53 protein-coding genes (1 of these 53 cut by a window edge) are annotated in these 56,684 nt (G+C 72.8%); 20 read left to right on the forward strand and 33 right to left on the reverse strand.

Annotated elements, in window-relative coordinates; all coding sequences use genetic code 11:
* Both FXF52_RS09040 and FXF52_RS09045 read right to left on the reverse strand, forming a co-directional pair.
* Nucleotides 1-693, reverse strand: the 5' portion of a protein-coding gene (locus tag FXF52_RS09040; protein WP_370517906.1) for a hypothetical protein. It extends 222 nt beyond the left edge of the window; the window shows 693 of its 915 coding nt (coding positions 1-693); the start codon lies at nt 691-693; the stop codon falls past the left edge of the window.
* 135 nt (nt 694-828) lie between these two features.
* Nucleotides 829-1,125, reverse strand: a complete 297-nt coding sequence (locus FXF52_RS09045) for a DUF4193 domain-containing protein (protein WP_148795344.1) — start codon at nt 1,123-1,125, stop codon at nt 829-831.
* A 437-nt stretch (nt 1,126-1,562) separates the two neighbouring features.
* On the opposite strand from FXF52_RS09045, the gene FXF52_RS09050 reads away from it, so the two are divergent.
* Nucleotides 1,563-2,075: a LytR C-terminal domain-containing protein gene (locus FXF52_RS09050; protein WP_187413400.1), complete on the forward strand. Its 513-nt coding sequence runs from the start codon at nt 1,563-1,565 to the stop codon at nt 2,073-2,075.
* A gap of 110 nt (nt 2,076-2,185) precedes the next feature.
* Here the strand turns inward: FXF52_RS09050 and FXF52_RS09055 are convergent, their stop codons facing one another.
* Nucleotides 2,186-3,007: an inositol monophosphatase family protein gene (locus FXF52_RS09055; RefSeq protein WP_148795348.1), complete on the reverse strand. Its 822-nt coding sequence runs from the start codon at nt 3,005-3,007 to the stop codon at nt 2,186-2,188.
* 286 nt (nt 3,008-3,293) lie between these two features.
* Here FXF52_RS09055 and FXF52_RS09060 point away from each other — a divergent pair, with 286 nt between their 5' ends.
* Together FXF52_RS09060 and FXF52_RS09065 are read left to right on the forward strand one after the other, a co-directional pair.
* Nucleotides 3,294-4,904, forward strand: coding sequence for an RNA polymerase sigma factor (locus FXF52_RS09060; protein ID WP_148795350.1), 1,611 nt, complete (start codon nt 3,294-3,296; stop codon nt 4,902-4,904).
* Nucleotides 4,905-5,148: 244 nt separating this feature from the next.
* A complete protein-coding gene (locus FXF52_RS09065) occupies nt 5,149-5,382 on the forward strand; it encodes a hypothetical protein (RefSeq protein ID WP_073835435.1) in 234 nt (77 codons plus the stop codon).
* A 172-nt stretch (nt 5,383-5,554) separates the two neighbouring features.
* Here FXF52_RS09065 and FXF52_RS09070 read toward each other — a convergent pair whose 3' ends face one another.
* From FXF52_RS09070 to FXF52_RS09080, 3 genes are all read right to left on the reverse strand, one after another.
* Complete coding sequence (locus FXF52_RS09070; protein WP_148795352.1) at nt 5,555-7,279, reverse strand: DEAD/DEAH box helicase; 1,725 nt, start codon at nt 7,277-7,279, stop codon at nt 5,555-5,557.
* A gap of 178 nt (nt 7,280-7,457) precedes the next feature.
* Nucleotides 7,458-8,108: a trimeric intracellular cation channel family protein gene (locus FXF52_RS09075; protein ID WP_148795354.1), complete on the reverse strand. Its 651-nt coding sequence runs from the start codon at nt 8,106-8,108 to the stop codon at nt 7,458-7,460.
* Nucleotides 8,109-8,148: 40 nt separating this feature from the next.
* Nucleotides 8,149-8,367, reverse strand: a complete 219-nt coding sequence (locus FXF52_RS09080) for a DUF3039 domain-containing protein (RefSeq protein ID WP_148795356.1) — start codon at nt 8,365-8,367, stop codon at nt 8,149-8,151.
* A gap of 88 nt (nt 8,368-8,455) precedes the next feature.
* Here FXF52_RS09080 and FXF52_RS09085 point away from each other — a divergent pair, with 88 nt between their 5' ends.
* Both FXF52_RS09085 and FXF52_RS09090 read left to right on the forward strand, forming a co-directional pair.
* On the forward strand, nt 8,456-9,391 hold the full coding sequence (locus tag FXF52_RS09085; RefSeq protein WP_148795358.1) for a pseudouridine-5'-phosphate glycosidase: 936 nt from the start codon (nt 8,456-8,458) through the stop codon (nt 9,389-9,391).
* A gap of 76 nt (nt 9,392-9,467) precedes the next feature.
* A complete protein-coding gene (locus FXF52_RS09090; RefSeq protein WP_148795361.1) occupies nt 9,468-10,367 on the forward strand; it encodes a carbohydrate kinase family protein in 900 nt (299 codons plus the stop codon).
* A 36-nt stretch (nt 10,368-10,403) separates the two neighbouring features.
* Here the strand turns inward: FXF52_RS09090 and FXF52_RS09095 are convergent, their stop codons facing one another.
* Nucleotides 10,404-10,763 (reverse strand): DUF3099 domain-containing protein, encoded by a 360-nt coding sequence (locus FXF52_RS09095; RefSeq protein WP_187413394.1) that lies wholly within the window; start codon nt 10,761-10,763, stop codon nt 10,404-10,406.
* 101 nt (nt 10,764-10,864) lie between these two features.
* Between FXF52_RS09095 and FXF52_RS09100 the strand changes: the two genes are divergently transcribed.
* Together FXF52_RS09100 and FXF52_RS09105 are read left to right on the forward strand one after the other, a co-directional pair.
* Nucleotides 10,865-11,176 (forward strand): hypothetical protein, encoded by a 312-nt coding sequence (locus tag FXF52_RS09100; protein WP_255471815.1) that lies wholly within the window; start codon nt 10,865-10,867, stop codon nt 11,174-11,176.
* On the forward strand, nt 11,166-11,477 hold the full coding sequence (locus FXF52_RS09105; protein ID WP_148795366.1) for a hypothetical protein: 312 nt from the start codon (nt 11,166-11,168) through the stop codon (nt 11,475-11,477). Before FXF52_RS09100 ends, FXF52_RS09105 begins: the two co-directional genes overlap by 11 nt.
* A gap of 276 nt (nt 11,478-11,753) precedes the next feature.
* On the opposite strand, the gene FXF52_RS09110 is transcribed toward FXF52_RS09105, so the two are convergent.
* Both FXF52_RS09110 and FXF52_RS09115 read right to left on the reverse strand, forming a co-directional pair.
* Nucleotides 11,754-12,329: an HhH-GPD-type base excision DNA repair protein gene (locus FXF52_RS09110; protein ID WP_148795367.1), complete on the reverse strand. Its 576-nt coding sequence runs from the start codon at nt 12,327-12,329 to the stop codon at nt 11,754-11,756.
* Between the two features lie 123 nt (nt 12,330-12,452).
* Nucleotides 12,453-13,673, reverse strand: a complete 1,221-nt coding sequence (locus tag FXF52_RS09115; RefSeq protein WP_148795369.1) for a S8 family peptidase — start codon at nt 13,671-13,673, stop codon at nt 12,453-12,455.
* Nucleotides 13,674-13,851: 178 nt separating this feature from the next.
* Here FXF52_RS09115 and FXF52_RS09120 point away from each other — a divergent pair, with 178 nt between their 5' ends.
* Both FXF52_RS09120 and dtd read left to right on the forward strand, forming a co-directional pair.
* Nucleotides 13,852-15,336, forward strand: a complete 1,485-nt coding sequence (locus FXF52_RS09120) for a methyltransferase (RefSeq protein ID WP_187413395.1) — start codon at nt 13,852-13,854, stop codon at nt 15,334-15,336.
* Nucleotides 15,336-15,758, forward strand: coding sequence for a D-aminoacyl-tRNA deacylase (gene dtd / locus FXF52_RS09125; RefSeq protein ID WP_148795371.1), 423 nt, complete (start codon nt 15,336-15,338; stop codon nt 15,756-15,758). Before FXF52_RS09120 ends, dtd begins: the two co-directional genes overlap by 1 nt.
* 91 nt (nt 15,759-15,849) lie before the next feature.
* Here the strand turns inward: dtd and FXF52_RS09130 are convergent, their stop codons facing one another.
* Nucleotides 15,850-16,638, reverse strand: coding sequence for a sporulation protein (locus tag FXF52_RS09130; protein ID WP_148795373.1), 789 nt, complete (start codon nt 16,636-16,638; stop codon nt 15,850-15,852).
* 227 nt (nt 16,639-16,865) lie between these two features.
* Here FXF52_RS09130 and sigB point away from each other — a divergent pair, with 227 nt between their 5' ends.
* Nucleotides 16,866-17,882 carry an RNA polymerase sigma factor SigB gene (sigB, locus tag FXF52_RS09135; protein ID WP_148795375.1) on the forward strand — a complete coding sequence of 339 codons (1,017 nt, stop codon included), beginning with the start codon at nt 16,866-16,868 and terminating at the stop codon, nt 17,880-17,882.
* 69 nt (nt 17,883-17,951) lie between these two features.
* Here sigB and FXF52_RS09140 read toward each other — a convergent pair whose 3' ends face one another.
* From FXF52_RS09140 to FXF52_RS09150, 3 genes are read right to left on the reverse strand one after another with little or no spacing between them, the layout of a single operon-like run.
* Nucleotides 17,952-20,507, reverse strand: coding sequence for a bifunctional GNAT family N-acetyltransferase/acetate--CoA ligase family protein (locus FXF52_RS09140; RefSeq protein ID WP_148795377.1), 2,556 nt, complete (start codon nt 20,505-20,507; stop codon nt 17,952-17,954).
* Nucleotides 20,508-20,532: 25 nt separating this feature from the next.
* A complete protein-coding gene (locus FXF52_RS09145) occupies nt 20,533-21,714 on the reverse strand; it encodes an acetoin utilization protein AcuC (protein WP_148795379.1) in 1,182 nt (393 codons plus the stop codon).
* Nucleotides 21,715-21,761: 47 nt separating this feature from the next.
* Nucleotides 21,762-22,619, reverse strand: a complete 858-nt coding sequence (locus tag FXF52_RS09150; RefSeq protein WP_148795381.1) for a sulfurtransferase — start codon at nt 22,617-22,619, stop codon at nt 21,762-21,764.
* A gap of 98 nt (nt 22,620-22,717) precedes the next feature.
* Here FXF52_RS09150 and FXF52_RS09155 point away from each other — a divergent pair, with 98 nt between their 5' ends.
* Nucleotides 22,718-23,404, forward strand: coding sequence for a metal-dependent transcriptional regulator (locus FXF52_RS09155; RefSeq protein WP_148795383.1), 687 nt, complete (start codon nt 22,718-22,720; stop codon nt 23,402-23,404).
* Between the two features lie 33 nt (nt 23,405-23,437).
* Here FXF52_RS09155 and FXF52_RS09160 read toward each other — a convergent pair whose 3' ends face one another.
* The 5 genes from FXF52_RS09160 to FXF52_RS09180 form a co-directional block, all read right to left on the reverse strand.
* Nucleotides 23,438-23,986, reverse strand: a complete 549-nt coding sequence (locus tag FXF52_RS09160; RefSeq protein ID WP_148795386.1) for a hypothetical protein — start codon at nt 23,984-23,986, stop codon at nt 23,438-23,440.
* Nucleotides 23,987-24,069: 83 nt separating this feature from the next.
* Entirely contained in the window at nt 24,070-24,312 is a 243-nt protein-coding gene (locus FXF52_RS09165; protein ID WP_148795388.1) for a DUF5522 domain-containing protein, read from the reverse strand.
* A gap of 133 nt (nt 24,313-24,445) precedes the next feature.
* Nucleotides 24,446-25,423 (reverse strand): asparaginase, encoded by a 978-nt coding sequence (locus FXF52_RS09170; protein ID WP_148795390.1) that lies wholly within the window; start codon nt 25,421-25,423, stop codon nt 24,446-24,448.
* Nucleotides 25,423-26,076 carry a class I SAM-dependent methyltransferase gene (locus tag FXF52_RS09175; RefSeq protein WP_148795393.1) on the reverse strand — a complete coding sequence of 218 codons (654 nt, stop codon included), beginning with the start codon at nt 26,074-26,076 and terminating at the stop codon, nt 25,423-25,425. The genes FXF52_RS09170 and FXF52_RS09175 overlap by 1 nt, the downstream gene beginning before the upstream one ends.
* An 11-nt stretch (nt 26,077-26,087) precedes the next feature.
* Complete coding sequence (locus tag FXF52_RS09180) at nt 26,088-27,536, reverse strand: alpha/beta fold hydrolase (RefSeq protein ID WP_148795395.1); 1,449 nt, start codon at nt 27,534-27,536, stop codon at nt 26,088-26,090.
* A 177-nt stretch (nt 27,537-27,713) separates the two neighbouring features.
* Between FXF52_RS09180 and FXF52_RS09185 the strand changes: the two genes are divergently transcribed.
* Nucleotides 27,714-28,973, forward strand: a complete 1,260-nt coding sequence (locus FXF52_RS09185) for an MFS transporter (protein ID WP_187413396.1) — start codon at nt 27,714-27,716, stop codon at nt 28,971-28,973.
* 251 nt (nt 28,974-29,224) lie between these two features.
* Here the strand turns inward: FXF52_RS09185 and FXF52_RS09190 are convergent, their stop codons facing one another.
* A complete protein-coding gene (locus FXF52_RS09190; protein ID WP_148795400.1) occupies nt 29,225-29,818 on the reverse strand; it encodes a hypothetical protein in 594 nt (197 codons plus the stop codon).
* 8 nt (nt 29,819-29,826) lie between these two features.
* Nucleotides 29,827-30,843, reverse strand: coding sequence for a GlxA family transcriptional regulator (locus tag FXF52_RS09195; RefSeq protein WP_148795402.1), 1,017 nt, complete (start codon nt 30,841-30,843; stop codon nt 29,827-29,829).
* Nucleotides 30,844-30,926: 83 nt separating this feature from the next.
* Here FXF52_RS09195 and FXF52_RS09200 point away from each other — a divergent pair, with 83 nt between their 5' ends.
* Nucleotides 30,927-31,382 (forward strand): DUF6010 family protein, encoded by a 456-nt coding sequence (locus FXF52_RS09200; protein ID WP_222870453.1) that lies wholly within the window; start codon nt 30,927-30,929, stop codon nt 31,380-31,382.
* On the opposite strand, the gene FXF52_RS09205 is transcribed toward FXF52_RS09200, so the two are convergent.
* From FXF52_RS09205 to nrdR, 4 genes are all read right to left on the reverse strand, one after another.
* Nucleotides 31,366-32,301: a DUF2332 domain-containing protein gene (locus tag FXF52_RS09205; RefSeq protein ID WP_148795404.1), complete on the reverse strand. Its 936-nt coding sequence runs from the start codon at nt 32,299-32,301 to the stop codon at nt 31,366-31,368. The two genes, FXF52_RS09200 and FXF52_RS09205, sit on opposite strands and share 17 nt — an antisense overlap.
* A complete protein-coding gene (locus FXF52_RS09210; protein WP_148795405.1) occupies nt 32,298-33,026 on the reverse strand; it encodes a nucleotidyltransferase domain-containing protein in 729 nt (242 codons plus the stop codon). The genes FXF52_RS09205 and FXF52_RS09210 overlap by 4 nt, the downstream gene beginning before the upstream one ends.
* 437 nt (nt 33,027-33,463) lie before the next feature.
* Complete coding sequence (locus FXF52_RS09220) at nt 33,464-36,316, reverse strand: vitamin B12-dependent ribonucleotide reductase (protein ID WP_148795407.1); 2,853 nt, start codon at nt 36,314-36,316, stop codon at nt 33,464-33,466.
* A 71-nt stretch (nt 36,317-36,387) separates the two neighbouring features.
* Nucleotides 36,388-36,882, reverse strand: coding sequence for a transcriptional regulator NrdR (gene nrdR / locus FXF52_RS09225; RefSeq protein ID WP_148795410.1), 495 nt, complete (start codon nt 36,880-36,882; stop codon nt 36,388-36,390).
* 559 nt (nt 36,883-37,441) lie between these two features.
* On the opposite strand from nrdR, the gene lexA reads away from it, so the two are divergent.
* Nucleotides 37,442-38,227: a transcriptional repressor LexA gene (gene lexA, locus FXF52_RS09230; protein ID WP_148795412.1), complete on the forward strand. Its 786-nt coding sequence runs from the start codon at nt 37,442-37,444 to the stop codon at nt 38,225-38,227.
* 45 nt (nt 38,228-38,272) lie between these two features.
* On the opposite strand, the gene FXF52_RS09235 is transcribed toward lexA, so the two are convergent.
* The gene (locus FXF52_RS09235; protein WP_148795414.1) at nt 38,273-39,913 is read right to left on the reverse strand and encodes a hypothetical protein; all 1,641 of its coding nucleotides are present in this window, start codon (nt 39,911-39,913) and stop codon (nt 38,273-38,275) included.
* Between the two features lie 50 nt (nt 39,914-39,963).
* Nucleotides 39,964-41,427 (reverse strand): GTPase HflX, encoded by a 1,464-nt coding sequence (hflX, locus tag FXF52_RS09240; protein ID WP_148795416.1) that lies wholly within the window; start codon nt 41,425-41,427, stop codon nt 39,964-39,966.
* 194 nt (nt 41,428-41,621) lie between these two features.
* On the opposite strand from hflX, the gene FXF52_RS09245 reads away from it, so the two are divergent.
* Complete coding sequence (locus tag FXF52_RS09245) at nt 41,622-43,094, forward strand: NAD-dependent malic enzyme (RefSeq protein ID WP_148795418.1); 1,473 nt, start codon at nt 41,622-41,624, stop codon at nt 43,092-43,094.
* Between the two features lie 115 nt (nt 43,095-43,209).
* On the opposite strand, the gene dapF is transcribed toward FXF52_RS09245, so the two are convergent.
* The 3 genes from dapF to FXF52_RS09260 are packed head-to-tail and all read right to left on the reverse strand — an operon-like array spanning nt 43,210 to nt 45,746.
* Nucleotides 43,210-44,055, reverse strand: coding sequence for a diaminopimelate epimerase (gene dapF, locus FXF52_RS09250; protein WP_148795420.1), 846 nt, complete (start codon nt 44,053-44,055; stop codon nt 43,210-43,212).
* A gap of 7 nt (nt 44,056-44,062) precedes the next feature.
* Nucleotides 44,063-44,974 (reverse strand): tRNA (adenosine(37)-N6)-dimethylallyltransferase MiaA, encoded by a 912-nt coding sequence (gene miaA / locus FXF52_RS09255; RefSeq protein ID WP_255471816.1) that lies wholly within the window; start codon nt 44,972-44,974, stop codon nt 44,063-44,065.
* A 52-nt stretch (nt 44,975-45,026) separates the two neighbouring features.
* The gene (locus FXF52_RS09260) at nt 45,027-45,746 is read right to left on the reverse strand and encodes a hypothetical protein (protein WP_148795422.1); all 720 of its coding nucleotides are present in this window, start codon (nt 45,744-45,746) and stop codon (nt 45,027-45,029) included.
* Nucleotides 45,747-45,949: 203 nt separating this feature from the next.
* Here FXF52_RS09260 and FXF52_RS09265 point away from each other — a divergent pair, with 203 nt between their 5' ends.
* Nucleotides 45,950-47,158 carry a DUF349 domain-containing protein gene (locus FXF52_RS09265; protein WP_148795424.1) on the forward strand — a complete coding sequence of 403 codons (1,209 nt, stop codon included), beginning with the start codon at nt 45,950-45,952 and terminating at the stop codon, nt 47,156-47,158.
* 182 nt (nt 47,159-47,340) lie between these two features.
* On the opposite strand, the gene miaB is transcribed toward FXF52_RS09265, so the two are convergent.
* From miaB to selD, 3 genes are all read right to left on the reverse strand, one after another.
* Complete coding sequence (gene miaB, locus FXF52_RS09270) at nt 47,341-48,876, reverse strand: tRNA (N6-isopentenyl adenosine(37)-C2)-methylthiotransferase MiaB (protein ID WP_148795426.1); 1,536 nt, start codon at nt 48,874-48,876, stop codon at nt 47,341-47,343.
* Between the two features lie 83 nt (nt 48,877-48,959).
* Nucleotides 48,960-49,439, reverse strand: a complete 480-nt coding sequence (locus FXF52_RS09275; protein WP_148795428.1) for a hypothetical protein — start codon at nt 49,437-49,439, stop codon at nt 48,960-48,962.
* A gap of 202 nt (nt 49,440-49,641) precedes the next feature.
* The gene (gene selD / locus FXF52_RS09280) at nt 49,642-50,631 is read right to left on the reverse strand and encodes a selenide, water dikinase SelD (RefSeq protein WP_148795430.1); all 990 of its coding nucleotides are present in this window, start codon (nt 50,629-50,631) and stop codon (nt 49,642-49,644) included.
* A 194-nt stretch (nt 50,632-50,825) separates the two neighbouring features.
* On the opposite strand from selD, the gene FXF52_RS09285 reads away from it, so the two are divergent.
* From FXF52_RS09285 to FXF52_RS09300, 4 genes are all read left to right on the forward strand, one after another.
* Entirely contained in the window at nt 50,826-51,581 is a 756-nt protein-coding gene (locus FXF52_RS09285) for an amino acid ABC transporter ATP-binding protein (RefSeq protein ID WP_148795432.1), read from the forward strand.
* Between the two features lie 56 nt (nt 51,582-51,637).
* Nucleotides 51,638-52,576 (forward strand): glutamate ABC transporter substrate-binding protein, encoded by a 939-nt coding sequence (locus tag FXF52_RS09290; RefSeq protein ID WP_148795434.1) that lies wholly within the window; start codon nt 51,638-51,640, stop codon nt 52,574-52,576.
* A gap of 70 nt (nt 52,577-52,646) precedes the next feature.
* Entirely contained in the window at nt 52,647-53,303 is a 657-nt protein-coding gene (locus FXF52_RS09295) for an amino acid ABC transporter permease (protein ID WP_148795436.1), read from the forward strand.
* Nucleotides 53,300-54,163 (forward strand): amino acid ABC transporter permease, encoded by an 864-nt coding sequence (locus tag FXF52_RS09300; RefSeq protein ID WP_148795439.1) that lies wholly within the window; start codon nt 53,300-53,302, stop codon nt 54,161-54,163. Before FXF52_RS09295 ends, FXF52_RS09300 begins: the two co-directional genes overlap by 4 nt.
* Before the next feature lie 90 nt (nt 54,164-54,253).
* On the opposite strand, the gene rny is transcribed toward FXF52_RS09300, so the two are convergent.
* Nucleotides 54,254-56,020 (reverse strand): ribonuclease Y, encoded by a 1,767-nt coding sequence (gene rny, locus FXF52_RS09305; RefSeq protein WP_148795441.1) that lies wholly within the window; start codon nt 56,018-56,020, stop codon nt 54,254-54,256.
* Nucleotides 56,021-56,684: the final 664 nt, after the last annotated feature.

Raw genomic sequence — 56,684 nt, forward strand, 5'->3', positions numbered from 1 at the left:
GACCCCGGGCAGCATCGGGTTGATCCCCCGCTGGCTGGCCCAGGACTGGATCAGCGCCACGGCCCGCTGGGTACCGCCGGTGGGCAGCGGCACCCGGTAGACCTCGTGCAGCTCGCCGATCAGCTTCAGCTCGATCGCGACCACGGCGACCGTCTCGGCGGCCAGCAGCACCGGGGCGGAGAGCAGCGTCGGGGTGACGGTCCACTCGACCGCGGCGACCCCGCCACCGGCCGCGCCGATCCCGGCGGTGGCCCGGGCGGCGTTGCGGACCAGCCGCTCGGCCAGCTCTTCCTCGGTCAGGCCGGGGAAGTGCCGCCGGAGCGTGGCCAGGTCGCGGACCGGTACGTGCGGGGCGACCTCGGCGACGGTGTCCGCCATCCAGCGGACCGCGGCCCTCGGCTTGAACAGGTCCGCGAGGCCCCGGACGCGGGCCTGGCCGACCAGCCGGGTGAGCAGCTGCCGGCGCCGGGCCGGGGGAAGGTCGTCCGCGGTCAGCGCGGCGACCGTCGCCCCGAGCTGCTCCGCCGCACCGCCCTCGGCGGACGACTCGGCCGCCCCCTCGGCCGCGCGCTCGGGCCGCTCGGTCGCCCCCTCGGCGGGCGGCGCGGGCGGCTCGGCCGGTCGGTCGGTCCGTCCCGGGGCGCCGGTCCCGGCGGCGTCCGGTGCTCCGGCCCGCTCGCTGTGCTCGCTCACCCGTCCGCCCTCCCGTGCTCGGGGCGGCGTGGCAGGCCGCCGGTACGAGTCAAGCAGCTTCCCGCCACCGGCGCACGGCGGCTCGAAGAGCGGCGGCCCCGTCGAGGAGGCCGCCGCCGGTGACACGCGTCGGGATCAGGCGCACTCGCGGCAGATCAGCTCGCCGTGGCGCTCGACCGCCAGTTGGCTGCGGTGGTGGACCAGGAAGCAGCGGGCGCACCGGAACTCGTCCTGCTGCATCGGTAGCACCTTGACCGTGAGCTCCTCGTCGGCCAGGTCGGCGCCGGGCAGCTCGAAGCTCTCCGCCACCTCGGCCTCATCGACGTCCACGGCGCCCGACTGTGAGTCGACCCGCCGGGCCTTGAGCTCTTCGAGGCTGTCCTCGCCGAGGTCGACCTCGTCGCGACGCGGGGCGTCGTAGTCGGTGGCCATCGGTTTCACTCTCCCATATCGATATGGTCACTTCCGGTTGTAACGCCGGAGGACGCTGTTTCAGTTCCACTGGCCGGCCACCACTTTGTGTCGGTCACCCGACCCGACGACCGGTGGGCCGAGTCCGCCAGAGAGGAACACCCCAGCGAGCGCGGAACCTTACCCCCCCATTGGGCGAGGCATGTATACCGCCCTCGTGGCAGAGATGTACGCCCCTGCGCCCGAAGTTGTTCCCAATGTGACTCAGGCGACACGAAGATAGGGGTAGTACTACCCGTTCCCTGGGTGGCGCGCCGGCATGTCGGACTGTTTCCACGCCACGGCCGGACACCCGTTAACCTCAGCGGCGTACTCGACGGCCGGCGGGTGGCCCGACCGCCGACGGCCGCCGCCGCCCAAATTCTGTTCCGGGGAGCGCCCAGATGAGTTTTGCACGAGTGCGGGCACTCGTTGTCGTCGGTCTGCTGGCGGTCGTCGCCCTGGTCTTCGTCGTCGTCGCGATGGTCCGCGACACCCAGGGCAAGGCGGGCACGGCCGCCGGTTGCCCCAAGGGCTGGCCGCTGGCGGACGTCACGCTGCGCGAGCCGAAGGACGTCAAGATCAACGTGTACAACGGGACCGACGAGGTGGGCCGGGCCGGCAGCGTCGCCGACGACTTCCGCAACCGCAAGTTCCAGGTCAAGAAGGTGGGCAACGCCCCGGCCGTCGACGCGGTCGCGGTGCTGCGCTTCGGCCCCAAGGGGGTCGGCTCCGCGCACCTGCTGCGGGCCTACTTCCTCGACAACGCCTTGCAGAAGTTCGACGCGAAGCGCACGGACGACACGGTCGACGTGATCCTCGGCAACTCCTTCCAGCAGCTCGCCACCACCACCGAGGTCAACCAGTCCCTGGGCGACCTCGGCTCGCCGATCGCCCCGCCCGAGACCTGCCCGGCCCCGGTCGACAAGTAGGGCCCGGCCAGTCCAACGATCGCCCCCACCGGGCGGTGTCCCCACCCCGGGACGCCGCCCGGTGGCACGTTCGGCACCCCGACGGGCCGATCCCCCGAGCACCGGTGGGCTCAGGGGCCGCCGGAGGCGTCCAGGGCGGCGAGCCGGGTGTGCAGCGGGTCGAAGAGCGCCGGAGGCACGGCGAGCACCAGGTCCGGGCCGGGCGGCCGCCCGGACAGACCGGTCACCAGCAGTCCCGCCTCGCGGGCGACCAGGCCGCCCGCGGCGAGGTCCCAGGCGGCCAGCCCCTTCTCGTAGTAGGCGTCGACCCGCCCCTCGGCGGCCAGGCAGAGGTCCAGCGCCGCGGCGCCCATCCGGCGGATGTCCCGGACGTGCGGGATCAGCTCGGCGACCACCCGGGCCTGGTGCGCCCGACGGCCGGCGTCGTAGCCGAACCCGGTGGCCACCAGCGCCTGCCCCAGGTCGGTCTCGGTGGAGCAGCGCAGCCGCTCCCCGTCCCGCCAGGCGCCGCCGCCCGCGGTGGCCGTCCACTCCTCCCCGGTGGCGACGTTGCGCACCACCCCGGCCACCACCTCGCCGGCCACCTCGGCGGCCAGCGAGACCGCGCAGTACGGCAGCCCGTAGAGGTAGTTGACGGTGCCGTCGATCGGGTCGACGATCCAGCGCACCCCGCCGTCCGGGGCCGACCCGGCCTCCGCCCCGCCGTACTCCTCGCCCAGCACCGCGTCGTCCGGGCGGAACGTACGCAGGGCGTCCAGCACCTGCCGCTCGACGGCGCGGTCGGCGGCGGTGACCACGTCGGTGACGGTGCTCTTGGTCGCCGCGACGGAGACCCCCTCGACCCGCATCCGGTGCGCGGTGGCCGCGGCGTCCCGGGCCACCGCGACGGCGATCTCCAGCAGTTCCGGCGGGGTGGGCGCCGAGCGGATCATGTTCGTCCCCTTCCCGCACGACCGGGACCGGCCCGGTCGAGCGCGGGTATCATCCTTACAAAGTCCACATCTGCGCCGAATCGGTGGTCCATACCGCCGGTACGCCGTGCGGCGCGGGATGATCGCCGCAGACGGCGTTACAATTCACCCTGCCCACGCGCCACGGACCGCCAGCGACCGGCCGGCCCGGGACACGGGGGTCCCTCAACGACATCGCCCGGCACGGCGTTCCGTGCTGCGCCGGACGACCCGGCCGTGCTCGCTCTTCGCCTCCGGAAGGTCATTCGTGACAGAACCCCGCCAGACCGGCGCCGACGTTCGCTCGCTCACCGACACCCTGATCGCCCACGCGCAGAGCGCCGGCGGCCAGCTCACGTCGGCCCAGCTCGCGCGCACCGTCGAGTCCGCTGAGGTGACCCCGGCCCAGGCCAAGAAGATCCTGCGTGCGCTCTCCGAAGCGGGGGTGACGGTGGTGGTGGATGGCTCTGCCAGCACCCGCCGCCGGGTGGCCGCCGCCCGGTCCGCCACGCCGGCTTCCCGGGCCACCACCGCCAAGACCACCAAGAAGGCCGCCGCGCCCGCCCCGAAGCAGGCGCCGGCCGCCGAGGAGGTCCCGACCCCCGCCCCGCGGAAGGCGACCGCGCGCAAGGCCGCCGGCACCACCGCGGACGTGGCCGCCAAGGCCGCCGCCCCGGCGAAGGCCACCAAGGCGACCCGGGCCACCAAGGCGACCGTGGCGGCGAAGACCGCCGGGGCGAAGCCGGCGAAGGCCGCGCCGAAGGGCGAGGGGCCCGAGGGCGACATCGACCCGGAGGAGCTGGCCGCCGAGATCGAGGACGTCGTGGTCGACGAGCCAGCCGAGCTGACCCAGGCCGCCGAGGCCGACGCGGCCAGCTCCGCCAGCGACAACGACTTCGAGTGGGACGACGAGGAGTCCGAGGCGCTCAAGCAGGCGCGTCGCGACGCCGAGCTGACCGCCTCCGCCGACTCCGTGCGGGCCTACCTGAAGCAGATCGGCAAGGTGCCGCTGCTCAACGCGGAGCAGGAGGTCGAGCTCGCCAAGCGGATCGAGGCCGGCCTCTACGCCGCCGAGCGGCTGCGCGCCGCCGATGAGGGCGAGGACAAGCTCACCCGGGACATGCAGCGTGACCTGCTCTGGATCTCCCGGGACGGTGAGCGGGCCAAGAACCACCTGCTGGAGGCGAACCTCCGGCTGGTCGTCTCGCTGGCCAAGCGCTACACCGGTCGCGGGATGGCGTTCCTCGACCTGATCCAGGAGGGCAACCTCGGCCTGATCCGCGCCGTCGAGAAGTTCGACTACACCAAGGGCTACAAGTTCTCCACCTACGCCACCTGGTGGATCCGCCAGGCCATCACCCGCGCCATGGCCGACCAGGCCCGCACCATCCGCATCCCGGTGCACATGGTCGAGGTGATCAACAAGCTCGGCCGGATCCAGCGCGAGCTGCTCCAGGACCTGGGCCGCGAGCCCACCCCGGAGGAGCTGGCCAAGGAGATGGACATCACACCGGAGAAGGTGCTGGAGATCCAGCAGTACGCCCGGGAGCCCATCTCGCTGGACCAGACGATCGGCGACGAGGGTGACAGCCAGCTCGGTGACTTCATCGAGGACTCGGAGGCCGTGGTCGCGGTCGACGCGGTCTCGTTCTCGCTGCTGCAGGACCAGCTCCAGCAGGTCCTGCAGACGCTCTCCGAGCGTGAGGCCGGTGTGGTACGCCTCCGCTTCGGCCTCACCGACGGCCAGCCGCGCACCTTGGACGAGATCGGCCAGGTGTACGGCGTGACCCGGGAGCGCATCCGGCAGATCGAATCCAAGACCATGTCCAAGTTGCGGCATCCCTCGCGTTCCCAGGTGCTCCGCGACTACCTGGACTGACCGCGCACGTCAACCAGTCGTGTCGGTTTGATCACCAGCCGTAGAACACTCATTGGTGATCGGTCGGTTGCCTGTTTGTGATCGTTGGCGTGGCACCCTTGGTGCACGGCACACTGTCTTCCACGCCAGGTGTGACCTCGGTCCCCCGCGGGCACACAGGGAAGGCAGGGCCCGAACTGGGTGTTGCACGATAGGTGAGCAACCGAAGAGAGTGTTCATCGGTGACGACCAGAGGAGGAAGGCGATGACCCCGACCCTCACGCCGCCGCCCGAGACGGTGAGCCCCCCGGCCGCCGATGAACGGTGCGACCGCTGCAATGCTGCCGGCAAGCTCCGGATCACTCTGGCGGGTGGGAGCGAGCTGGTGTTCTGTGGGCACCACGCGAACAAGTACGCGGAGGATCTCGTGAAGATCACCGTGCGGTACGCGACGGACCCGGAGTTCAGCTGGCGTGGCGCCGATCTGATGGCGAACTGAGTCCGAACAATCCGCAACCCGACATAGCCGGCGGGAGGCCCCACAGGGGCCTCCCGCCGGCTTTTCCACACCCGTGGCATCATGGCGTTGATCATGAAGTTAGCGGCGATGTCGATCTCGAAAAGTGCCGCTAACCTCATGATCACCCGGACCGGGTGAGGTGGGGCCCGGGTTACAGGGTTTGGACGGTGGCGATGCGCTCTTCGAGCTGCTCGATCGTCGCCTGGGCGCTCGGCGGGCCGCCGCAGATCCGGCGCAGCTCGGCGTGGATCTTGCCGTGCGGCTGGCCGGTGCGGTGGTGCCGGGCGGCCACCAGCGCGTTCAACTGCCGCCGGAGCGCGACCCGGCGCTGGGCGGCGCTCATCGGCGGCGCGGGCGCCTCGGCCGCCGGCTCGGGAGCCCGCTGGGCGCTCTTGCGCCGCTGCGCGGCCAACTGCTCGGCCTGCCGCTTGCTCAGCAGCATCGCGACCTGGTCGGCGGTGAGCAGCCCGGGGAGGCCGAGATATTCCTCCTCCTCTGGGGTGCCGGCCTGGGCGGCGGTGCCGAACGACGCGCCGTCGAAGATCACCTGGTCCAGCTCGGCCGTCGCGGAGAGCGCCGCGAACCGCTTCTCCAGCTCGCCGCTGGCCTGGTCGTCCCGCTGGGCGCGCTCCAGCAGGTCGTCGTCGAAGCCGTCGGCGTCCTTCGCCTTGCCGAGCACGTGGTCCCGCTCGGCCTCCATCTCGCTGGCCAGCCCGAGCAGGTGCGGCACGCTCGGCAGGAACACCGAGGCGGTCTCGCCGGGCCGCCGGGCCCGGACGAACCGACCGATGGCCTGCGCGAAGTAGAGCGGGGTGCTGGCGCTGGTCGCGTACACGCCCACGGCCAGCCGGGGGATGTCGACGCCCTCGGACACCATCCGCACCGCGACCAGCCAGCGCTGCTCGGACGCCGCGAACGTCGCGATCCGCGCTGACGCGCCCTGGTCGTCGGAGAGCACCACGGCCGCCTTCTCGCCGGTCACCTGCTCGATCAGCTTCGCGTAAAAGCGGGCGGCCTGCTGGTCGCTGGCGATCACCAGCCCGCCCGCGTCGGGCATGCCGGCGTTGCGCAGCACGGTCAGCCGGGCGTCGGCGGCCCGCAGCACCTGCGGCATCCAGTCGCCGGCCGGGTCCAGCGCGGTACGCCAGGCCTGCGCCACGAGGTCCTGGGTCATCGGCTCGCCCAGGCGGGCGGCCAGTTCCTCCCCGGCGTTGGTGCGCCACCGGGTCTCCCCGGAGTACGCCAGGAAGAGCACCGGCCGGACCACGCCGTCGCGCAGCGCGTCCGAGTAGCCGTAGACCGAGTCGGCGCGGGACCGGAGCAGGCCGTCCCCGCCCCGCTCGTAGGCGACGAACGGGATCGGATTGTCGTCGGAGCGGAACGGCGTACCGGTGAGCATCAGCCGGCGTACCGCGGGCTCGAAGGCTGCCTTCACGCCGTCGCCCCAGGTGCGCGAGTCACCGGCGTGGTGGATCTCGTCCAGGATGATCAGCGTGCGTCGGGTCATGGTGCGCCGCCGGTGCACCTGCGGCGCCATGCCCACCTGGGCGTACGTGACGACGGCGCCGTGGAAGTCGGCGGCGGAGTGCAGGTCGGCGTTGCGGAAGGCGGCGTCGAGCTGGATGCCGACGCGGGCGGCGGCCTGCGCCCACTGGGTCTTCAGGTGCTCGGTGGGGGCGACCACGGTGACGGCCTCGACGGTGCCGTCGTTCAGCAGCTCGGCGGCGATCCGCAGCGCGAAGGTGGTCTTACCGGCGCCGGGCGTGGCGACCGCCGTGAAGTCCTCGGTACGGCGGCGCAGGTACTCCACCATCGCCTTGCGCTGCCAGGCACGCAGGGGCGGGAACGTCTCGAGCGCCGGCAACCGCGGTGCCACGGGTAGCTCCTCTCCGACCGCACGGCGGCGACCCGGGCCGAGGGCCACGGGTACCGCCGCCCATGAAAACGCCTCCGCGCAGAAGGTGCCGCGAAGGCCGACTCAGCATAACCAGCGGGCGCCTTTCTCCCCACTCGACGCCACGCTGGTCACATCCGCCCACCCCGCCGGCAGCGGTTCAGCCCTGCGGGCCGCGGGTCCCGGTGCGGGGCGGACGCAGCGTGGCGACCGGGGCGGACCAGCGCCGCCGCAGCGAGACCAGCCGCAGCACGATGACGAACGCGGCCGCGACGATCAGCCCGGCCGTGTGCGCCTGTCCGTACGCCGACAGCAGCGCCACGATGACCGACCCGGCCAGCGCGGCCAGAGCGTAGATCTCCCGGCGCAGCACCACCGGGATCTCGCCGGTGAGCAGGTCACGCCCCAGGCCGCCGCCGATCGCGGTGAGCATGCCGATCATGCAGGCGCCGACCGCCGGAACGTGCGCCTCGAGGGCCTTGAGCGTGCCGGTGACGGTGAACAGGCCGAGGCCGGCCGCGTCGAGCACGAGTACGGTGGTGCGCAGCCGGGCGAGCTGCGGGTGCAGCCAGAAGACGGCGGCGGCGGTGGCCGCCGCGGTGACCGCGTACCGCCAGTCGGCGAAGGCCAGGGGCGGGACCTCGTCGATGACCAGGTCTCGGAAGATCCCGCCGCCGAGCGCGGCGACGACGCCGACGAAGACCACCCCGAAGAGGTCGAGTCGTTTGGCGACCGCCGCCGAGGCGCCGGAGGCGGCGAAGACCGCGACACCGGTGAGGTCGGCGACGAGCAGGGCGGTGGAGGTGGTCACCGGCGAAGGTTACGTGGGCGGGCGGCGGAGCCGCCCGCGGTCACTCGTCCCAGGAGTCGTAGATCTCCTTGCACTTCGGGCAGACCGGCGAACCCGGCTTGGCCGCCTTGGTGACCGGGAAGGTCTCCCCGCACAGCGCGACGACGAACGTGCCCATGACCGCGCTCTCGGCGATCTTTTCCTTGCGGACGTAGTGGAACATCTCCGGACCGGTGTCGGCGTCCTTCACCTCGGGACGCTCAAGAACCTGTGTGCTCACTTGCTACACCTCCAAATTTCCAGTTTGGCAGCTTCTTCGAGGGCGGTCCACCGCAGGTGGCCGGATGACGGCCCGTACCGTAACGGAAGTGACCAACTTTCACATCCGTTTCGGGACCGAGGTGGCCGACGCCCTGCGCGCCGGGCGCCCGGTCGTCGCCCTGGAGAGCACCATCGTCTCGCACGGCCTGCCCCGGCCGGACAACCTGCTGGTGGCCCGGCAGATCGAGCAGACCGTCCGGGACGCCGGCGCGGTCCCGGCCACCATCGGCATGGTCGCCGGCGAACTGGTCGTCGGCCTGGACGACGCGCAGCTGACCCGCCTCGCCACGGTCGACGGCGTGCACAAGCTCTCCGTACGCGATCTCGCGGTGGCCGCGGCGACCGGCGCGGACGGCGCCACCACGGTGGCCGCCACCAGCGCGGTCGCCGCCGCGGCCGGGATCGGCGTGTTCGCCACCGGCGGTCTCGGCGGGGTGCACCGGGAGGCGGCCCAGACCTTCGACGAGTCCGCCGACCTGGTCACCCTGGCCCGGACGCCGATCACGGTGGTCTGCGCCGGAGTGAAGTCGATCCTGGACGTGGGTGCCACGCTGGAGCGGCTGGAGACCCTGGGCGTGAGCGTGGTCGGCTCCCGGACCCGCCGCTTCCCCGGCTTCTACCTCACCGACGCCGGCTTCGACCTGGACTGGTCGGTGGAGTCGCCGGAGCAGGTGGCCGACGTGCTCCTCGCCCGGGAGCGGCAGGGCGTGCACCACGGCGGGCTGATCGTGGCGAACCCGCTCCCGGTCGACCAGCAGCTCGACCCGGCGCTGCACGACCGCACCCTCGCCGAGGGGCTGGGCATGCTGGCCCGCGAGGGGGTGACCGGGAAGGCCGTCACGCCGTTCCTGCTCGCCCACTTCCACTCGGCCACCGAGGGTGCCAGCCTGGCGGTGAACGTCCGGATCATCCTGCGCAACGCCGATCTGGCGGCACGGATCGCGGTCGCCGCGACGGCCCGCCGTACCGACTCCGCGGCATGAGCGAGCGCCAGCGAGCGAATCATCAGTGCAGCGCCGTGGTGCCTCAGGCCGGCGCCGAGCGCAGTGAGGTGGCGGCATGAGCCGGGTGCCCCGCATCGTCGTCGTCGGCGACGTGATCACCGACGTGGTCGCGGTGCTCTCCGGCCCCCCGGCGACCGGCTCGGACACCGCGGCCGCGATCCGGTTCAGCGGCGGCGGGCAGGCGGCCAACACCGCCGCCTGGCTCGCCGGTCAGGGCGCCGACGTCACGCTGGTAGCCGCGACCGGCGACGACGAGGCGGGCCGCGACCGGGTCGCCGAACTGGACCGGGTCGGGGTGAGCTGCGCGATCGAGCGCCACGAGGGCTACCCGACCGGCACGGTGATCGTGCTCGCCCACGGTGGGGAGCGCACCATGGTCAGCCAGCGCGGGGCGAACCTGCGGCTGACCGCCGGGCACGTCGACCAGGCCCTGGCGGCGGCGCCCGACGCCGGGCACCTGCACCTGTCCGCGTACACCCTGCTGGACGCCGGGTCGCGCGGCGCGGGACTGCGCGCGCTGGCCGTCGCCCGCGAGCGCGGGCTGACCACCAGCGTCGACGCGGCCTCCGCGGCGCCGCTGCGGCGGGTCGGCGCGACGGCCCTCCTGACCTGGGTACGCGACGTCGACCTGCTGCTGGTCAACACGGAAGAGGCGACCGTGCTGGCCGGCGGGCTGGACCCGGCGGCGCAGGCGCGGGCGCTGACCGCGGTGGCCCACCGGGTCGTGGTCAAGCGGGGCGCGGCCGGGGCGGTCTGGGTGGACCGGACCGGGGTGGTCGAGACGGCGCCCGCGCGCGGGGTGGCCGTGGTGGACGTCACCGGGGCCGGGGATGCGTTCGCCGCCGGCCTGCTCACCGCCTGGCTGGCCGGCGCGGATCCGCGGGCGGCCCTGTCCCGGGCCGGCGATCTCGGCGCGCTCGCCGTCTCCTCGGTCGGCGCCCGGCCCACCCCCTGACGGGGTGCCCGGTCCGGGTGTGGCGCCCGGGCCGGGTCAGGACTCGGCGTCGATGACCTTGTGGGGGTGCTCGTCGGCGGGGAGCGCCATCGGCGGGGTCTCCTCGCGGTGGCGCGGATGGAACTTCCCGGCCAAGCGGTGCTGCTCCTTCGGCGGCCGGTCGTTGGCCAGCAGCACCGCCAGCCACGGGATGAGCACCATCCCGACGCCGCACAGCGGCAGCCAGAGCCAGAGCAGGGGTGCCTTCGCGCCGACCAGGATCGCACCGACCACCAGGCACGCGACCCGGACGCCCATCATCAGCACGTAGCGCTTCTGCCGGCTGTTGAGCTGGTCGTCCTGGCTGCGCGCGGCGTCGGTGATCAGGATCGGCTGGTACGCCTGACGCTTCACCACGACCTCCTCGAGGGGTTACCCCTCATCCTGTCACTCCCCGAGGATGATCGGCGAAAATCGTCCCGTGCCGCCTCGTGTTACGCGCGTGGTACGCTCCACCCGTGGCCAACCGGTTCAGCTTCATCGACGAGGCACTGGCCAACCTGCGGGTCTACGACGTCACGCCCGGGGAAGTCTGGGAGGCCCTGCACAGCACGCGACGGGTTATCCGGCACCTCGGGGACGACGTGATGGTGGTCTACGCGACCGCCCACCGGGGGCGACGCCTCGCCGTGCTGCTGGCCGAGGCCGACGGCACCGACAACGACTGGGACATCCTCTCCGCCCGCGAACTGAGCGACGTCGAGGCCAAGCGCTACGACGAGGCGGTACGGAGATCACGCCGACGAGGAGGCGGTCACGATGCACCGTAACGAGGCGACCAAGCGGTTCCACGACGGCGGCGACGCGCTCGCCGACCTGATCGACGAGAGCCAGCCGGCGGAGCTGCCCACCCCCGACACCGACGTGCCGATGGTCAGCCGCTCGGTACGCCTCCCGCTGGAGACGTACGAACGGGTCCGGGCGGCCGCCGAGACGCGCGGCATCGGGGTGACCACGCTGATGCGGCAGTGGATCGAGGCCGGCCTGGCCGACCTGGACGACTCGGCGACGGTCTCGCTGGCCGACGTGCGCCGGGCGCTCGCCGCGCTCTCCCGCCCGACCGCCGCCTGACCGGCGTCCGACACGCTCGACCGGCGTCCGACGGGCCCGACCGGCCTCTGACCGGCGTCCGACGCGTCCGACCGGCCGGGCCGACCGGCCCGGCCGACCGTCAGATCGGCGGCGCGGGCTGCTCCGGCGGCCGGCCCCGGGCGCGCAGCGCGTCGGTCACCGCGATCCCGGCCAGCACCGCCGAGATCGACGCGGCGACCGCCAGCGGAGGCAGCCGGGATGATGATGAACGTCCGCGCCTACCAGGTCACGGTACGGCGGCGGACGGGCGCCGGGTCAGCTCTTCGCGGCCTTCGCCTCCGCCTTCATCCGCTGCTTGTACTCCCGTACCCGGCGCAGCGACTCGGGATCGGTCACGTCGGCCACCGACCGGTACGCGTCCGCGTCGCCGTACCCGCCGGCGGCCTCCCGCCAGCCGTCCGGGGTGACGCCGAACCGCTTGCCGAGCAGCGCCACGAAGATCTGTGCCTTCTGCTTGCCGAAGCCGGGCAGCTCGCCGACCCGGCGCAGCAGTTCCCGGCCGTCGGTGACGTCGGACCAGAGCCGGGCCGGGTCGCCGTCGTACCGGTCGACGAGGACCTGGCACACCTCCTGGACCCGGGCCGCCATCGCCTTGGGGAACCGGTGCAGGGCCGGCGGCTGGGCGAAGAGGGCCACCAGGGCCTCCGGCGCGTATCCGGCCAGTTCCCGGGCGTCCGGCTCGTGGCCCAGCCGCTGGGTCAGGACGTACGGGGAGGAGAACGCCTTCTCCATCGGCACCTGCTGGTCGAGCACCATGCCGAGGAGCAGCGCGAGCGGGCTGCGGGCCAGCATTTCGTTGGCGTCCGGATCGATGGGCAGGGAGAGCGTCATGCCTCCATCCTGCCGGCAGGTCGGTCGCCGGCCGAGCCGACTCCCCGAGCCGCCCCCGGGGGCGACCCGAGGCGGCCCGGTGGACAGGGGTGGCGTCCACCGGGCCGCGCGCGGTGCGGGTCGTCAGTTGACGACGAAGAGCAGCCGGTTCGGCGAGCCGGAGCCGGGGTTGGTCACCTTGCCGGTGGTGGCGTTGCTGGTCAGGTAGCTGGTCACCTGCGCCGGGGTGTACGACGGGTTGGCGCCGAGCACGAGCGCCGCCGCGCCGGCCACGTGCGGCGTGGCCATCGAGGTGCCGCTGATCGTGTTGGTGGCCGTGTCGCTGGTGCTCCAGTCCGAGGTGATCGACGAGCCGGGCGCGAAGATGTCCAGGCAGGAGCCGTAGTTGGAGTACGAGGCGCGGGCGTCGGTGCTGGTCGTGGCGCCGACGGTGATCGCGGAGGCGACCCGGGCCGGCGAGTAGTTGCAGGCGTTGGCGGTGGAGTTGCCGGCCGCGATGGCGTACGTGACGCCGGAGCTGATCGAGTTGGCCACCGCGTTGTCGAGGGTGCTGCTGGCGCCGCCGCCGAGGCTCATGTTCGCCACGGCCGGCTTGACCGCGTTCGAGGTGACCCAGTTGACGCCGCTCACCACGCCGGTGGTGCTGCCGCTGCCGGAGCAGTTGAGCACCTTCACCGCGATCAGGCGGATCCCCTTGGCCACGCCGTAGTTCGCGCCGCCGACGGTGCCGGCGACGTGCGTGCCGTGGCCGTTGCAGTCGGTGTTGTTGCTGTCCACCGTGTTGGTGCCCCAGCTCGCCCGGCCGCCGAAGTCGCTGTGCGTGATCCGGATGCCGGTGTCGATGATGTACGCCCGCACGTTGCTGGCCGTGTTCGGGTAGGTGTAGCTGGCGTTCAGCGGCAGGTTGCGCTGGTCGATCCGGTCCAGCCCCCACGTCGCCCCGGTCTGGGTGCCCTGGGTGGTCACCACCCGGTCCTGCTCGACGTACGCGACGGTCGGGTCGGCGGCGAGCCGGCGGGCCTGCGCGGGGCTCATCTTCGCGCTGTAGCCGGTCAGCGCGGCGCTCCAGACCGTGCCGACCGAGCCCCCGTAGCGCTTGGCCAGGCTGGCGGCGCGGTCCGGGACCGCGGTGCGGGCGGCTAGGCTGTTGGCGGCGCCGACGGCGTCGCCCTTGAGCACCACCAGGTAGCTGCCGCTGATGGCGTCCGGGGCGCCGGCGTAGCGGACGTCGCCGGTGGGCGCGGCGAGGGCGGGGGTGGAGGCGGCGGCGGCGAGGGCCGCGGCGGCGGCCGTGACGGCGAGCGCGCGCAGCGCGCGACGCCGAGGAACGGACACGTCGGACATCGTCTGGCTCCCTACCGGGCGCCCGCGCTCGTGACCCGGGCACCCATCGAAGATGTTGGGGGAGATGGTAGCCAGGCATCGACAGTCATGAAAGAGATAACCTCCGACCTATTCGCCGCCCGGTATGGATCTCGTGGGTGCCGGCCGATCGGCGGCGCCGGGGAGGCAGGATGGCGACGTGGACCGTCATGACATGCTGCTCTCCCCCGCGGGCGTCGACGCGCTGCGCATCGCGCTGACCCGGGTGCGCTTCACCGCCAACGGCATCGCCGACCGGCTCGGCCCGCAGGCCACCGGCGGCGTGGCCCGCAACGACTTCCGGGCCGCGCTGCGCGCCACCGAGGACCGCGACCCGCTCGCCACGTTGATCCGGGTCTTCATCTGCGACCAGACCGAGCTGGAGCCGGCGGTGGCCGCCGCGCTCGCCCCGCTGACGGTCGAGGAGGCCGTCGCCGGCGGGATCGTCGAGCGGCACGGCGACGGCCTGCGCGCCGGCGTCGACCTGGAGCCGTACGGGGACGAGTGGTGGGTGCTCGCCGACGTGCCGGCCAGCGCCCGGCCCGGGAAGCCGCTGCACGCCGAGCACGTGCTCGGCATCGGCGGGGCCACCCAGACGCTGATCGGCGCCACCGTCCGCCGTCCCGTGGAGACCGCACTGGACCTGGGCACCGGCTCCGGCGTCCAGGCCCTGCACCTGTCCACCCACGCCCGGAAGGTGACCGCGACCGACGTCGCGCCGCGCGCGCTGCGCTTCGCCGCCACCACCGCCGCGCTCAACGGGCAGGACTGGGAGCTGCTCCAGGGCGACCTGGTGGCCCCGGTCGCCGGGCGCCGGTTCGACCTGGTGGTCAGCAACCCGCCGTTCGTGGTCGGACCCGGCACCACCACGCACGTCTACCGGGACTCCGGGCGGGTCGGCGACGCGATCGGCGCCGAACTGGCCGCCGCCGCGCCGCACCTGCTCACCGAGGGCGGGACGATGCAGTACCTGGCCAACTGGGTGCACGTCACCGGCGAGGAGTGGGACGAACGGGTGGCCGGCTGGTTCGCCGGTACCGGGCTGGACGCCTGGGTGATCCAGCGCGAGGTGGCCGACCCGATGGCGTACGTCAACCTGTGGCTGACCGACGTCGGGGAGGCCGCCGACCCGCAGCGGATGGCGGCCTGGCTGGACTGGTTCGACGCGCACAAGGTGGAGGCGATCGGCTTCGGCATCGTGTCGCTGCGCCGCGCCGGCCACGACCAGCCGATCGTCCGGGTCGAGGACCTGCGGCAGCGGGTCGAGCCGCCGATGGGCGACCGGATCGCCGAGTGGTTCGACCGGCAGGACTGGCTGCGGGCCCGCGACACCGACGGGCTGCTGGCCGCACGCTACCGGGCCGCCGAAGGGCTCCAGCTGCGGCAGGAGGCGACCATGGGCGACGAGGGCTGGGCGGTGGATCGGCAGGTCCTCGCCATGCCGCACGGGCTGCGCTGGTCCGAGGAGATCGACCCGCTGGTGCTCGCTCTGGTCGGCGGCGCGGACGGCAGGCTGCCGCTGCGCGACCAGCTCGCCCTGCTCGCCGCCGCGCACGACGTCACCCCGGACGAGCTGGCCGAGGCGGCCGGCCCGATCGTGGCGCACCTGGTCGAGCGCGGCATCATCGAGCCGGTGGTGGCCTGATGCGGGCGGTGGTGCAGACGGTCGGACGGGCCGGCGTGACCGTCGACGGCGAGGTGGTCGGCGAGATCGCCGACGGCCTGCTGGTGTTACTCGGGGTCACCCACACCGACACCCCGCAGGTCGCGGCCACCATGGCCCGCAAGATCCACGAACTGCGCATCCTGGACGACGAGCGCAGCGCCGCGGACAGCGGCGCGCCCATCCTCGTGGTGAGCCAGTTCACCCTCTACGGCGACGCCCGCAAGGGCCGCCGCCCGAGCTGGACCGCGGCCGCGCCCGCCGAGCAGGCCGAACCGCTCGTGACGGCGGTGGTGGAGGCGCTGCGGGATCGCGGCGCCAAGGTCGAGACCGGTCGCTTCCGCGCCCACATGCTGGTCGAGAGCGTCAACGTCGGCCCCCGCACCATCCTCCTGGACCTCTGACCCCGTCTCCGCCCGCCCCGTCGATCATGAGGTTGGCGCCGGTTCGATCTCTGTTCCTGCCGCCAAACTCATGATCGACGCGCCGAGGGGGTCAGAAGAAGAGGCCGCGGCGGTGGAGGGACTGGCGTAGCCAGGCGTCCAGCTGGGCGGCCCAGTCGGTGCGGTCGGCCGTCGCGTGGTCGACGGTGAATCTCCCGAAGGCGTCCCGGCCCTCGGTGAACAGGCCGCCCCGCTTGTCGAGCTCCAACACCACCTGCACCTGGTGCGGGTCGGTCACGAAGGTGACCTCCAGCTGGTTGATCGCGCTGGCGTACTGCGGCGCCGGGTGGAACTCGATCTCCTGGTAGAACGGCAGGCTCTGGTGTACGCCGTAGAGGTGCCCGCGCTCCACGTCGGCCCGGGCGAACCGGAAGCCCAGCCGCAGCAGCGCCTCCAGCAGCCGCTCCTGGGCGGGCAGCGGGTGCACCGCCACCGGGTCCAGGTCGCCCTTGTCCACCGCCCGGGCCACCTCCAGCTCCGTACGCAGCCCCATCGTCATGCCGTGCAGGTGCTGGCCGTACAGGTCGGTCAGCGGGGTCTCCCAGGGCACCTCGAAGCGGAACGGCACCTCGTACCGCTGCCCCGGGTCCAGCCGGAACGCGCCGGTCACCGGCCGGCGGCCGAACTCCTGCGTGGTGTCGTACTCGGAGTCGCCGCTCTCCACCTCGACCCGGGTGACCAGGCCCAGCGCCACGTACGTCACGTCCACCGGGTGGTCCCCGCCGACCACCTGGATCCGGCCCTCCAGGTGCCCGCCCGGGCGGCAGTTCGGGTTGGCCAGCACCGTCTCCACCGACGGACCGCCCACTCCCATCGCCTGCATGAGCCGTTTGAAGACCACCGCGTCCTCCCATCGCCTGTGCTGCCGGGCCCGGGTGGCCGACCGCTGGCACGGTAACCGCCTCCGGCAAGCGGCACCGGACGTTCCGCACGGATTGCTGTCGGTTCCCCGATCGCCTCACTCCCGTTTCACGCCTCGACCGCCAAGCTGTTTCGTACCGGCACCACCGGGCCGGCACGCGGCACGGAACCCGGTACGCGGCACGAAGGACACGGGGAGAGACAGAGATGGCCCAGCAGATGATCGAGCACCAGACCCGCCCGGCTGCCACCATCGACGCCGAGCTCGGCACCGACACGCTGACCGACCTGGACGCCACCGACGAGCGCGGCGTCTCCACGGACCTGGTCCGGGCATACCTGAACGGCATCGGCCGCACCAAGCTGCTCACCGCCGCGCAGGAGGTCGAGCTGAGCAAGCGCATCGAGGCCGGCCTGTTCGCCGAGGAGAAGCTGGCCACCTGCACCCCGGTCTCCGCCGAGCTGCGCGCCGACCTGGAGCTGATCGTGGCCGAGGGCCGGGCCGCCAAGGACCACCTGCTGGAGGCGAACCTGCGGCTGGTGGTGAGCATCGCCAAGCGCTACACCGGTCGCGGGATGGCGTTCCTCGACCTGATCCAGGAGGGCAACCTCGGCCTGATCCGCGCCGTCGAGAAGTTCGACTACACCAAGGGCTACAAGTTCTCCACCTACGCCACCTGGTGGATCCGCCAGGCCATCACCCGCGCCATGGCCGACCAGGCCCGCACCATCCGCATCCCGGTGCACATGGTCGAGCAGGTCAACCGGATGGTCCGGATCCGCCGCGAGCTGTCCGTCACGCTGGGCCGGGAACCCACCGTCGCCGAGGTGGCGAAGGCTCTGGAGATCCCCGAGTTCCAGGTGATCGAGCTGATCTCGTACGACCGGGAGCCGGTGAGCCTGGACCAGGCGGTCGGCGACGACGGCGAGAGCGCGCTCGGTGACTTCGTCGCCGCGGTGGACCCGCGCGAGGAGCCGGGCGACGCGGCCGCCAACGGCGAGCTGCGCAACGAGGTACGGATCGTGCTGGCCACCCTCTCCCAGCGGGAGCAGGCGGTAATCCGGCTCCGGTTCGGCCTGGACGACGGCCGGCAGCGCACGCTCGACGAGGTGGGCCGCGAGTTCGGTCTGTCCCGGGAGCGGATCCGGCAGATCGAGAAGGTCACCCTGCTGAAGCTGCGCGCCCCGGAGCGGGCCAACCGCCTGGAGGCGTACGCCTGCTGAGCAGGCCCGCCCCACTGGAGGCCCCGGCGGTTCGCCGGGGCCTCCAGTGCTTGGACCTGAGGCCCTTCCCTACAGCCGGCGGGGGCCGGTGTCCGGGCGGGGTGACTCGAGGCCGGTGCGGACGGTGGCGTGCAGCACGGAGATGCCGTCCGGCCGGGCCAACACCGGGTTGAGGGTCAGCGAGCGCACCCGGGGCTGCTCGTCGGCGAGCCGCCCGACCCGCAGCAGCAGGTCGACCAGGGCCGCCCGATCCACCGGCACGCCGCCCCGGTACCCGCGCAGCAACGGCGCCGCCCGGGGCTCATCGACCAGCTCGGCAGCGTCCCGGTCGGTCAGCGGCACCGCGCGCCAGGCCCGGTCACCGAGCAGCTCGGTCGCCACCCCACCCAGCCCGAAGCCGACCACCGGACCGAACGCCGGATCCTCCACCAGCTCCACCACACACGCCACCCCGGGCGGAACCATCGGCTGGACCAGGACGTCCGCGCCGAAGGCCGCAGCCATCTCGGCGTACGCGCGGCGCAGCGCGGCCGGGTCGGCCAGGTCGAGGCGGACCGCGCCGAGGTCCAGGCGGTGCCGCAGCCCCGGGGCGGCGGCCTTGAGCGCGACCGGGTAGCCGAGGCGCTCGGCCGCCGCCAGGGCCTCGTCGGCCGAGCGCGCCGGCACCGACCCCACCACGTCGATCCCGTACGCCCCGAGCAGCGCCGCCGCGTCCGCGCCGTCGACCCGCAGCGCGGCCTGTCCGGCGGCCCGGTCGATGCGGTCCAGCTCGGGCAGCACCCCGGGCGGGCGGCGCAGCCAGTCGGCGTACGTGCTGACCCGGGCGAGCGCCCGGACCGCCTCCTCCACGCTCGGGTACGCCGGCACCCCGGCCGGCACCCGGCCGGCGATGAACGTCGCCACCACCGGCTTGCCGACGGTCGCCGCGTCGGGCAGCGCGGCGGTGAAGTCGGCCTCCGGGTCGGTGAGCTGGCCGGGCAGCGGCGGCGCGAAGACGGCCACCACCGCATCCACCCGCTCGTCGGCGGCGGAGGCGGCGAGCGCGGCCGCGTACTCGGCGGCGCCGGCCCGAGGGCCGACGTCGTACGGGTAGCCGTCGGCCACGGTGAGGCCCTGGGCGGCGCACGCGGTGGCGGCCAGCCCGGTCAACGCCGAGGAGTTGCCGACCACGGCGACCCGCCGGCCGGCCGGCAGCGGCTGGTGGGCCAGGAGCACGCCGACGTCGAGCAGCTCGGCGACGGTGTCCACGCGGATCACCCCGGACTGGGCGAAGAGCGCACTGACGGCGGCGGCGTCCAGCGCCGGCCCGTCGCCGAGCCCGGGCGGGCGGGCCAGCGAGGCGAGCGCCACGATCGGCTTGCTCCGGCCGATCCGCCGGGCCAGCCGGGCGAACTTACGCGGGTTGCCGAAGGTCTCCAGGTAGAGCGTGATGACGTCGGTGCCGGGGTCGTCCTGCCAGTACTGGAGCAGATCGTTGCCGGAGACGTCGGCCCGGTTGCCGGCGGAGACGAAGCTGGACAGGCCCAGCCCGCGCCGCGACGCCTCGGCCAGCAGGGCCACCCCGAACGCGCCGGACTGGCTGAAGACGCCCACCCGGCCGGAGGCCGGCAGCACCGGGGCGAGCGTGGCGTTGAGGCGTACCGCCGGGTCGGTGTTGGCGACGCCGAGACAGTTCGGGCCGACCACCCGCATGCCGGCCAGGTGGGCCGCGCGGACCAGGGCACGCTGGGCGGCCGCTCCCGCCGGGCCGGACTCGGCGAAACCGGCCGAGATCACCACGAGCCCATGCGCGCCGGCCTTCGCGGCGTCGGCGACCACCTCGGTCACCGCCTCCGGGGCCACCGCCACCACCGCCAGGTCCACGTCGAGCCCAGCGTCGACCGCCGACGGATAGGCGGGCAGCCCCGCCACGGTCGCCGCCGTCGGGTGCACCGGGACGATCGCGCCGGTGAAGCCGCCGTCGCGCAGATGCCCGAGCAGGGCCGCGCCGACGCCCTGCCCGGTGGTGCTGGCGCCGTAGACGGCGATGCCGCGCGGGGCGAGCAGCCGGGCGATCGAGCGGGCCTCGGTGCGGTGCTCCCGGCCGCGCTGCACCTCCAGAGTCGCCTCGGTGGGGGCGATCGGGAAGCTCAGGTGCACCACGCCGTCGGCGTACTGGCGCTGGACCTGGTAGCCGAAGTCGGAGAAGACCCGCAGCATCGCCCCGTTGGCCGGGAGCACCTCGGCGACGAAGTGCACGATGCCGAACCGGCGGCCCGCGTCGGCCAGGTGCTCCAGCAGCACCGAGCCGATCCCCCGGCCCTGGTACGCGTCCTCCACCACGAAGGCCACCTCGGCCTCCGGCGACCCCGGGCCGAGCCGCTCGTACCGGCCGACGGCGACGATCCGGCCGCCGGCCAGCACCACGAACGCCTCCCGGTCGCGGTGGTCGACGTTGACGAAACGTTGCAGGTCCCGCTCCGGGATACGCGGATATGGCGAGAAGTAGCGCAGGTAGCGGGTGCGCTCGGAGAAGCGCGAGTGCATCCCCACGATCCCCGGGCCGTCGTCCGGGCGGATCTGTCGCAGCTGGACGGTCGTGCCGTCGCTGAGCAGCACGTCCGCCGGTTGCTCGACTGTGGTCACCGCTCGGTCCTCCCCCAACCGCCGGTCAGTCGCGTGGATCGTGCGGATCGAGCCCGAACAGCGGGAAGACCGCCCGGCGACTGGCCGCGATCGCCCGGTCCACCGCGTTCGGCTCGCCGTTCGGCTGCCATGGCTCGTACGCCGGGTCGGCGTCGTCGGTCATCCGCAGCGGCACCTCGCGGCTGGGCCGCCGCTTCGCCGCCAACTCCCGCCAGGTCGGCGGGGTGAGCGTGGCCGGGTCGAGGGGGTCCCCGGTGGCCACGGCCAGCAGGTGCGTCCACGCCCGGGGCACCACCTCGACCAGCGCGTACCCGCCGCCGCCGAAGGCCACCCAGCGGCCGTCGCACAGCTCGTCGGCGAGCGCCCGCAACGCCAGGTAGGTGGCCCGCTGCCCGTCGACCGAGAGCCGCAGGTCGGCCAGCGGGTCGAGCCGGTGACCGTCGGCCCCGCACTGGGTGACCAGGAGCTGGGGCCGGAACGCCCGCAGCACCGACGGCACGATGGCGTGGAAGGCGCGCTGCCAGGCCGCGTCCCCGACGCCGGGCGGCAGCGGCACGTTGACCGCGGTGCCCTCCGCACCCGGCCCGCCGGTCTCGTCGGGGAAGCCGGTGCCCGGGAAGAGCGCGAGCGGGGTCTCGTGCAGGCTGACCGTGAGCACCCGCGGGTCGCGGTAGAAGATCTCCTGCACCCCGTCGCCGTGGTGCACGTCCACGTCCACGTACGCGATCCGTTCCGCGCCCAGGTCGAGCAGGCGGGCGATGGCCACCGCCGGGTCGTTGTAGACGCAGAACCCGGCGGCCCGGTCCGGCATGGCGTGGTGCAGCCCGCCGGCCACGTTGACCGCCCGGCGCGCCTCCCCGCGCCACACCGCCTCGGCGGCGGCCACGCTCGCGCCGGCGACCAGCGCGCTCGACTCGTGTATGCCGTCGAAGACGGGATTGTCCGAGGTGCCCAGCCCGTAGCCGGCGAAGAGCGGGTCGCGCGGGGCGGCCCGCACGGCGTCGAGGTAGCGGGGGTCGTGCACCCGGCTCAGCAGCTCGTCGTCGGCCGGTTCCGGCTTGACCAACCGGACCCCGGGCCGGTCCAGCACCCCGAGATCGCGGGCGAGCGCGATGGTCAACTCCACCCGGACCGGGTCGAGCGGATGATCACCCATGTCGTAGGCGAGCAGGGCCTCGTCCCACACCACCACCGTGTCGTCGGCCATGGGCTCATCGTCGCACGGGCGCCCGACCCCGCCCACCGCACGCACAGTCAGCGGCCGGACGGCCCACTGGTGGCCACCGGACGGTCCGGGTCGGCCACCCAGTTGCTCCACGAGCCTACGTACAGGGCGGCGTCCGGTCGGCCGGCGAGGTGCAACGCCAGCACCGCCTGCGCGGCGGTCACCCCCGAGCCGCAGTACGCCCCGACCGGCGCGCCCTCGGCGACCCCGGCGGCCGCGAACCGCTCGCGCAGCGCCTCGGCGGCGGGGAAGCGGCCGTCGGTGACGTACTCCGGGGCGGGCAGGTTCACCGCGCCGGGCACGTGCCCGGCGACCGGGTCGATCGGCTCGGTCTCGCCCCGGTAGCGGGGGGCGGCCCGCACGTCCAGCAGCACCCCGGTGTCGGCGGCGGCCAGCCGGGCCGCCTCCCCGGCGTCGAGCACGGGCAGCGCCCCCGGCGCCACGGTGACGTCGCCCGGGGCCGGCGTGGGCGCCTCGGTGGCGACGGGCAGCCCGGCCGCGGCCCAGGCGGGGAAGCCGCCGTGCAGCACCCGCACCGCCCGGTGGCCCGCCCAGCGCAGCGTCCACCAGGCCCGGGCGGCGGACATGCCGTCGCCGCCGTCGTACACGACGACCGGGTGACCGGCGCGGACGCCGGCGGCCCGCAGTGCGGCCTGGAGCGCGGCGGGGTCGGGCAGCGGGTGCCGGCCGGCCGCGCCCGGCCGGCCGCACAACTCGGTGTCCAGGTCGATGAAGACGGCGCCCGGCAGGTGGCCGGCGGCGTAGTCGTCCCAGCCGGGCGGCCCGACGAGCCGCCACCGGACGTCGAGCAGGGTGGGCGGGTCGGCGCGGTCGAGCTCGGCGGCGAGCCGGTCGGGCTCGATCAGCAGGTCATCGGTTCCGGACATGCGGTCCAGTCAACACCATCCGGGCAGCGACCTCGCGGTTCGGCGTCGGCCGATCGTCGGTGGGTCCGGGTAACATCGATCACCGGGAGGCCGCTGACGTGAAGCATGACCTGGTCGACACGACCGAGATGTACCTGCGCACCATCCTCGAGCTCGAGGAGGAGGGGGTGCCGCCGCTGCGCGCCCGGATCGCGGAGCGGTTGAAGCAGAGCGGTCCCACCGTCAGCCAGACCGTCGCCCGGATGGAGCGGGACGGCCTGCTCACGGTCGAGGGCGACCGGCACCTGTCGCTCACCCCGCTGGGCCGCGGCACCGCGGTTTCGGTCATGCGTAAGCACCGGCTGGCCGAGCTGCTGCTGGTGAACGTGATCGGGATGCCCTACGAGGAGGCCCACGACGAGGCCTGCCGGTGGGAGCACGTGATGAGCGACGCGGTGGAGAAGCGGGTCTACGACCTGCTCAACCGCCCCACCCGCTCGCCGTACGGCAACCCGATCCCGGGGCTGGAGGAGCTGGGCGAGCCCGGCGAGCCGGAGACCGAGTCCGCGGAGACCGAGCGCAACCTCGCCTTCCCCGGCCTCGCCGGCCCGGTGGTGGTGCGGCGGATCTGCGAGAGCGTGCAGACCGACGCGGACGTGCTCCGGCAACTGCACGCGGCGGGCGTCGACCCGGGCGCCACGGTGACCGTGGCGCAGGAGCGCGACGGCGTCTCGATCGACCGCTCCGGCGACCGGGTCCGGCTGCCTCGCGAGGTGGCCTCCCGGGTGTTCGTCGCGGCCCGCTGACCCGCCGGTCAGGATCTTCGCCGACCCCGCCGGTCAGAGCCGGCGGGTGTCCACCGCCTTGGCCAGGTTGACCAGCTTGCCGGCCATCTTCTCCGCCTCCGCCGGATCCGTCCCTGGCGGGCTGGTCCAGCGGAGGGTGGCCAGCCGCCCCTCGGTGGCGAGCCAGCCCACCTCGGCCCCCGGCCCGGCCTTGCCCTTCTTCGGCAGCTTCTGCCGGTAGGCGATCTTCCCCAGCTTGCTGATCTTCGTGGCGCCGCGGGGCAGCACGTCCTGGGTGAAGCCCGACGTGTCGATCGACGTGTCGGTGACGCTGAGGGTCAACTCCGGCAGGAGGCTGCGCTCGGCGCGTACCACGCAGGTGTGGGTGTCGCCCTGCTCCACGGCGGCGGCCACGTCGAAGTGCGCCCCGGTGTGCTTGGCGATCACCTCGAAGTCGAGCAGCCGGCACGCGCCACCCGAGGACGCCGCCGCCACCTCCACCGGCGCTTGCGCCGCCGGCGGCAGCGCCACCGGAGTGGCCTCCGCGGCACAGCCGGCGGTCAGCAGTACGGCCGAAGCGGCCAGCCAGGTCCGGGCATGCACGCTGATCCCTCCACCCTCGCGGCGGGCTGCCCGCCGGATGTCCGTCGGACACCGTACGGGGTGCTCGCGTGGGAGGGAAGTCCTCAATCGACCACGTACGGGCAGTGCCGGCAGCCGCGCCCGCAGCAGGTGCCGCGTCGGGCGAGGAACCCGGCGGTGAGCACGAAGAGCCCGGTCTCCGGGTCCAGGTAACCGGCCTCCCCGGCGGCCAGCGCGGCCGCGTGGGCGGCCAGGATCCGCTCCCGGTCGGGGCGATCGGGCGACAGCCGGGACGGGTGCGGCTCGGTCAACGGCCGGTCCGCCAGGGGTCGTCGCTCTCCGGTCACCGGGCGAGTCTACGGAGCCCGGCCCGGCCGCCTGCCCGGTCACCACCAGGCGCGCAACATCCGGGGAGTTGCTGTCTCCTCGTGCCGCGATCCAGCAACTTCCCTGATCGTGCGGATCTTGGAGCGCACCGGGTCACCCGTACCGGTGGAAGGCGTCCGCGACCTGGGCTCGGTCGGCGCCGCCGGCCAGCAGGAGCCGGAGCAGCACCTTCGCCTTGTACGGGTCGAGCAGCCCACCGCAGACCAGCCCCCGCCGGAGCAGGTCGGTCTCCGAGCCCACCGCCCCGTACGTGTGCCGCAGCACCGACCCGGCCCCGGTCCGGGAGGTGAGCACCACCGGCATCCGTTCCGCCAGCGCGCCGAGCGCCGGAGCGAAGTCCGGGGGCACGTGCCCCACCCCGAAACCGGCCACCACCAGCCCGTCGAGGTCGCGGGCGAGCGCGTCGAGCAGGGCCACGTCGTCGTCGAGGGTGACGGTGTGCAGCGCCACCCGGGTGGCGGCCAGCCGGTCGGCGTCCACCGGCGGCAGCGGGGCGCGCCGGGGCGGCCGGGTGAGCAGGCGTACCTCTCCCTCGATGACGTGGCCGAGCGGGCCGGCGTTGGGCGAGACGAAGGTGGCCGTACTGGTGCTGTGGGTCTTGCGGACATGCCGCGCGGCGTGGATCTCGTCGTTGAACGCGACCAGCACGCCGAGGTCGCGCGCGGCCGGCGCGGCGGCGACCCGGGCGGCGGCGAGCAGGTTCGCCGGGCCGTCCGGGCCGGCGAGCGTGGGGTTGCGCATCGCGCCGGTGAGCACCAGCGGTGCCTCGTGCGGCCAGACCAGATCGGCCAGGAAGGCACTCTCCTCCAGGCTGTCGGTGCCCTGGGTGACCACCGCGCCGGTCGCCCCGCCCGTCACCGCCGCCCCGGCCGCCGCCACCAGGTCCAGGACCTGCCGGTACGTCAGCGCGGCGCTCGGCACCGCCTGCACGTCGTGCACGTCGAGCGGGATGTCGGCGAGCCCCGGTACGGCGGCGGTGAGCTCGGCCCCGGTGAGTCGGCTCACCACGCCCTGCCCCTTGGTTCCCGCCATGGCGATCGTGCCGCCGAGCGTGAACAGCGCGACGGTCATCAGTGCGCCTCCTCGTGGCGTCGGGTGGCCAGAAGGAAGGCCTGCGGTCCCCGCTCGAAGGCGACCTCCGCCGCCCGGACGAGCGTGGCCCGCACGATCAGCCCGGCCGCGGTGAGCTGGTGGGCGAGCCGGTCCGGGGGCAGCCAGTGCACGTCGTACGAGACGCTGTGGCCGTACGCCTGCTCAAGGCGGATCCGCTGGTCGCCCGCCTTGACCGCGAGCAGCAGGTGCCCCCCTGGGGCGAGCACCCGGTGGAACTCGGCGAACACAACGGGCAGCAGCTCGGGCGGCAGGTGGATGATCGAATACCAGGCGACGAGCCCGGCCAGCCCGGCGTCGGGCAGCGCCAGGGCGGTCATCGAGCCGACCTCGAAGCGCAGCTCGGGGTAGGCCCGGCGGGCCACCTCGATCATGCCGGGCGAGAGGTCGACGCCGCTCACGTCCAGCCCGAGGTCACGCAGGTGGAACGTGACCCGGCCGGTGCCGCAGCCCACCTCCAGCACCGGCCGGCCGGGCCCGACCTGCTCGGCGAACGCGGCCAGCATCCCCCGGTCGAGCGGGCCCTCCACCACCTCAGGAAGCAGCCGGGCGTAGTCCACCGCGACCGTGTCGTACGCGGCGCGGGTCTCCGTCAGCCAGATCGGTTCGGTCACGACCGGGAACCCTAGTCGCCGGGCGGATCCGTCCCTTCCCCGAGTCGGGCCAGGTACGCGACGAACGGCTCCGGCCGCTCGAACAGCGACCGGTGCCCGGCGCCCGGGATGACCAGATGGTCCTTGCGCGGCGCCTGGAGCTGCGCGTACCACTCGTCGAACAGGCGCAGCCGGCCCGGCACCTCGTGCGCACCGTCCACGAAGTACGCCGGGACCTGGAGCTGCCGCACGTCCCGGCGGAAGTCCAGGTCCTGCAACCGGGGATAGAGCACGTCCCAGCCGTCGAGGAACCCGAAGACGTGCGCGGTCTCCAGCGGGCTGTATTCCGGCACCCCGAGGTTCCCGACCATTCCGGTTTCGTCCTCGCCTGCGCCGGCGCGGTCGAACGCGAAGGCGCCGGCCTCGTTGGTCAGCAGCGGCTCGTACGCCCAGATGTCCCGGTACGGCGGCGGGCCCTGGGCGGCCATCCGGTCGGCGAGCCCGGCCCGGCCGGTGCGCCGGGCCCAGGCGAGGGTGTCGGCGTACTGGCTGCGGTCGGCCTCCCGCAGGCTCACCACCTGCCCGACGCCCACGTACGCGGCGAACAGCTCGGGGTGGCGCTGCACGGCGAGCAGGCCGGGGATGGTGCCGCCGGAGTGGGCGAGCAGGTGGATCCGGTCCCGACCGAACCGCTTCCGCAGGTGCCGGGTCACCGCGAGCAGGTCGGCCACCTCGTCCTCCAGCGTCCACCCGGGGGACCGGAACGCGGACCAGGACCGGGGGCCGGCGGCGCGGTCCCAGGCGACGACCACGAAGTGCCGTTCCAGGGCGGCCAGGTGCCGGCGTACGGAGGCGATCTCCGAGCCGCCGGGCGGGCCGGGCACCACCAGCAGCACCGGGGCGGTCGGGTCCGTGCCCCGGATCAGCAGCCCGAGCTGGCGGCCGGCGGAGGGGACCGAGTCGAACCGGGCGATCCCGCCCGGGATGGACACGGTGCGGGCCGGCACCGCCGCACCGACGGTGACCAGGGCGAGGACGGCGGCGAGCAGGCCGACGCCGCCCCGGCCGAGCCACCGCAGGACCGGCCCGCGCGGCACCACGCCACCGACCCAGCGGGCGATCCCGGCCCCGTACGCCGCACCGACCAGCAGCGGCAGCAGGGCGAGCAGCCCGTGCACCCCGCGCCCGGCCAGCAGGGCCACCAGGCCGAAGCCGCTCAGATGCGGCCGGTCGACGGTCGGCCCGCGCAGGCCGATCCGGACCATCTCGACGCTGACCGCGAAGAGCATGGGTGCGGCGAGCATCGCCCACCGGGAGCGGCTCAGCCAGCCGGCCAGCAGCCCGGCAGCGAGGCTGATCCCGATCGAGGCGAGGGCGGTGCCGACCGTGCCAGGGCCGCGCGGGGTCCACCAGCCGGCGGCCAGTCCCCAGGCCACGGGGAGCAGGAAGGCGAGGACCGTGCGTTGGCGGTGCAGCGGCATGCCGGCCTCCATCATCGCGGTCCGTCCAGGTTAGTCACCAGCGACGCTCCCCGTGTCCCCCTGGTCACAGCCGGTGTCCGATCCGCCGGAAATAGCCGTGCCCGCCGGCCCGGCCGCGGGTTACCGTGCCCCGGCTGCGGCGACCGGCCGCGGCGTGACCGACGAACAGGCCGGACAGTGACCCAGCACCTGACCCAGGCGCCCGCGACCACGAGCCACCCCTCGCTCTGGCGGAGCCGCAACTTCCTGCTGCTGTGGAGCGGCCAGACGGTCAGCGAGGTCGGCACCCGCGTCTCCGGGGTGGCCGTGCCGCTGCTGGCGACGGCCGTCCTCGACGCGAGCATCTTCCAGATCTCGCTGCTGACCGTCCTGGCCTGGCTGCCGTACCTGATCTTCTCGCTGCCGGCCGGGGTGCTGGCCGACCGGGTCGACCAGCGGCGATTGATGATCGCCTGCGACCTGGGCCGCGCGGCGCTGTTGCTCTCGGTGCCGGTGGTCGCCCTGGTCGGCCACCTCACCCTCTCCTTCCTGTACGTCGTGGTCGGGCTCTCCGGCGTGCTGACCGTGGCCTTCACCGTGGCGTACCGGAGCCTGCTGCCCGCCCTGGTGCCGGCCCACGATCTGACCTCGGCGAACGCGCGGCTGGAGGTGAGCGAGAACGTCGCCCAGCTAGCGGGGCCGAGCATCGGCGGCGCGCTCGTCGGGCTGCTCGGCGCCACCCGGACCTTCCTCGCCGACGGCCTGAGCTTCCTGGCCAGCGCCGTGACCCTGGTCCTGATCCGGCACCGGCCCGGCGCGACGGCGCCCGGACGGGTCCCGCTCCGGGCGGCGCTGACCGAGGGCCTGGGCTTCATCCGCCGGCAGCGGATCCTCGCCCTGGTGCTCGCCTGCACGACGACCTCGAACTTCTTCGTCATGGCTTCCCACGCCATCGAGGTGCCGTTCCTGCTGCGCACCCTGCACGCCTCCCCCGCCACGATCGGAGTGCTCCTCGCCGTGGGCTCGGTCGGCGGGCTGCTCACCGGCGTAGTGGCCGGCCGGCTGACCGCGCTGATCGGCAGCGCCCGAACCATCTGGGTGTCGATGGCCGCGCCCGGCCCGCTCTACCTGCTCATGCCGCTGGCCCGACCCGGCTGGGGCGCGCTGCTCTACGGCATCGGCATGGCGGCGTTCTCGGCCAACGCGGTGCTGTTCAACGTGGCGGCCATGTCGTACCGGCAGCGGGTCACCCCAGCGCGGCTGCTGGGTCGGGTCAACGCGGCGTTCCTGTGGATCTGCTACGGCGCGATCCCGCTCGGCGCCCTGTTCGGCGGTGCGCTCGGCACCCGGCTCGGGTTGCGGCCGGCGCTGCTGGTCTGCGTGCTCGGCATGTGGAGCGCCGCGCTGTTCGTGGTCTGCTCGCCGCTGCGCCGGATGCGCGACTTCACGCCGGCCTGAGGGCCCTGCCCATCCCCTGCCCCGCTAGCGCCACCTCAATCTGCCGAGCTCCTGTTTGAACTGTTTGAACTGCGTCAGCGTGAACCTGCCGCCCTCTGTCGGCGTCAATCGCAGTGAATAGGTCGCGGCCCCGGCCTCCCACCAAACCGTCCAGGACCTCTTTGCGTCACCGGTGACGGTGCCTCGGCGCGAGCCGATCGCGACGGTCGTGACCGGGTCGGAGAGGCTCACGTCAGCGGTGGGTTGCGCGCTCAGGAGCAGCCCGGACCCCCGGGGCCGTTGTAGCCCTGATGCCAGCCGGTGTCCGTCGACATCCAGTGTGAGGGATGCGGGCTCCATTGTTTGTTCGAGGACAGGTCCGGCAGATCACGCTCAAAGTAGGTCGGCGGCGGCTGCACGGTGGCGGGGTCACGCAGCACCCGCCGGCCCAACGGCTTCCGCAGCGACACGACGAGGGGAAGGGCGGAACCGGTGGCGGCGCAGTCGGCGGCGTCCACGACGCGAGCCGTCACCGTGACAACCACCTGAGTCTCGTCCTGCTCGCTGGCCGTCGCCTGCGGTTGCCAGGGCTCCTTGCACGGGGCGTCACCGGGGCCGGCGTACACGGTGATGTCGGTGCCGTTGCGGGCGACCATCGCTGATGCCCAGGGCAGCACGGCAGTCGCGTCCGGCACTGCGGTGGCGGCCGGGGATTGGGGCAGCGCCCGGTCGGTCGTCCGTTCGCTGAGCGAGCATCCGCTGGTCAGCGCCAGGGCAATGGTGACCGTCAGAGCGGCAACGACGGCCGGCCGCCGAGTTGGTGGGGTGGAGGCCGTGCGCTCGCGGAACCGTCCGTTGGTCGTCATCGCCGCCTTCACCCGTCGTCGGAACGCGCGGAACCGGATCGTACGTGATCATCAGCCGCCGCTGCGGCCCTCGCAACGGCGCGCGGCTTCAGCGCAGAGGGCGGGAACGCGGCGCGGTAGGCGCGGGGCGGGACGCCGACGATCTGGCGGAAGGATTCGCGGAAGGCCGTCGGGGAGGTGAAGCCGACGAGCGTGCCGACCCGTTCCACCGGCTGGTCAGTGCGTTCCAGCAGCTGCTGGGCGCGGCGGATCCGCTGCCGGTTGAGCCACTGCACCGGTGTGGTGCCGGTCTGATCCCGGAAGTGCCGGCTGAGCGAGCGGGTGCTCATCGCGGCCCGCCCGGCGATGTCGGCCAGGGTGAGCGGGCGGTGCAGGTTGTCGGCCAGCCACCCGAGCAGCGGTTGCAGGCTGTGCCCGGCCGGCGCGGGCGGCTCGTACGCGATGAACTGTGCCTGGCCACCGGCACGCTCCAGGGGCATGACGCAGCTGCGCGCGGTGTCCGCGGCGACCGCGGCCCCGTGGTCGCCGCGCACGACGTGCAGGCACAGGTCGAATCCGGCCGCCGCGCCGGCCGAGGTGAGCACCGGTCCGTCCGCGACGAACAGCACGTCGGGGTCGACGGTGACCGTGGGATGGCGGCGCGCCAGCTCGGCTGCGGCTGCCCAGTGGGTGGTGGCCCGCCGGCCGTCGAGCCGCCCCGCGGCGGCCAGCACGAAGGCGCCCGTGCAGATCGACACCAGCCGGGCCGGGGTGGCGGCGAGGGCGTCGAGGACCGCCGCGGGCAGCGCCGCGTCGAGGTCGGCCACCCCCGGCACGACGATGGTGTCGGCCTCGGCCAGCACCGACAGGTCGTACGGCGCCCTGATGCTGATCGCGCCGGCCCGCACCTCCGCTGTGCCGGCGCAGACGCGAACCTGGTAGGCCGGGCTGCCGTCGGCCCGGTGCGCCCGGCCGAACACCTCGACCGGCACGGACAGGTCGAACGGGACGACCCCGTCGTAGGCGAGGACCACCATCTGATGCATGCGTCCATCCTGGCGGGAATCCGTCGACGGTTGGCACGCCGGCCCCTGCCCGGCGCCTGGTCCGAGCCGCAGAATCGGGCACCATGACCATCCTCGTGCCAGTGCTCATCGGCCTTCTGTACGTGTGCCTCAACGCGTTCATCCGCGAGCCGCACCGCCGCACCGTCAACGCGATCATGGTGGGCGGGGCCGGTGCGGCGTACCTCAGCGGCGGCGGTCTCGGGTTCGGGGAGTTCCCCTTCGTCGTGCTGTTGACGTACGTGGCCTGGCGGGGCCTGACGTCGTGGACGTGGATCGGGATCGGCTGGCTGCTGCACACCGCCTGGGACGTGGTGCACCACCTGAAGGGGGCACCGATCATCCCGTTCCTGCCCGGCTCCTCGCACGGCTGCGCCATCTGCGACCCGGTCATCGCGCTCTGGGCCTTCACCGGCGGCCGGTCGGTGGCGGACCTGGTGCGACGGGTGCTGCCGTCTGCTTCGTCGGGTGACGCGACGGCCGGTAGCGCGGGCGTAGGTGGCGCTACCCGAACCAGGTGATCGCCTGGCCGTGCCCGCGGGTCCAGGCGAGCGGCCGGCCGTCGAGCGCGAGGACGTTGTGATGTGCCTCGCTCGGCGGCTCCGGCAGCGCGGCGTAGCGCAGCACCTCCGGTGCCTCGTTCGCGATCCAGTGCCCGGGCAGCTCGCGTACCACCTCGGCGAACGCGTCGCGGCGGGGCTCCGGCACCAGGTACAGCACCGAGGTGTGGAACACCACCAGGGTCGCGTCGGGCGGCGCCTGCGCGGCCAGCGCGGGCAGGTCGTCCACCAGGTCGCCCCGGACCAGCAGCGGCGGGTCGGCCGCGGCGACCGCCGCTGCGGCCCGCAACCGGGTACGGCGGTGGGTGTGCTCGGGCCAGATGAGCGCGTCCAGCCACGCCACGTCCGCCGGGTCGGTCACGTCGAGCGGGTGCAGGTCCAGGCCGGCCCGCCACACCACCTCGGGCCGGCGGGTCGGCGGCGCCATCCCGGTGGCCGCGCAGTCGAGGACCGGCGCGCCCGCGCCGAGCAGGTGGTCGCCGTAGCGGTAGGCGTACCGGTCCGGGTAGAGACACAGGCCCGCGGACGCGCCGACCTCGATTAACGCGAGCGGTTGCGGCAGCGCGGCGAGCACCGGCAGCAGTACGGCGCATCGGCCGGCCTCGTTCGTCTGCGTCGACCGGGTACGCATCTCCGCCGCGATCGCCGGCCAGTTCGCGAGCGTGTAGTCGCGGAACGCGGCCGGATCCTCGACCGGGCCGCCGAGGAGGCGGACCACGGCGAACAGCAGGTTCGGCTGCCGCTTGGCGGCGGGGAGGGTCTCCAGCAGGGCGAGCAGTTCGTCGTCGCGGGACACCGACCGGGCCAGCCGCTCGTACGCGGGTGACACGCCGTGCGCCTCGCGGGCGCCGAACCTCTCGTAGGTGGCGGCGGTGGTCATCGCCTCTCCCTTCGTGCCCCGGCGACGGTCCGCCGGGCGTCCCGCCACGCGATCAGGGCGGTGCGGAGCCGGGGCGAGGAGACGCGCTCACCCCGGCGCCGCGCGGCCAACTGGTCGATCAGCCAGGCCGGGGCGTCGGCCTGCTGGACGGCTGCGGTCTTGGTGAGCAGTTCGCCGGTGCCGAGGGCGTGGCGTCCGCGGGCCATCGAGGTGAGACCGAGGTCGGCGATGAGGGGATCCCACCACAGCCACGGACGCCGGGCGGCCCAGGCCCAGTAGCCGGTGAGTTCGGCCCGGGCGGCGGCGCGTACGTCGTCGGCGGTCATCGGTGGGAAGACGTCGCGGGGCGCGGAGCCGAAGATCGCGTACCCGTGGCGCACCAGCTCAGCCCGGGTGATCCCGGAGAGGATGCGCTGGACGAGCTGCCCGTGGGTCCAGGTCGGGTGCCGCACCTGGACGTCGAGGACCAGCGCGGTGTCGACGTAGACGCAGCCGAGGTGCAGCCCTGCGCCGGCGCCGGCGTCGAGGTGCCGGTGCAGCTCGACCAGCGTGGCCTGCCGGGCTTCGTCGACCGGGCCTTCGACCAGCGCGACCAGGTCGAGGTCGCTGACGCCGGGGAGGTAGTCGCCGGTTGCCAGCGATCCGGCGACCAGCAGCCCGCTGACCCAGCCGAGCGTCGCGAGTTCCGTGCCGAACTCCTCGACGACCGATGGCGAGATCACCATGGCGGCAGTCTATGAAGCTTGCCCGTCGCACGCCTGATCGGGATGACCGTCTGGGACGCCGACGAGGTGGACGAGTGGGCCCGGCACAACCGCCCACCCCGCCCGACGGACGGCGACGAGGAACGCTGACGGTTCAGGGGACGACCAGGCCGTAGCGGCAACGACTCAATGTCGGCTACAGCTCGACCGGCGCCTGGCAGAACGAGGGTGTGGGGATTTTCTCCCCCATGCACTACAAGGTTGATGACGTAGACGATTCATCGACGTGGACGGCAGCAACGGGTCCCAGCTGAATCGTTTACGACATCAAGTTCGTAGCGTGCGTGCACCATCGGTCAGGCCGCCCGGCGGAGCAGGGCACGGAGACGCCGACACTGACCGCAGAAACGCCGCGAGCGCGGCAGGAAGCCCTGCCGCGCTCGCGGAACGGTGAAACGTCAGCTGCAGCCGCTGGTGGAGCCGCAGCCCTCGCAGACGTAGCAGCTACCGGCCGGCCGCATCTTCGTACCGCAGGTGAAGCAGAGCGGCGCGTCGGCGGCCTTGCCGATCACGGCCTCCAGCAGCTCGGTGCTGGAGCCCACCGACGGCGCCGGCTTGACTGCGGCGACGTCCGCGACCTCCTGCTTCGGCTGGACGACCGCCTTCGGCTCAGGCGTCGCGACCGGGGCGGAGGCGGCCATCGCGGTGAGGTCCGCACCGTTCGCCTCCGCCTCCGCCTCGGCCTGGAGCTGGGCGGCCCGCTCCTTGGCGGTGAAGATGCCCAGCTCCGCGCGGCGCTCGTACGGCAGGAAGTCCAGGGCCAGGCGACGGAAGATGTAGTCCATCACCGAGGCCGCCATCCGCACGTCCGGGTCGTCGGTCATGCCGGCCGGCTCGAAGCGCATGTTGGTGAACTTGCTGACGTACGTCTCCAGCGGGACGCCGTACTGGAGACCGATGGAGATGGCCACCGAGAAGGCGTCCATCACGCCGGCCAGGGTCGAGCCCTGCTTCGACATCTTGAGGAAGACCTCACCGAGGCCGTCGTCCGGGTACGACGAGGCGGTGAGGTAGCCCTCGGCGCCGCCGACCGAGAAGGAGATCGTCTCCGACGGGCGCTTCTTCGGCAGCCGCTTGCGCACCGGCCGGTACTCGACGACCTTCTCCACTACCTTCTCGACCTCGGCGGCCGGGGTCTCGGCGGCGGCCTTGTTCGACTTGGCCACCGAGAGCGGCTGGCCCACCTTGCAGTTGTCCCGGTAGATCGCCAGCGCCTTGAGGCCGAGCTTCCAGCCCTCGAAGTAGATCTTCTCGACGTCCTCGACGGTCGCCTGCTCGGGCATGTTGACCGTCTTGGAGATGGCGCCGGAGACGAACGGCTGGATCGCCGCCATCATCCGCACGTGGCCCATCGGGGCGATGGACCGCTCACCCATCGCGCAGTCGAAGACCGGGTAGTGCTCGGGCTTGAGGCCCGGGGCGTCCACCACGTGGCCGTGGTCGGCGATGTGCTCGACGATCGCCTCGACCTGCTCCTCGGGGTAGCCGAGGCTGCGCAGGGCACGCGGCACGGTCTGGTTGACGATCTGCATCGAGCCGCCGCCGACCAGCTTCTTGAACTTGACCAGCGCCAGGTCCGGCTCCACGCCGGTCGTGTCGCAGTCCATCATGAAGCCGATGGTGCCGGTCGGGGCGAGGACGCTGGCCTGCGAGTTACGCCAGCCGTTCTTGTCGCCGATCTTGTTGCCGAGCGTCCACTGCTTGGTGGCCTCGCGCTGGATGGCGGTGGCCACGGTGCCGGTCGGCTTGATGGCGTCGTTCGCGGCGGCGTGCTTGCGCATGACCCGCTTGTGCGGCTCCGCGTTGCGGGCGTAGCCGTCGTACGGGCCGACGACGCCGGCCAGCTCGGCGGAGCGGCGGTAGGCGGTGCCCGTCATCAGCGAGGTGATCGCCGCGGCGACCTCCCGGCCCTGCTCCGAGTCGTACGGCAGGCCGGAGGCCATCAGCAGTGCGCCGAGGTTGGCGTAGCCGATGCCGAGCTGCCGGTAGGCACGGCTGGTCTCGCCGATCTTCTCGGTCGGGAAGTCGGCGAAGCAGATCGAGATGTCCATCGCGGTGATGACGAACTCGACCGACTTGACGAACTTCTCCACCTCGAAGCTGCCGTCGGCGCGCATGAACTTCATCAGGTTCAGCGAGGCGAGGTTGCACGAGGAGTTGTCCAGGTGCAGGTACTCCGAGCACGGGTTCGAGGCGGTGATCCGCCCGGTCTCCGGGCAGGTGTGCCAGTCGTTGATGGTGTCGTCGTACTGCAGGCCGGGGTCGGCGCACTCCCAGGCGGCCTGGGAGATGCTGCGGAACAGCTTCTTGGCGTCGATCGTCTCGATGGTCTGCCCGTCGAGCCGGCCGCGCAGGTCGAAGCCGCCGCCGTTCTCCACCGCGGTCATGAACTCGTCGGAGACCCGGACCGAGTTGTTGGCGTTCTGGTACTGCACGCTGACGATGTCGGCGCCGCCCAGGTCCATGTCGAAGCCGGCGTCCCGCAGCGCGCGGATCTTGTCCTCCTCGCGCGCCTTGGTGACCACGAACTCCTGGATGTCCGGGTGGTCGACATCGAGGATGACCATCTTGGCCGCACGCCGGGTGGCGCCGCCGGACTTGATGGTGCCGGCGGAGGCGTCCGCGCCGCGCATGAAGCTGACCGGGCCGGAGGCGTTGCCACCGGAGGAGAGCAGCTCCCGGGAGGAGCGGATCCGGGACAGGTTGACGCCGGAGCCGGAGCCGCCCTTGAAGATCAGCCCCTCCTCCTTGTACCAGTCGAGGATCGAGTCCATCGAGTCGTCGACGGCCAGGATGAAGCACGCGCTGACCTGCTGCGGCGACGGCGTGCCCACGTTGAACCAGACCGGCGAGTTGAAGCTGAACACCTGGTGCAGCAGCATCCAGGTCAGCTCGTGCGCGAACACCTCCGCGTCGGCCGGGGTGGCGAAGTAGCCGTACTCCTCACCGGCGGTGCGGTAGGTGCCGACCACCCGGTCGATCAGCTGCTTGAGCGACCACTCCCGCTCCGGGGTCCCCACCGCGCCCCGGAAGTATTTGGTGGTCACGATGTTCGCTGCGTTGACGGACCAGGACTCGGGGAACTCCACCCCGCGCTGCTCGAAGTTGATCGAGCCGTCCCGCCAGTTCGTCATCACGACGTCGCGGCGCTCCCAGGTGACCTCGTCGTAGGGATGCACCCCCTCGGTCGTCCAGACGCGCTCGATCTTCAGCCCTGTCCCGGCCTTGTTCCGTGACTTGCTGGTCGTCACGCCGTCGCCCCCCTCGTCTGCGCGCGGTCACCCACCGCGCGTCCCCAAATCTGTCTGAAATCCGAAAAGAATCAGCTGGTCCGGCCGGCGGCCTCGACCGGCTCGTCGCCGGCCCGGGCCCGCGCGGCGGCGCGCAGCGTCTCGATCTCGCGCTCGAAGTCGGCGAGCGAGTCGAACGACCGGTAGACGCTGGCGAACCGCAGGTAGGCCACCTCGTCCAGGTCGCGCAGCGGGCCCAGGATGGCCAGCCCGACCTCGTGGCTGGGGATCTCGGCGGCCCCCTTGGCCCGCACGGTCTCCTCGACCTTCTGCGCCAGCAGCGCGATGGAGTCGTCGTCGACCGGCCGGCCCTGGCACGCCTTGCGCACCCCGCCGATGATCTTGATGCGGCTGAACGGCTCGGTCACCCCGCTGCGCTTGACCACCGCGAGCACCGCCTCCTCGACGGTGGTGAACCGCTTGCCGCACTCCGGGCAGGCCCGCCGCCGCCGGATGAGCTGGCCGTCGTCGGCCTCCCGCGAGTCGACCACTCGAGAGTCGGCGTGCCGGCAGTACGGACACCGCATCGCCTGACCTCCTTCATCGACCGTGGGCGCACCGATCGGCTCCCGGGCACGCGCCACCGCGGCGAGGCCATCGTCGGATGGCTGACGCCGGGTTGACGGTACGGGAGTGCGTTCGGTAGCGGAACCCAACCTGTAGGCGACTTACGCCCGTGTGACTACTACATCTAGGGGTCGACCGTATGCCGTCGCCCTAGCGAGGTCAAGTTGGCACGCGTGTCGCGCGCGTCATCAGAATCACTCACCCGTCCCACCCTTCCCAGGTCGCTGAAAACCCAACGGCCGACACCTCGGAGGGTTACCGCCAGCCCCCGATCGGTCGCGTTCCGTTGGAACACGCGTTCGAGAGCGACGTACCATTTACCAGAACAGGCGTTCGGAAATCCAGGATTTCCCCGCGACACGCCGATAACAGGTCGTACAGATGTTTGAAAATGGCTGATCTCACCTATACGGTCAACAACGACCGGACACGGCGTGTCGCGTCGATCCGGTCGGCAGCACCACCCGAGCACGCACCACGAGCCGCCAAGGCACCCAGCGCCGACCAGGGAGGACGGACGTGACCGAGGACCGGGCCAGCCGGCAGAAGAACCCGCAGCCGATCGACGGGGCGGGTCCGCCGGCGACCCGTCGACCCCGCGCCGCGCGCAGTCGGGCCGCGCAGCCCGCCGTGCGCCCGGTCACGCCGGTGGTCAGCAGCTTCCCCGACCCGACGACGGTCGACCTGACCGCCCGGCAGCGCCGGATCCTGGAGTTCATCCGCACCTGGGTGGAGCGCCACGGCTACCCGCCGAGCGTGCGCGAGATCGGCGAGGCGGTCGGCCTGGTCTCCCCGTCCAGCGTCGCCTACCAGCTCAAGGAGCTGGAGAAGAAGGGCTTCCTGCGCCGCGACCCCAACCGGCCGCGCGCGGTGGACGTCCGCGCCCCCGGCGACGTGCTCGACGACGAGGCGGCCCGCGCGCAGCGGCCCGCCCCGGCGTACGTGCCGATGCTGGGCCGGATCGCCGCCGGTGGCCCGATCCTCGCCGAGCAGGCGGTGGAGGACATCTTCCCCCTCCCCCGCGAGCTGGTCGGCGAGGGCGAGGTCTTCATGCTCCAGGTCAAGGGCGACTCGATGCTCGACGCGGCGATCTGCGACGGCGACTGGGTGGTGGTCCGGCAGCAGCCCACCGCCGAGGCCGGCGACATCGTGGCGGCCATGCTCGACGGCGAGGCGACCGTGAAGACCTACCGGCGCCGCGACGGGCACGTCTGGCTGATGCCGCAGAACCCGGCCTTCGACCCGATCCCCGGCGACGACGCCACCATCATGGGTCGCGTGGTCGCGGTGCTGCGCCGGATCTGACCACAGAACGGGTGACCGCCGACTGCGGCGGTCACCCGTGCCAGGTCAGTAGCGGTCGCCCCCGTATTCCCGGCCACCGCCGGAGACCGGCCCGTACTGGCCCCGCTCGTCGTAGCCCCCGTGGCCCCGACCGTTGCGCGGGTCCCGGTAGTCGGGCTCGCCTCGGGGCGGCTCGGCACGCCCGCCGCCGTACCCGCGCCCGCCCTGGGGGCCGCCGCCACCCTGCGGCGGGCGGCCGTACATGCCGCCGCCCTGCTGCGGGCCGCCACCGTAGACGCCACCGCCCTGCGGGCGGCCACCGCCCCGCTGGCCGCCGCCATAGACGCCGCCACCACGACCACCGCCGCCCTCCGAGGGACGGCCACCGCCGTACACGCCGCCGCCCGCCGGTCGGCCCGGAGCACCGTTCGCCGGGCCGCCCTCGTAGCCGCCGCCCTGGGCGCCGCCGCCGTAGCCACCACCGCCGCCGTAGCCGCCGCCGTTGTTGGCGCCCCCGCCGTAGACCCCGCCGCGCGCGGTGTCGGGTCGGTTGCCGTTCGCCGGGAACTCGTCGGAAGGCTCCTCCGCCGGCGCGGGCTTGCGGCGCGCCCGTAGGATGCCGAAGATCCCGGCGCCGACCAGCAGCGCGCCGATCACGCCGACCGCCGCGATCAGATAGGTGATCTGGTCCAGGGTCAGCCCGTCGATCCAGGACTTTCCGGCGGCTGGCTTTTTCACCTCGTTGCCGACCTTCGGCAGTGCCTCCACACCGGTGGTCGACGGGGTGTAGCTGAGGATGTCGACCGGGTCCGAGGCCTCGAGGTTGCCGGCGTCGGAGACGGTGACGAAGAGCTTGCCGTCCGGGGTGTAGGAGATGGCCTCGCCGAACGGGTCGGCGAGCGGGGTGACCCTCGGCTTGCCGGTGGTCAGCGCCGCGACGATGTCGCCACCGGTCACGTCGAACTCGAAGGCGTCCGCATAGGTACGCAGGACGACCTTGGTGCCGTCGGGCGAGCGGGCGGCGCCGGTGACGAGCAACCGGCCCGGCGAGCCCAACTTGTTGTCCGTGTTGGTCTTGGGAAGGGTGACCTCGCCGACCTTCTTCATCGGCACCGGGGGGGTGTCGCCGTTCTTGAGCTTCGCCGTCGGGGTGAAGATCTCCGACTTGCCGGAGGTCTCCTTGGTGATGATCAACGGCAGATTGTCATCCCCGATCAGCAGCGCCTCGGCGTCGTGCGGCTCGTTGCCCGGGTACGACAGGCGGTGCAGGACCGGCTTCTTTGACCCGTTGAGCGGCATGCTCCAGACGGCGACCCGCTCCCGGCGGGTCTTGCTGGTGATGTTGTCGCCGGTATCGGCGATCCACAGCGTGTCCCCGTCTGGGCTGAGGGCCAGGTCCTCGGTGTCGGCCGGCCCGTCGCCCGAGTAGCGGACCGGGTCCTTTGAGATCTTGCACTTCGCGTCGAGGTAGAAGACCCGCTTGAGGCTCTCCTGGTCGCTGCCGTCGTTGATCACCACGTAGCCGGTGCTGGTGGCGACGAGGCCGGACAGCTCCCGCAGTCGCTTGTCCTCGATCGTGCACTTCTTCTTCGGAGCCGTGGCCAGCGCGGGGGCCGCGGCGGGAGCCGCCACGGCCAGCCCGGCCGGCGCCACGACCGCGCCGACGAGGCTCAGCGCGATCGTGACCGAGGAGACAGCATGCCGCATGGCGCCAAGTGTCGCACGGCCCGGGTTACGGGCGGGTGACGCCGGACGGCTCACCCGGCGACCGCGACCCGCTCCCCGCTGGCGAGCCGGTCCCCCGCCCGGTACGGCACCAGCTCGGCGGCGAGCGCCTCGCTGACCCGTACGTGCAGCAGCGTGCCCTCGGGCAGGTGGGAGGTGCTCAGCACCTCGCCGTGCCGGTGCAGCCGGGCCACCAGGTCACCCCGGTCGTACGGGAGCACCGCGCGGACCTCGACCGCCGGACGCGGCAGCCGCTGCTCGATCGCCTCGCGCAGCCCGTCGATCCCGCCCCCGGTGTGCGCGGAGACCAGGACCGCGTCCGGCCAGATCCGCTTGAGCCGCAGCAGGGTCTCCTCGTCGGCGGCGTCGGTCTTGTTGACCACCAGCAGCTCGGGCAGCCGGTCGGCGCCCACCTCGGCGAGCACCTCGCGGACCGCCCGCACCTGCTCCTCCGGGTCCGGGTGGGTGCCGTCGACCACGTGCACCACCAGGTCGGCGTCGGCGACCTCCTCCAGGGTCGAGCGGAACGCCTCGACGATCTGGTGCGGCAGGTGCCGGACGAACCCGACGGTGTCGGAGAGGGTGTAGAGCCGGCCGTCGGCGGTCTCGGCCCGGCGGGTGGTCGGGTCCAGGGTGGCGAACAGCGCGTTCTCCACCAGCACGCCCGCGCCGGTGAGCCGGTTGAGCAGGCTGGACTTGCCGGCGTTGGTGTAGCCGGCGATGGCCACCGCGGGCACCGCGTTGCGCGAGCGCCGGGCCCGCTTGGTCTGGCGTACCGTCGTCATGCTCTTGATCTCCCGGCGCAGCCGGGCGATCCGGTGCCGGATCCGGCGCCGGTCGGTCTCGAGCTTGGTCTCACCGGGGCCACGCAGGCCCACGCCGCCGCCGGCGCCGCCGCCACGACCGCTACCGCCGGTCTGCCGGGACAGCGTCTCACCCCAGCCGCGCAGTCGCGGCAGCAGGTATTCCAGCTGGGCCAGCTCGACCTGGGCCTTACCCTCGCGGCTCTTGGCGTGCTGGGCGAAGATGTCGAGGATCAGCGCCGTCCGGTCCACGACCTTGACCTTGGTGCGCTGCTCCAGGTTGCGCAGCTGCGACGGGGACAGTTCACCGTCGCAGATCACCGTGTCGGCGCCGGTGGAGAGCACCACCGCGCCCAGGTCGTCGACCTTGCCCCGACCGATGTAGGTGGCCGGGTCGGGCCGGTTGCGGCGCTGGATCAGCCCCTCGAGCACCTGCGAGCCGGCCGTCTCGGCCAGCGCCGCCAGCTCGGTGAGGCTGTTCTCCGCGTCCTCCTGGGTCCCCTCGGTCCAGACGCCCACCAGGACGACCCGCTCCAGCCGCAGCTGGCGGTATTCGACCTCGGTGATGTCGGTGAGCTCGGTGGAGAGGCCGGGGACCCGCCGCAGCGCCTGCCGCTCCGACAGCTCGAACTCGCCGGTGGTGGCATCGAGCTCGTCGTCCTCGAAGGGTACGTAGGTCTCCTGCTCTCGCAAACTGCGTCTCCTGTCCGTTCTGTCCATTGCCGGGGGATTTCCGGCGCGTACGAGCAATCCTGACATGTGGCAACGCCCGATGCACCTGCTATATGCCCGTGGTCGTACCCACTAGTAGCGGGGTCGGCTGCCGGCCGACCTCGGCGAGCGAGTAGAAATGCCTGGCGAACCGCAGTAATGACGGAGGAGTTTTCGTGGCCATCAGCCGACTGCCGAGTGCCGGATTCTCGATCACGATCCGGATCGCGGTACCCGCCGACGCCTCCTCCATCGGCCGACTGACCACCGCGGCGGGCGAGGCCGGCGCCATCGTCACCGCACTCGACGTGGTCGACTCCGACCCGGCGCACGTGATCGTCGACCTCACCTGCGACACCGCCGACGCCAGCCACGCCGACCAGGTGGTCAAGACGCTGACCGCGCTGGAGGGGGTGGACGTCCGCAAGGTCTCCGACCGGACGTTCCTGCTGCACCTCGGCGGCAAGATCGAGGTCAGCTCGAAGGTGGCGCTGCGCACCCGCGACGAGCTGTCCCGCGCGTACACCCCGGGGGTGGCCCGGGTCTGTCAGGCGATCGCCGAGAACCCGGCCGACGCCCGCCGACTCACCATCAAGCGCAACACGGTCGCCGTGGTCAGCGACGGCTCGGCCGTGCTCGGCCTGGGCAACCTCGGGCCGGCCGCCTCGCTGCCGGTGATGGAGGGCAAGGCGGCACTGTTCAAGCGCTTCGGCGGTGTGGACGCCTGGCCGGTGGTGCTGGACACCCAGGACACCGACGAGATCGTGTCGATCGTCAAGGCGATCGCACCCGCGTATGGCGGGATCAACCTGGAGGACATCGCCGCGCCGCGCTGCTTCGAGATCGAGGCCCGGCTGCGCGAGGCGCTGGACATCCCCGTCTTCCACGACGACCAGCACGGCACCGCGATCTGCGTGCTGGCCGCGCTGACCAACGCGCTGCGCGTCGTGGGCAAGCAGCTCGCGGACGTGCGGGTGGTCGTCTCCGGCGCCGGCGCGGCCGGCACCGCGATCATGAAGCTGCTGCTGCGGCAGGGCGTGGGCGACATCATCGCGTACGACCGGCAGGGCGCCCTGCACCGCGGGCTGACCGGTCTCAACCCGGCCTGGCAGTGGCTGGCCGACCACACCAACAAGGACAACTACGCGGGCGACCTGCGCGGGGCGGTCCAGGGCGCGGACGTGTTCATCGGGGTCAGCGCACCGAACCTGCTCACCGGCGACGACATCGCCACCATGGCCAAGGACGCGATCGTCTTCGCGCTGGCCAACCCGGACCCGGAGGTGGACCCGCGGGAGGCGCGCAAGCACGCCGCGGTGGTCGCCACCGGCCGCTCCGACCAGCCGAACCAGATCAACAACGTGCTCGCCTTCCCGGGCGTCTTCCGGGGCATGCTGGACGCCCACGCGGAGGAGTTCACCGAGGAGATGGCGATCGCGGCGGCCCGGGCCATCGCGGACGTGGTCGGCGAGGACAAGATCAACCCGACGGTGATCGTGCCGAGCGTCTTCGACGCCCGGGTCGCCCCGGCCGTGGCGGCCGCCGTCCGCGCCGCCGCGCAGAACCCGGGCGCCACGCCGCCCCCGGCCGCCGACCCGGGTCCCGCCGACCTCCCCGAGATCGCCGCCGAGGCCAGCGCCACCCCCTAACCCCCGCCGGCACCCCCGGCCCGCCCGCCCCTCAGCCCGGTGATCATGAAGTTAGCCGCGCCGAAAGCGACAAATCGCACCGCTAACTTCATGATCAACACGGCATGGCAGCGGGTCAGGGGTGCAGGGTGGGGAGGGTGACCTCGCCGGTGGCGATCAGGACGGCGGGGCCGGAGAGCCAGCAGGAGTCGTCGGTCACCGTCACGGTGAGGCGGCCGCCCGGGACGTCCACCGTCATGGTGCCGATGTCCCGGCCGGCGTCCCGCAGGGCCACCGCGGCCACCGCGCACGCCCCGGTGCCGCAGGAGAGCGTCTCGGCGGAGCCGCGCTCGTAGACCCGCATCCGCACGTGCCCGTCGGTGCCGTCCACCGGCTCACCCGGGGCGGTGAACTCGACGTTCACCCCGGCGGGGAAGACCGCCGGATCCACGTCGGGCGCCCGGGTGAGGTCCAGGCCCGCCAACTCCAGCCCGGCGGGCAGGGCGCAGACCAGGTGCGGGTTGCCCACGTCCACCGCCGCGCCGGCGAGGGTCAGCCCGCCCAGGGTGGCGGTGGCCGTGTCGTACACCCGGGGGCGGCGCATCTCGACGGCGATGGCCTCCCCCTCGATTCGCGCGTGCACGACGCCGGCCCGGGTGGCCACCGGCAGCGCCGCACCCGACGGGGTGGCCAGCCCGGTCTCCAGCAGGTAGCGCACGAAGACCCGGGCGCCGTTGCCGCACATCTCGGCGAACGAGCCGTCGGAGTTCCAGTAGTCCATGAACCACTCGGCCTCGCCGGCCAGGGCGGTGCCCTCCGGGTGCTTGGCGGCCCGCACCACGCGCAGCACGCCGTCCCCGCCGATCCCGCGCCGCCGGTCGCAGAGCGCGGCGACCAGTCCCGGCGTCAGGTCGAGCGCCCCGTCCGGGTCGGGCAGGATGACGAAGTCGTTGCCGGTGCCGTGGCCCTTGGTGAACTCCACGCCCCCATCATTCCCGATGCTCGGCGACCACCCGCAGCGCAGTGTCGAGAAACGAAGGCGAGGCCGAGTCCAGCCAGTGGATCCGCGGGTCGCGCCGGAACCAGGAGCGCTGCCGCCGGACGAACCGGCGGGTGGCCCGGATGGTCTCGGCGTGCGCCTCGGCCTCGGTCAGCTGCCCGGCCAGGAACCGCAGCACCTGCTGGTAGCCGAGCGCCCGGCTGGCCGTACGCCCCTCGGGCAGGCCACGGCCGACCAGCGTCCGCGTCTCGGCGACCAGGCCGTCGGCCCACATCCGGTCCACCCGCAGCGCGATCCGCTCGTCCAGCAGCGCGGTGTCCAGGTCCACACCGAGCTGCACCGACGGGTAGAACGGCGTGGGCTCGGGCAGCGAGGCGGTGAACGGCGCCCCGGTCAGCTCGATCACCTCGAGCGCCCGGACGATCCGCCGCCCGTTGGTCGGCAGGATGCCGGCCGCCGCCCCCGGGTCGGCCGCCTGCAGCCGCGCGTACAGCGGGGCCGGGCCGGCCGCCGCCAGCTCCGCCTCCAGCCGCTCCCGCACCGCCGGGTCGGTGCCGGGGAACTCGAACTGCTCCAGCACCGCCCGCACGTACAGGCCTGAGCCGCCGACCAGCAGCGGCACCCTCCCCCGGGCCAGGATGTCGTCGACCGCCGCGCGGGCCAGCCGCTGGTATTCGGCGACGCTGGCCGGCTCGGTCACCTCCCAGATGTCGAGCAGGTGGTGCGGCACGCCGTCCCGCTCGGCCGGGGTCAGCTTGGCGGTGCCGATGTCCATGCCCCGATAGAGCTGCATCGAGTCGGCGTTGACCACCTCGCCGCCGAGGGCTTGGGCGAGGGCGATGCTCAGCGCCGACTTCCCGGCCGCGGTCGGACCGACCACGGCCACCACCGTCGCACTCACCGGGCCTGCCTTCCGTTCGCGACTGCGGGGCTAGCCAGCTCACTCCTCGCGCTCACACCCGGTCCCAGTTCGCCACGAAGTAGGCGACGCCGTAGGGGGCCTGGTGGTAGCCCAGGTCACCGCGCCAGTCGCCGCCCGCCGCGCGAACCGCGCCGGCCAGCACCTGCCAGGGCGCCCGCCCGGCGACCTTCAGCTCCGCCGACGACACCGGGTCCAGGCCGAGCAGGGCCTCGGCGTCCGCGTCGGCCAGGGCCCGGGCCACCCCCTCGTCGTACGCCTCAGCGCGCGGATCGTCGTAGCCGGGCGCTTTCGTGCCCCGGCACGCTGAACCGTCCCCCAGCACCAGCACCCCGGTACGCCGCCCGGACTCGTCGACGAGGGCGGCCCCGAGCTCGGCGCACTCCGCCGGCGTCGCGCCCTCGGCGACGGCGCGGGCCAGCCGGGGCAGCTCGGTGCCGGTCCGGCCGACCAGCCAGGCACCGATGGTCAGGCTGAGCGGCAGCAGTTCGACGCCTGAGCAGTTGGTCTGCCACAGCCGGACGTACTGCTTCAGCCCGTAGCCGCGCAGCGAGCCGTAGTCCGCCGCGCCGAAACGGGTGGTCTCCGGCCCGCCGCCGACCAGCAGGATCTGCTCCGGCTCGGCCGCGAGCAGCCGGGCGAGAGCGGCGTCACAGGCGGCGCGGAGGTCGTCCAGCTCCGGCGCGGCGGCGCCGGCCAGTTCGGGCACGATCAGGGGTGGTTGGGGGCAGACGGCGGCGGCGACCAGAGGCACGCGTCCAACCTATCCGTATGCCCCGGTGCGTCCCCGCGCCGATCCGGTCATCCGGGCGCTACGACACCGTATGGTCACGGTCGACGACAGGCGCTCGACACGGACCGGGTCGGACCTGTGACAATGCCGGAAGTAACTTTGCTGCGCCGTGGCGGCGATCGCCGGGGACCTCCCGTCGACGCCGGGAGAACGAGGATGGGCACATGAGCGACTGGACTGCCTTCGGACGGGTGGACGAGGACGGCACCGTCTACGTCAAGACCGCCGAGGGCGAGCGGGTGGTCGGATCCTGGCAGGCGGGGGCCCCGGAGGAAGGGCTGGCCCACTTCGCCCGGCGTTTCGCCGACCTGGTGACGGAGGTGGACCTGACCGAGGCCCGGCTCAACTCGGGCGCGGCGGACGCCGGCCACTCGCTGGCCACGATCAAACGGATCCGCGCCTCGCTGGCCGAGGCGCACGTGGTCGGCGACATCGACGCGCTGGCCGCGCGCCTGGACAAGCTGGCCGCGACGGCCGAGGAGAAGGCCGGCGAGGCCAGGGCGGCGCGGGACGCCGCCCGGAGCGAGGCGCTGGCCCGCAAGACCGCCCTCGTGGACGAGGCGGAGAAGCTGGCCGCCGAGTCGACCGGCTGGAAGACCGCCGGGGACCGGCTCAAGGAGATCCTCGACGAGTGGAAGACCATCCGCGGGGTCGACAAGAAGACCGACGGCGAGCTGTGGAAGCGGTTCGCCGCCGCCCGGGACGGCTTCACCCGTCGCCGCGGCGCCCATTTCGCCTCCCTCGACCAGCAGCGCAAGCAGGCGCAGGCGGTCAAGGAGGAGCTGGTCGCCGAGGCCGAGAAGCTCAAGGACTCCACCGACTGGGGCGTCACCGCGGGCCAGCTCAAGGACCTGATGGCCCAGTGGAAGGCCGCGCCGCGGGCGTCCAAGGAGGCCGAGCAGAAGCTCTGGGAACGGTTCCGGGCGGCGCAGGACGAGTTCTTCACCCGGCGCAGCGAGGTCTTCTCGGCCCGGGACAACGAGCAGCGCGCCAACCTGGAGCGCAAGCAGGCCCTGCTCGCCGAGGCCGAGGGGCTGGACGTCGAGGGCGACCCGAAGGGTGCCCAGGCGAAGCTGCGGGAGATCCAGGCGCAGTGGCACGAGGCGGGCCGGGTGCCCCGGGAGGCCGCCGCCGGGCTGGAGCGCCGGCTGCGCGTCGTGGACGAGAAGGTCCGCGAGGTGATGGACTCGGCGTGGCGGCGTACCACCAAGGAGGACAGCCCGCTGCTGGCCCAGATGCGGGCGCAGGTCGCCGAGGCCGAGGACCGGCTGGCCCGGGCGCAGGCCGCCGGCGACGCCCGGCGGATCAAGGAGGCCGAGCAGGCGCTCGCCTCGAAGCGGCAGTTCCTCCAGCTGGCCGAGCAGACCAGCTGACCTGAGCGCACCCGGGAGCCCCCGGTCCCACCACGGGACCGGGGGCTCCCGCATGTATGCCGCGCGCCTCGCACCCCGGGCCCCGCCATGATCGCGCTCGAACCAGGAAGTAGTGGCCTGGCAGCGGGTCGGAGACCACTCGGTCCAGGATCGAGCGCGACCTTGCGGCCGCGGGCGGTTTGTCAGTGCGCGGCGCAGCCGGTCGCGGGCGCGGGCGCCGCGGCCGGCGCACCGACCGTGGGCAGCCCCAGCAAGACCCCGGGGGTACGCGGGGTACGCCCCGCCTCGGCGGCGTCGCCGGCCCGGGTACGCCGGTGCGACAGCGGCTCGCCGTCGGCGTTGAGGTGGTGCGGCGCGGCGTAGGTGACGGTGGTGTGCACGATGTCGCCGGGGCGGATCTGCCCGGCCAGGCTGCCCGCGTCGCCGTGCTGGCCGATCGCTCCGGCTGCGCTCGTCGCGAAGTGCACGAGGCGGCCGTCCCGGGCCCGGCCGGACATCCGACCGGTGCGCTCGTCCTTGCGTCCCTCGCCGACGGCGACCAACACCTCGACGGTCTCCCCGACCAGCTTCTTGTTCTCCGCCCAGGTGATCTCCTCCACCGTGGCGATCAGCCGCTCGTACCGCTCCTGCACGACCTGCTTGGGGAGCTGGCCGTCCATGGTCGCGGCCGGGGTGCCGGGGCGCTTCGAATATTGGAAGGTGAACGCCGAGGCGAACCGGGCCTCGCGGACCACGTCGAGGGTCCGCTCGAAGTCGGCGTCGGTCTCGCCGGGGAAGCCGACGATGATGTCGGTGGTGATCGCCGCGTCGGGCATCGCCGCCCGGACCTTCTCGATGATGCCCAGGTATTTCTCGGACCGGTACGAGCGGCGCATGGCGCGCAGCACGTCGTCGGAGCCGGACTGCAACGGCATGTGCAGCGAGTGGCAGACGTTCGGCGTCTCGGCCATCGCGGCGATCACGTCGTCGGTGAAGTCCTTCGGGTGCGGGCTGGTGAACCGGACCCGCTCCAGGCCCTCGATGTCGCCGCAGGCGCGTAGCAGCTTGCCGAACGCGTACCGGTCACCGAACTCCACGCCGTAGGAGTTGACGTTCTGCCCGAGCAGGGTCACCTCCAGCACGCCCTCGTCGACCAGGGCGCGCACCTCGGAGAGGATGTCGCCGGGGCGGCGGTCCTTCTCCTTGCCCCGCAGCGAGGGCACGATGCAGAACGTGCAGGTGTTGTTGCAGCCCACGGAGATCGACACCCAGCCGGCGTAGGTGGACTCGCGCCGGGTGGGCAGCGTGGAGGGGAAGACCTCGAGGGACTCGATGATCTCCACCTCGGCGGTGGCGTTGTGCCGGGCCCGCTCCAGCAGCACCGGCAGCGAGCCGATGTTGTGCGTGCCGAAGACCACGTCCACCCAGGGGGCCTTGCGGACGATCTCGCCCTGGTCCTTCTGGGCCAGGCAGCCGCCGACGGCGATCTGCATCCCGGGGTGCTTGTCCTTCACCGGGCGCAGATGACCCAGGTTGCCGTAGAGCCGATTGTCCGCGTTCTCCCGGACGGCGCAGGTGTTGAACACCACCACGTCGGGCTGCTCGTCGGCCTCGGCGGCGCGCACGTACCCGGCCTGTTCGAGCAGGCCGGAGATGCGCTCGGAGTCGTGCACGTTCATCTGGCAGCCGTACGTGCGCACCTGGTAGGTACGCGGGCTGCCCGCGGCTGCGGTAGTCATGACCCGGACAGCGTATCCGGGCCGAGCCGGCCGGACCGAACTGCGCCCGGCCACGACTCCGGCCGGACGCGGCCGTGCCCGGGTCAGGCGGCGGCGAGCGCCGGGGCGACCGAGTCGGGGGCCCAGCGCGAGCGGTGGCACTGCGACCAGCCCCGGCAGCCGGGGTGGGCGACGGTGCAGAGCCGCTGGTCGCTGAGCACCTCACCGTCGTCGGTCTCGGCCACGTCGAAGTGCACCGGGCGAATCGTGCCGCCCGGGGCGATCAGCAGGTGCCGCCCGGCGTCGAGGGTGTCGTCGCGCATCAGGCAGTTGCGGTCCAGCAGCCGGGCCAGCGCCGCGATGCTGGGCAGTTCGGGCAGGCGCTCGGGCACCCCGTAGCAGTCGACCATGGTGCCGTACGCCCCCGGCGCCTCCCAGACGTCGCAGACCACCGCGTACGCGGGCAGTCGGGCCGGGTCGGCGACGGCGAGGGGCATCACCACCCGGCCGAGCGCCTCGGCCAGCGCCGGGTAGACCTCCACGGGCGCTGCGCCGTCGATTCTCCAGTTCCACAGCTCGGTCATGCCGCCTCCTCGCTGTGCTCGTCCCACCGGCCTCCGGATCGGGCCTTACTGACGATGGTGGGGTGCATATGACCTCAGCCGGGGGCAAGTTACCGGTCTGTGACCATTCCGGGCAAAATTTCCTCGGGCGTCATTGCTTCAAGTAGCGGGAAGATGACAGTTTATCGGGTATCGTGCCCGATCCGGGAGAGTGACATGGCGCTCAGCGGACCCGGACCAGGTGCTCGCTCGGGGGCAGCAGCTCGCCGATCACCGTGCCGCCGGGGACCTCGCCCGCGACCAGCAGCCCACCGGAGGTCTGCGCGTCGGCCAGCAGCAGGCGCTCCCCCTCGGCGACGCCGCCGAAGTCGGTCCACGGGGTCACCCAGTCCAGGTTGCGGCGGGTGCCACCGCTGACGTACCCGTCCCGCAGCGCCTCCCGGGCGCCCGGCAGGTACGGCACGGCCGCCGCGTCCACGGCGACGGTGAGCCGGCTGGCCCGGGCCAGCTTCGAGGCGTGCCCGAGCAGCCCGAACCCGGTCACGTCGGTGCCGCAGCGAACGCCGGCGGCGACCGCCGCCCGGGCCGCGTCCCGGTTGAGCCGGGTCATCGAGGCGACCGCCTCCGGGAACCGCTCCCCGGTCCGCTTGTGCCGGCTGTTCAGCACCCCGACGCCGAGCGGTTTGGTCAGCGACAGCGGCAGGCCGGCCCGGCCGGCGTCCAGGGTGATCAGCTCCTCCGGGCGGACCACGCCGGTGACCGCCAGGCCGTACTTCGGGCCGTCGTCGTCCACGCTGTGCCCGCCGGCCAGGTGACAGCCGGCTTCCCGGGCCACGTCCTGGCCCCCGCGCAGCACCTCCCGGGCCAGTTCCACCGGCAGCACGTCCCGGGGCCAGCAGAGCAGGTTGACCGCGAGCAGCGGCGTGCCGCCCATCGCGTACACGTCGGAGAGCGCGTTGGCCGCGGCGATCCGGCCCCAGTCGTACGCGTCGTCGACCACCGGGGTGAAGAAGTCCGCGGTGCTCACCAGGCCGGTCCGCTCGTCCAGCCGGACCACCGCGGCGTCGTCGCCGTGGTCCAGGCCGACCAGCAGGTCGGCCGTGCCACCGGCCGGGGCGAGCCCGGCGACCATGGCCTCCAGTTCGCCCGGGGGAATCTTGCACGCACAGCCGCCGCCGCGGGCGTAATCGGTCAACCGGAGCGGATGGGTCATCCCCTCATGATCTCGGTGCAGTGCCGGGTCCGCCACTCGGACGGACCGGTTCGTGACGAAATTCGGACTGCCGGGCACGCCGGGGACCGGTGTTACCTCACTGTGACCGTTCGAGTTGCGTTCGGCCACATCACGCCGCCTAAAGTTGCCGCACCGGGGGTCGACCGACCCCGCTTTCTCCACGGACAGGGACGGTGGACGACGTGACGACGGGCGAACCGCTCATCGTGCTGGACGGGGTCAACAAGTGGTTCGGCCCCCTGCACGTGCTCGACGACGTCTCGCTCTCCGTCGGCAGGGGTGAGGTGGTCGTGGTGATCGGCCCCTCCGGCTCCGGCAAGTCGACCCTCTGCCGGACGATCAACCGGCTGGAGCCGATCGACTCGGGCAGCATCACCTTCGACGGGCGCCCGCTGCCGGCCGAGGGCAAGGGGCTGGCGAAGCTGCGCAGCGAGGTCGGCATGGTGTTCCAGTCGTTCAACCTCTTCGCGCACAAGACCATCCTGGAGAACGTCACGCTCGGCCCGGTCAAGGTGCGCAAGGAGAAGCCGGCCGCCGTTCGTGAGCGCGGCCTGGCCCTGCTCGACCGGGTCGGCATCGCCAACCAGGCCGACAAGTACCCCGCCCAGCTCTCCGGCGGCCAGCAGCAGCGGGCGGCGATCGCCCGCGCGCTGGCCATGCAGCCCAAGGCGATGCTGTTCGACGAGCCGACCAGCGCGCTCGACCCGGAGATGGTCGGCGAGGTGCTGGACGTGATGACCTCGCTGGCCCGCGAGGGCATGACCATGGTGGTGGTCACCCACGAGATGGGCTTCGCCCGGCACGCGGCCAACCGGGTGGTCTTCATGGCCGACGGCCGGATCGTCGAGGACGCCGCGCCGACGGAGTTCTTCGCGAACCCGCGCAGCGAGCGGGCCAAGGACTTCCTCTCCAAGATCCTCACCCACTGAGCGTCCGTAGTGGAGCGCGCCGTCCCCCGGCGGCTCTGTCGTAGAAGGAGATGAGAATGCGTTACCAGCGCGTGGCGGCGGTCGCCATGATGGCCTCGCTCGCCCTCTCGGCCGCCGCGTGCGGCAAGGAGGGGAACCCGACCCCCAGCGGCGGCGGCAACGCCAGCGGCGGCGCGGCGCAGTCGGACAACTGCACCAGCTCGGGCGTGACCTTCACCCCCAAGACGGACGCCGCCGTCGCGGGCAGCCCGACCTTCGAGAAGATCAAGACCGCCGGCAAGGTCACCATCGGCGTCAAGTTCGACCAGCCGAACCTGGGCTACAAGGACGCCCAGGGCAAGCGCTGCGGCTTCGACGTCGAGATCGCCCAGTACGTCGCCAGCAAGCTCGGCGTCGACCCGGCGAAGATCGAGTACAAGGAGATCGCGTCGGCCAACCGGGAGACCGCGATCAAGGGTGGCGAGATCGACTACTACGTCGGCACCTACTCGATCACCGACAAGCGCAAGAACGACGTCTCCTTCGCCGGGCCGTACTTCGTGGCCGGCCAGGACCTGCTGGTCCGCAAGGACGAGTCGTCGATCACCGGCAAGGACAGCCTCAAGGGCAAGAAGGTCTGCTCGGCCACCGGCTCCACCCCGATCCAGCGGGTGCGCGACGAGGGCCTGACCGAGGCGAGCAACATCGTCGAGTTCAAGACCTACTCCGAGTGCGTCTCGCAGCTGCTCGACAAGAAGGTCGACGCGGTGACCACCGACGACGCCATCCTCAAGGGCTACGCGGCGCAGAACCCGGACGAGCTGAAGGTCGTCGGCCAGCCGTTCAGCACCGAGAAGTACGGCATCGGCCTGCCCAAGGACGACAAGGCGTTCCGCGACTACGTCAACGACCAGATCGAGGCCGCCTTCACCGACGGCACCTGGCAGAAGATCTACGACGGCACGCTCGGCAAGTCCGGCTCCTCGGCGACCCCGCCGCAGCTCGAGCGGTACTGACGGTCCGACGCCAGACCGGGCGGGGAGCTTGCTCCCCGCCCGGTCCCCGTCCCGAGAGTGAGAGCGAGGCATGGGCGAGTTCTTCCGCGTCCTGACGGACAACCAGCAGGTGTTCCTCGACGGGTTCGTGAACACCATCAAGCTCTTCCTGATCGCAGCGGTCGGCAGCCTCGTCCTCGGTACGCTGCTCGGCGCGATGCGGGTCTCGCCGGTGCCCGCCCTGCGGGCGTTCGGCGCCACCTACGTGAACCTGATCCGCAACACCCCGCTGACCCTGGTCTTCGCGTTCCTCGTCTTCGCGGTGCCGAAGCTGGACGTGAACATCGACTACTTCCCCAGTGCCTGCATCGCGCTGACCGTCTACACCTCCGCGTTCGTCTGCGAGGTGGTCCGCTCCGGCGTGAACACCGTGGCGACCGGTCAGGCCGAGGCGGCCCGGGCGCTGGGCATGACCTTCGGCCAGGTGCTGACGCTGATCGTGCTGCCGCAGGCGCTGCGGGCGATGGTGCCGCCGATGATGAGCGTCTTCATCGCCATGCTCAAGAACACCACGATCGCGGCCGGCTTCTCGGTGCTCGAGGCCGGCGCCATCCCGGCGTACATGGCCGAACGGGGTGAGCCCCAGATGGTCGTGCTCAGCTGGATCGTGATCGGCTTCCTAATCCTGATCATCCCGCTGGTGCTGCTCCAGCGGTTCCTCGAGCGCAAGTGGGCGGTGGCACGGTGAGCTCGGTCCTCTACGACCTGCCCGGGCCGCGGGCCCGGCTGCGCAACCGGATCCTGGGCGTCGTCTCGATCGCGGCGATCGGCGCGCTGGTCGCGTTCATCATCTACAAGTTCAACGAGACCGGTCAGTTCGAGGCCCGCAAGTGGGAGCAGTTCCAGTACGCCTCGGTGCAGCGTGAGCTGCTCACCGGCCTGTGGGCGACGCTCAAGGCGGCCGGCCTGGCCACCGTGCTGGCGCTGCTGTTCGGCGCGGTCTTCGCCAGCGCCCGGCTCAGCGACCGGTGGATCCTGCGCACCCCGGCCACCTTCGTGGTGGAACTGTTCCGGGCCATCCCGCTGCTGATCCTGATCTTCTTCGGCTACTACGTGCCGCTGCAGTACGGCTGGTCGATCGACAAGCTCTGGGCGCTGGTCATCGGCCTCACCCTGTACAACGGCTCGGTGCTGGCGGAGATCTTCCGCGCCGGCATCAACGCGGTGCCGTACGGGCAGACCGAGGGCGCGTACGCCATCGGCCTGCGCAAGAACCAGGTGCTCCGGCTGATCCTGCTGCCGCAGGCATTCCGGTCGATGCTGCCGGCGATCGTCAGCCAGCTCGTGGTGCTGCTCAAGGACACCGCCCTGGGCTTCATCATCACGTACCCGGAGCTGCTCTTCGTCGGTAAGCAGATCGGCGGCCGGCTGCCGTTCGGCCTGCCGTACGTGCCGACGTACCTGATCGTCGCGGCGATCTACATCAGCATCTGCGGCCTGCTGTCGATCCTGGCCTGGTGGCTGCAGAAGCGGATGGGCCGGATGCCGAAGACGGCCGGCCGGGTCGTCCCGACCCAGGAGGTCGACGCCGGGCGCACGGCGGTCTGACGAAACGCGCGCGAACCGGCAACACGGGCGGGTGACCACGAAGGTCACCCGCCCGTCCCACGTTCGCGGCGTGAGCTTCTCCGTGTGCCGTCAGCGGGCGATCTCGGTGACCCGGGACTCGCGGACCACGGTCACCCGGATCTGCCCCGGGTAGGTCAGCTCCTCCTCGATCTGCTTGGCCACGTCCCGGGCCAGCACCGCCGCGCCGATGTCGTCGACGTCCTCCGGCTTGACCATCACCCGGATCTCCCGGCCCGCCTGCATGGCGAAGACCTTCTCCACGCCGAGCTTGCCGGCCGCGATCTCCTCGATCCGCTCCAGCCGTTTGACGTACGCCTCCAGGCTCTCCCGCCGCGCCCCCGGCCGGCCGCCGGAGCAGGCGTCGGAGGCCTGGGTGAGGACCGCCTCGATGGTCTGCGGCGGCACCTCGTTGTGGTGCGCCTCGATGGCGTGCACCACGTCCTCGCTCTCGCCGTACTTGCGGGCCAGGTCGGCGCCGATGATGGCGTGGCTCCCCTCCACCTCGTGGGTGAGCGCCTTGCCGATGTCGTGCAGGAACGCGCTGCGCTTGATCGTCGGCACGTCCAGCCGTAGCTCGGCGGCCATGATCCCGGCGATGTGCGCGGTCTCCACCAGGTGCTTGAGCACGTTCTGCCCGTACGACGTCCGGTAGCGCAGCCGGCCCAGCAGGGTGACCAGCTCGGGGTGGATCTCGGTGATGCCGACCTCGACCAGGGCGTCCTCGGCGGCCCGGTGGCAGAGCTCCTCCACCTCGTGCCGGGCCTGGTCGTAGACCTCCTCGATGCGGTGCGGGTGGATCCGGCCGTCCAGGACCAGCTTCTCGAGGGTGAGCCGGCCGACCTCCCGGCGTACCGGGTCGAAGCAGGAGAGCAGCACCGCCTCGGGGGTGTCGTCGATGATCAGGTTGACCCCGGTGACCGACTCGAAGGCGCGGATGTTGCGCCCCTCCCGGCCGATGATCCGCCCCTTCATCTCGTCGCCCGGCAGGTGCAGGACGCTCACCACGCTCTCCGCGGTCTGCTCGCTGGCGACCCGCTGGATGGCGTCCACGACGATGTGCCGGGCCCGCTGCTCGGCGGTGTTGCGGGCGTCCGACTCGATGTCCCGGACCAGCAGGACAGCCTCCCGCTTGGCCTGGCTCTCGATCGACTCGACCAGCTCGGCCCGGGCCGCGTCGGCGGTCAGCCCGGCCACCCGCTCCAACTCGCGGCGGCGCTGCTGCTCCGCCTCGGCGAGAGCCTGCTCCCGCTCGCCCACGGCGGCCTCCCGCGCCGCCAGCGCGGCGCTGGCGGCGGTGAGCTGCCGTTCCCGCTCGGCGAGCCGCTCCACCTCCTCGGTGTGCAGCCGCTCCCGCTCGTCCATCCGAGCGGCCCGGCGATCGACCTCGGCGGCCTGCTCGCGGGTGGTCGCGGCGAGCACCGCGACCTCCCGCTCGCCGCTGCGCCGGGCGGCGGCGCGGAGCTGCTCGGCGTCCGCCTCGGCCTGCTTGTGCGCCCGTTCCAGCACGGTGTCGGCCTCGGCGCGGGCGTCGTCCAGGACGCGGCGGGCCTCCGCGCGGGCCGCCTTCGCCTCGGCCTTCGCCGCAGCTGCCTCGGCCCGGGCCGCGGCGGCGGCCGACCGCGCCACGTCGATGGTGCTGTTCGCCTCGTCGGCGGCGCTGCGCAGGGCCGCCAGGGACTGCTCCTGACGATCCTTCTCGGCGACAAAGGCCGGGTCCTCGGGGGTGGGCGCGATACTGAGCCGGCGCAGCGTACGCACGCCGACCAGGACGGCACCGACCACCACGGCGGCGAGGAGCAGCACCAGCACGAGGATGAGGACTTCGAACCCGCTCATGCCGCCGCTCCACCGCGTCCGGCGAGGTCGCCCCCGGTTCGGCCGGCAGTCACGGGACGGCGACCGGGGCGGGCACCGGTGACCTCGGGTGGGGTCGCGATCGGCGGGCGGCGGCCACCATTGCCGACGACGCCAGTTGGAGGACCGCCGGTGAACCTGTGCCGCCCCGTCATGGCCGCCTCCCCTGAACGTCGGCGCCGCAGCCCGCGTGCCGACGGGCACACGCCTGCGGCTCTGGACGCCCGACCGGAGCGGCTGGCCGTGGGTAGCTTTCCGTCGGCGGTGCCCCTGTAGGGGCATCGCCGGCGGCCGGTTGCAGTTGTCGGCGGCACCGGACCGGCTGTCCGGAGCTGTCGTCAAAAGGCCGGTGAAGCTGGCCCAAAGTGATGCAGTTCTGTTACGCGATCTATGTTGTGCGCTTAGCCTGCGCTGGTCGGGCAATGTGAGCCTGTATGGCGAGGCTAGGTCGCCAGGGGCCGTTCGGTCAAGAACTCATGATCAAACCACCCGGACGGAGAGAAGTTACGGCGTCACCCAGCGCCGATCAGATGCCGGACACGGCTGGACAAACCCCGCACCGGACGGCCTCCCCGATCACCTTTCCGACCTGCTCAGGGCCCCCGGCAACCCACGTCACCCGCTCCTCACCGCAGGCTGCTCGGCG

Source organism: Micromonospora sp. MP36, from assembly GCF_008119785.1.
In the GTDB taxonomy this organism is placed as follows: Bacteria; Actinomycetota; Actinomycetes; order Mycobacteriales; family Micromonosporaceae; genus Micromonospora.

Coding starts and splice junctions, on each gene's coding strand:
- FXF52_RS09170 (WP_148795390.1), bottom strand. CDS start 25,423: ATGACCGTCGCGCTGTTCACGCTCGGCGGCACGATCGCCATGGCGGGA.
- FXF52_RS09235 (WP_148795414.1), bottom strand. CDS start 39,913: ATGCGGCATGCTGTCTCCTCGGTCACGATCGCGCTGAGCCTCGTCGGC.
- FXF52_RS09090 (WP_148795361.1), top strand. CDS start 9,468: ATGAGCCGGGTGCCCCGCATCGTCGTCGTCGGCGACGTGATCACCGAC.
- FXF52_RS09275 (WP_148795428.1), bottom strand. CDS start 49,439: ATGACCGAGCTGTGGAACTGGAGAATCGACGGCGCAGCGCCCGTGGAG.
- FXF52_RS09295 (WP_148795436.1), top strand. CDS start 52,647: ATGGGCGAGTTCTTCCGCGTCCTGACGGACAACCAGCAGGTGTTCCTC.
- sigB (WP_148795375.1), top strand. CDS start 16,866: ATGGCCCAGCAGATGATCGAGCACCAGACCCGCCCGGCTGCCACCATC.
- FXF52_RS09210 (WP_148795405.1), bottom strand. CDS start 33,026: ATGGTGATCTCGCCATCGGTCGTCGAGGAGTTCGGCACGGAACTCGCG.
- FXF52_RS09200 (WP_222870453.1), top strand. CDS start 30,927: ATGACCATCCTCGTGCCAGTGCTCATCGGCCTTCTGTACGTGTGCCTC.
- FXF52_RS09195 (WP_148795402.1), bottom strand. CDS start 30,843: ATGCATCAGATGGTGGTCCTCGCCTACGACGGGGTCGTCCCGTTCGAC.
- miaB (WP_148795426.1), bottom strand. CDS start 48,876: ATGACTACCGCAGCCGCGGGCAGCCCGCGTACCTACCAGGTGCGCACG.
- selD (WP_148795430.1), bottom strand. CDS start 50,631: ATGACCCATCCGCTCCGGTTGACCGATTACGCCCGCGGCGGCGGCTGT.
- FXF52_RS09180 (WP_148795395.1), bottom strand. CDS start 27,536: ATGCCGCTGCACCGCCAACGCACGGTCCTCGCCTTCCTGCTCCCCGTG.
- FXF52_RS09065 (WP_073835435.1), top strand. CDS start 5,149: ATGACCCCGACCCTCACGCCGCCGCCCGAGACGGTGAGCCCCCCGGCC.
- FXF52_RS09105 (WP_148795366.1), top strand. CDS start 11,166: ATGCACCGTAACGAGGCGACCAAGCGGTTCCACGACGGCGGCGACGCG.
- FXF52_RS09145 (WP_148795379.1), bottom strand. CDS start 21,714: ATGGCCGACGACACGGTGGTGGTGTGGGACGAGGCCCTGCTCGCCTAC.
- dtd (WP_148795371.1), top strand. CDS start 15,336: ATGCGGGCGGTGGTGCAGACGGTCGGACGGGCCGGCGTGACCGTCGAC.
- FXF52_RS09265 (WP_148795424.1), top strand. CDS start 45,950: ATGAGCGACTGGACTGCCTTCGGACGGGTGGACGAGGACGGCACCGTC.
- FXF52_RS09205 (WP_148795404.1), bottom strand. CDS start 32,301: ATGACCACCGCCGCCACCTACGAGAGGTTCGGCGCCCGCGAGGCGCAC.
- FXF52_RS09190 (WP_148795400.1), bottom strand. CDS start 29,818: ATGACGACCAACGGACGGTTCCGCGAGCGCACGGCCTCCACCCCACCA.
- FXF52_RS09045 (WP_148795344.1), bottom strand. CDS start 1,125: ATGGCCACCGACTACGACGCCCCGCGTCGCGACGAGGTCGACCTCGGC.
- FXF52_RS09110 (WP_148795367.1), bottom strand. CDS start 12,329: ATGACGCTCTCCCTGCCCATCGATCCGGACGCCAACGAAATGCTGGCC.
- FXF52_RS09290 (WP_148795434.1), top strand. CDS start 51,638: ATGCGTTACCAGCGCGTGGCGGCGGTCGCCATGATGGCCTCGCTCGCC.
- FXF52_RS09055 (WP_148795348.1), bottom strand. CDS start 3,007: ATGATCCGCTCGGCGCCCACCCCGCCGGAACTGCTGGAGATCGCCGTC.
- rny (WP_148795441.1), bottom strand. CDS start 56,020: ATGAGCGGGTTCGAAGTCCTCATCCTCGTGCTGGTGCTGCTCCTCGCC.
- nrdR (WP_148795410.1), bottom strand. CDS start 36,882: ATGCGGTGTCCGTACTGCCGGCACGCCGACTCTCGAGTGGTCGACTCG.
- FXF52_RS09115 (WP_148795369.1), bottom strand. CDS start 13,673: ATGTCCGACGTGTCCGTTCCTCGGCGTCGCGCGCTGCGCGCGCTCGCC.
- FXF52_RS09150 (WP_148795381.1), bottom strand. CDS start 22,619: ATGTCCGGAACCGATGACCTGCTGATCGAGCCCGACCGGCTCGCCGCC.